This window comes from Photorhabdus laumondii subsp. laumondii, from assembly GCF_003343245.1.
Taxonomy (GTDB): domain Bacteria; phylum Pseudomonadota; class Gammaproteobacteria; order Enterobacterales; family Enterobacteriaceae; genus Photorhabdus; species Photorhabdus laumondii.
The window spans coordinates 461,373-519,043 of record NZ_CP024901.1; the positions used below are offsets into that span (position 1 = coordinate 461,373).

Consider the following 57,671-nt stretch of genomic DNA (forward strand, 5'->3'; position numbering starts at 1 on the left):
AAAACATTGTTCGAACCAGGCGAAATGGTTCGTGTCAGCGATGGTCCATTCGCAGACTTCAATGGTGTTGTGGAAGAAGTCGATTACGAGAAGAGCCGCCTGAAAGTTTCAGTTTCTATCTTTGGTCGTGCGACACCGGTTGAGCTGGATTTCAGCCAGGTAGAGAAAGCGTAATTTTTGAGCGTATCTTTTGCTGGCTTGCAATAGGTGAGAAATTAACATACAATTTCGCGCCTTTTGTTTTTTAGTAGTCTGGCCTGGATAAGGCGGGACTAAAATTACAGGGGAGCCTTTTAAATCAAAGGCGATATCACCCACATAGAGGAAAATTATCAATGGCTAAGAAAGTACAAGCCTATGTCAAGTTGCAGGTTGCAGCTGGTATGGCTAATCCAAGCCCTCCAGTAGGTCCTGCTCTGGGTCAGCAGGGTGTTAACATCATGGAATTCTGTAAGGCGTTCAATGCTAAAACTGATAGCATTGAAAAAGGTCTGCCAATTCCTGTTGTGATCACTGTTTATTCTGATCGTTCCTTCACTTTCGTTACTAAAACCCCACCAGCGGCTGTTCTGCTGAAGAAAGCGGCGGGCATTAAATCGGGTTCCGGCAAACCGAACAAAGACAAAGTTGGTAAAGTGACCAGCGCACAGATTCGTGAAATTGCTGAAACTAAAGCTGCGGATATGACCGGTGCTAGCGTTGACGCAATGATGCGTTCAATTGAAGGTACTGCTCGTTCCATGGGCCTGGTAGTGGAGGGTTAATCGATGGCTAAACTGACCAAGCGCATGCGCACAATCCGCGAAAAAGTGGATGCAACTAAGCAGTATGACATTAACGAAGCCGTTGTTCTGCTGAAAGAGCTGGCTACCGCTAAATTCGTAGAAAGCGTTGACGTTGCTGTTAACCTCGGCATCGATGCTCGTAAATCTGACCAGAATGTGCGCGGTGCAACGGTACTGCCTCATGGTACTGGCCGTTCCGTTCGCGTAGCTGTATTTACCCAAGGCGCAAATGCAGAAGCTGCTAAAGCAGCGGGCGCTGAACTGGTAGGTATGGAAGATCTGGCTGAACTGGTTAAAAAAGGTGAAATGGACTTTGACGTTGTTATTGCTTCTCCAGATGCAATGCGCGTTGTTGGCCAATTAGGTCAAATCCTAGGTCCTCGTGGTTTGATGCCAAACCCTAAAGTGGGTACTGTAACTCCTAACGTTGCTGAAGCTGTTCAGAATGCTAAAGCGGGTCAGGTTCGTTACCGTAACGATAAAAACGGCATTATTCACACCACCATTGGTAAAGTTGACTTCGACGCTGACAAATTGAAAGAAAACCTGGAAGCTCTGCTGGTTGCGCTGAAAAAAGGCAAGCCATCTTCTGCTAAGGGTATTTATATTAAGAAAGTTAGCCTGTCTACTACCATGGGCGCAGGTGTTGCGATTGACCAGTCTGGTCTGAATGCTTCAGCTTAATTTTAGCTGAATGTGATTGTGATTATCGCTTTACCTTGGCGTCAGATTTGTCTAAAATTTGGCGCCTTATGTTTGGCTAGTAAGTTTTTTTATTAGCTAAATAAAAAATTTTCGGTTGGAGCTTGGCCTAATCCAAGCCCCGTCCAAGACCGCAGGTGTAAGTAATTACTTAATATTCCTGCGTAGACGGTGACAGAGCCAAATGAAATTCATTTCTGGATTCTGCTCACCGTGTTTTAGAGCTCAGGCCCCTTTATGGTGTTATGAGCGATGTGAGTTCCGGGTTCTTCCCGGTTAATCCAGGAGCAAGAAGCTAATGGCACTAAATCTTCAAGACAAACAAGCGATTGTTGCTGAAGTCAGCGAAGTTGCCAAAGGCGCGCTGTCTGCGGTTGTTGCGGATTCCCGTGGCGTTACTGTAGATAAAATGACTGAACTGCGTAAAGCAGGTCGCGAAGCTGGCGTTTACATTCGTGTTGTTCGTAACACGCTGATCCGTCGTGCTGTTGAAGGTACTGCCTATGAGTGCCTGAAAGAAGCGTTTGTTGGTCCAACCTTGATTGCTTTTTCTAATGAACACCCGGGCGCAGCTGCTCGTCTGTTCAAAGAGTTCGCGAAAGCGAATCCAGCATTCGAGATTAAAGCAGCAGCCTTTGAAGGTGAGTTTATTCCTGCGGCCAATATTGACCGTTTGGCAACACTCCCGACTTACGAAGAAGCAATCGCACGCCTGATGTCAACCATGAAAGAAGCCGTTGCAGGCAAACTGGTTCGTACTCTGGCTGCGTTACGCGAGTTACGCGAGCAGAAAGAAGTAGCTTAATTGCCGATTTCCTTCGTTGCTTTTTAACGTATAAATTATTTCTGAATTTTAGGAACACTTGTTATGTCTATCAATAAAGAACAAATTCTGGACGCAGTTGCAACAATGTCCGTCATGGATGTTGTTGAACTGATCACTGCAATGGAAGACAAATTCGGCGTTTCTGCGGCGGCGGCGGTAGCTGTTGCTGCTGGCGGTGCTGCTGAAGCTGTTGAAGAACAAACTGAATTTGACGTTGTTCTGTCTGCTATTGGCGGTAACAAAGTTGCTGTTATCAAAGCAGTACGTGGTGCAACTGGTCTGGGTCTGAAAGAAGCAAAAGATCTGGTTGAGAGCGCTCCAAACGCTACACTGAAAGAAGGCATCAGCAAAGATGACGCTGAAGCACTGAAAAAATCTCTGGAAGAAGCAGGCGCTTCTGTTGAGATTAAGTAAGTTTAGCTTTAAGTTAGCAGCCTGACTTGAAAGGCTGACGGCTGGTGATTAAAAAATCACCAGCCTTTTTGCGCTGTAGGGCATTAGCAGCATTTCCACTGTTTGGCTGTTAATTAACCCCCAAATACTTTTTCCTATTGACGACTTAATATACTGCGTTCTCAGCTACGATCCACTCGGGTAGCTCGGTAGTAATGTAACGCAATGAAATGATTTAAGAGTAATAGCAATGAGTATTACGGAAAATAATTCAATTTTCTGTTCGAAAAAACAGTGTCGTAAAGAGCTGTCCTTTAGGGCGGGCAGAGTGGGTCACTGATCAGCGAGCTGAGGAACCCTATGGTTTACTCCTATACCGAGAAAAAACGTATTCGTAAGGATTTTGGTAAGCGTCCGCAAGTGTTGGACGTACCTTATCTCCTTTCTATCCAACTTGACTCGTTCCAGAAGTTTATCGAGCAAGATCCAGAAGGCCAGAATGGTTTAGAAGCGGCATTCCGTTCTGTATTCCCAATCCAGAGCTACAGTGGCAGTTCGGAGCTGCAATACGTTAGCTACCGTCTTGGTGAGCCAGTGTTTGATGTTAAAGAGTGCCAGATTCGTGGTGTAACTTATTCTGCACCTCTGCGCGTTAAGCTGCGTCTGGTTATCTATGAACGTGAAGCACCGGAAGGCACGGTCAAAGATATCAAAGAGCAAGAAGTCTACATGGGTGAAATTCCGCTCATGACTGACAACGGTACTTTTGTTATCAATGGTACTGAGCGGGTTATTGTCTCCCAGTTGCATCGTAGTCCTGGTGTATTCTTTGACAGCGATAAGGGTAAAACTCACTCATCCGGTAAGGTACTGTATAACGCACGTATTATTCCTTACCGTGGTTCTTGGTTAGATTTCGAATTCGATCCAAAAGATAATCTGTTTGTGCGCATTGACCGCCGTCGTAAATTGCCGGCAACGATTATTCTGCGTGCAATGAATTACAGCACTGAAGAGATTTTGAACCTGTTCTTCAGTAAAACGATTTTCGAAATTCGTGACAACAGACTGCAAATGACGCTGGTACCAGAACGTTTGCGTGGTGAAACTGCTTCTTTTGATATTGAAGCAAACGGCAAGGTTTATGTTGAAAAAGGCCGTCGTATTACCGCACGTCATATCCGCCAGTTAGAAAAAGATGAAGTGAACCGTATTGAGGTTCCTGTTGAATACATTGCGGGTAAAGTTGTTGCAAGAGACTACATTGATGTCAACACAGGTGAAATTATCTGTGCTGCTAACATGGAGCTCTCTTTAGATCTGTTGGCACGTTTGAGCCAATCTGGTCATAAATCTATCGAAACATTGTTCACCAACGATTTAGATCACGGCGCATATATTTCCGAGACACTTCGTGTTGATCCAACCAATGACCGTTTGAGTGCTTTGGTTGAGATTTATCGCATGATGCGTCCTGGTGAGCCACCAACCCGTGAAGCGGCAGAAAATCTGTTTGAAAATCTGTTCTTCTCAGAAGATCGTTATGATCTTTCTGCGGTTGGTCGTATGAAATTCAACCGCTCATTGAGCCGTGAAGAAGTCGAAGGATCTGGTATTCTGAGTAAAGATGACATCATTGATGTCATGAAAAAACTCATTGATATCCGTAATGGTAAAGGTGAAGTCGACGATATCGACCACTTAGGTAACCGTCGTATCCGTTCTGTTGGTGAGATGGCAGAAAACCAGTTCCGTGTTGGTCTTGTACGCGTTGAGCGTGCAGTGAAAGAGCGTCTGTCTCTGGGTGATCTGGATACACTGATGCCTCAGGATATGATCAACGCTAAGCCGATTTCAGCCGCAGTGAAAGAATTCTTTGGTTCCAGCCAGCTGTCTCAGTTTATGGACCAAAACAACCCACTTTCTGAAATCACTCACAAACGCCGTATCTCTGCGTTGGGTCCAGGTGGTTTGACCCGTGAGCGTGCGGGCTTCGAAGTGCGTGACGTACATCCAACGCACTATGGTCGCGTATGTCCAATCGAAACCCCGGAAGGTCCGAACATCGGTCTGATTAACTCATTGTCTGTTTATGCGCAGACTAACGAGTATGGTTTCCTTGAAACCCCATATCGTCTGGTTCGTGATGGTGTTGTTACTGATGAAATTCACTATCTGTCTGCGATTGAAGAAGGTAACTTCGTTATCGCACAGGCAAACACCGTATTAGATGACGAAGGCCACTTCGTTGAAGATCTGATAACTTGCCGTAATTATGGTGAATCCAGCTTATTTAACCGTGAGCAGGTTGAATATATGGACGTTTCCACCCAGCAGGTGGTTTCCGTTGGTGCTTCCTTGATCCCATTCTTGGAACACGATGACGCAAACCGCGCATTGATGGGTGCAAACATGCAACGTCAGGCTGTTCCTACTCTGCGTGCTGATAAGCCGTTGGTCGGAACAGGTATGGAACGTGCAGTAGCCGTTGACTCAGGTGTAACTTCTGTTGCTAAACGCGGTGGTGTGGTTCAATACGTTGATGCATCTCGTATCGTTATCAAAGTAAATGAAGACGAAATGTATCCGGGTGAAGCAGGTATTGATATTTATAACCTGACTAAATATACCCGTTCTAACCAGAACACCTGTATTAACCAGATGCCATGTGTCTCTCTGGGCGAACCGGTGGAACGTGGTGACGTACTGGCTGATGGTCCATCTACTGACTTGGGTGAACTGGCTCTGGGCCAGAACATGCGCGTAGCGTTCATGCCGTGGAATGGTTATAACTTCGAGGACTCCATCTTAGTTTCTGAGCGTGTCGTCCAGGAAGATCGCTTTACGACCATTCATATCCAGGAACTGGCTTGCGTATCTCGTGATACCAAATTAGGGCCTGAAGAGATCACGGCTGACATCCCTAACGTAGGTGAGGCTGCACTCTCCAAGCTGGATGAATCCGGTATTGTTTACATCGGTGCGGAAGTAACCGGCGGTGACATTCTGGTTGGTAAAGTGACACCTAAAGGTGAAACTCAGCTGACGCCAGAAGAAAAACTGCTGCGTGCTATCTTCGGTGAGAAAGCGTCTGATGTTAAAGACTCTTCTCTGCGCGTACCAAATGGCGTATCCGGTACGGTTATCGACGTACAGGTATTTACCCGTGATGGTGTAGAAAAAGATAAACGTGCCTTGGAAATTGAAGAGATGCAGCTGCGTCAGGCTAAGAAGGACCTGACAGAAGAGTTGCAAATCTTTGAAGCTGGCCTGTTTGCACGTATCCGTTCTGTTTTGATTGCAGGCGGCATCGAAGCTGAGAAACTGGATAAACTGCCTCGTGAGCGTTGGTTAGAACTGGGTCTGGCTGATGAAGAGAAACAGAATCAGTTGGAACAGTTGGCTGAACAGTATGACGAACTCAAAGCTGAGTTCGAGAAAAAACTGGATGCTAAACGCCGTAAGATCACACAGGGTGATGATCTGGCACCGGGTGTGCTGAAAATCGTCAAAGTTTATCTGGCGGTTAAACGTCAGATTCAGCCTGGTGATAAGATGGCAGGTCGCCACGGTAACAAGGGTGTTATCTCCAAGATCAACCCGATCGAAGATATGCCTTACGATGAAAACGGCACTCCGGTAGATATCGTACTGAACCCACTGGGCGTACCATCACGTATGAACATTGGTCAGATCTTGGAAACGCATCTGGGCATGGCTGCGAAAGGTATTGGCGACAAGATCAATGCGATGCTGAAACAGCAGCAGGAAGTTGCCAAACTGCGTGAATTTATCCAGAAAGCTTATAACCTGGGTGATGAAACCCGTCAGAAAGTTGATCTGAGCACTTTCTCTGATGAAGAAGTTATGCGTTTGGCAGAAAACCTGAAAAAAGGCATGCCAATTGCGACACCAGTGTTTGATGGTGCGAAAGAGAAAGAAATAAAAGAGCTGCTGAAATTGGGTGACTTGCCAACTTCTGGTCAAATTACCCTGTTTGATGGTCGTACCGGTGAGCAATTTGAGCGTCAGGTTACCGTTGGCTACATGTATATGCTGAAGCTGAACCACTTGGTGGATGACAAAATGCACGCTCGTTCAACGGGTTCGTACAGTCTGGTTACTCAGCAACCGTTGGGTGGTAAGGCGCAGTTCGGTGGTCAACGCTTCGGTGAGATGGAAGTGTGGGCATTGGAAGCATATGGTGCCGCGTACACCTTGCAGGAAATGCTCACCGTCAAGTCCGACGATGTTAACGGCCGTACCAAGATGTATAAAAACATCGTGGATGGCAACCACCAGATGGAGCCAGGTATGCCGGAATCCTTCAACGTATTGTTGAAAGAGATCCGCTCTCTGGGTATCAACATCGAGCTGGAAGGCGAATAAATCGTATTCCGGCTGGTACTGCCCTGAATGGATATGACGGGCAGTTTACCAGCCAGTGGTTGCACTGGTCATAGGGGGGAGCGGCATGGGCTGCTCTCCTGACAGGTCTAACTCCGACAGGAGCCATTTCGTGAAAGACTTATTGAAGTTTCTGAAAGCGCAAACTAAGACCGAAGAGTTTGATGCGATCAAAATTGCTCTGGCCTCGCCAGATATGATCCGTTCGTGGTCATTTGGTGAAGTGAAAAAGCCGGAAACAATTAACTACCGTACGTTCAAACCTGAGCGTGACGGTCTTTTCTGTGCCCGTATTTTCGGGCCAGTAAAGGATTATGAGTGCTTGTGTGGTAAATACAAGCGCTTGAAACACCGTGGTGTAATTTGTGAGAAGTGTGGTGTAGAAGTTACCCAAACTAAAGTTCGTCGTGAGCGTATGGGTCACATTGAGCTGGCTTCTCCAACTGCACACATCTGGTTCCTGAAATCATTGCCATCTCGCATCGGTTTGTTGCTGGATATGCCACTGCGTGATATTGAGCGTGTACTGTACTTCGAATCCTATGTGGTTGTCGAAGGCGGTATGACCAGCTTGGAACGCAGTCAGATTCTGACGGAAGAGCAATACTTGGATGCACTGGAAGAGTTTGGTGATGAATTCGATGCGAAGATGGGCGCGGAAGCTATCCAGTCTTTGCTGAAAAATCTCGATCTGGAAAATGAGTGTGAAACGCTGCGTGAAGAGTTAAACGAAACTAACTCTGAAACGAAACGTAAAAAGCTGACCAAACGTATTAAACTGTTGGAAGCCTTTATTCAGTCTGGTAACAAACCAGAATGGATGGTTCTGACGGTTCTGCCAGTTCTGCCACCGGACTTACGTCCATTGGTTCCACTGGATGGCGGCCGTTTTGCCACTTCGGATCTGAACGATCTCTATCGTCGTGTTATTAACCGTAACAACCGTTTGAAGCGCCTGTTAGATCTGGCTGCGCCGGATATCATCGTTCGTAACGAAAAACGTATGTTGCAGGAAGCGGTCGATGCTTTGCTGGATAACGGTCGTCGCGGTCGTGCAATTACCGGTTCTAACAAACGTCCACTGAAATCCCTGGCTGATATGATCAAGGGTAAACAAGGTCGTTTCCGTCAGAACTTGTTGGGTAAACGTGTTGACTATTCTGGTCGTTCTGTAATCACTGTAGGTCCTTACCTGCGTTTGCATCAGTGTGGTCTGCCTAAAAAGATGGCACTGGAGCTGTTTAAGCCATTCATCTACGGCAAGCTAGAACTGCGTGGTTTAGCGACGACGATTAAAGCCGCTAAAAAGATGGTTGAGCGTGAAGAGGCGGTGGTATGGGATATCCTGGATGAAGTCATTCGTGAACATCCGGTTCTGCTGAACCGTGCGCCGACACTTCACCGTTTGGGTATTCAGGCATTCGAACCGGTTCTGATTGAAGGTAAAGCGATTCAGTTGCACCCACTGGTGTGTGCGGCATATAACGCCGACTTCGACGGTGACCAAATGGCTGTTCACGTACCGTTGACACTGGAAGCCCAGTTAGAAGCGCGTGCATTGATGATGTCTACCAACAACATCCTGTCTCCAGCGAGTGGTGAGCCAATCATCGTTCCATCTCAGGACGTTGTTCTGGGTCTGTATTACATGACCCGCGACTGTGTTAACGCGAAAGGCGAAGGCATGGTATTGACCGGGCCTAAAGAAGCAGAACGCGTATATCGCGCAGGACTGGCTTCTCTGCATGCCCGCGTTAAAGTGCGTATCACTGAAGAAGTGAAAGATGGCGAAGGCAATATCACAACTAACACCGGTTTGGTTGATACGACTATTGGTCGTGCCATTCTGTGGATGATTGTACCAAGAGGTCTGCCTTACTCGTTGGTTAACCAACCACTGGGTAAAAAAGCCATCTCTAGGATGCTGAACACCTGTTACCGTGTGATGGGCTTGAAGCCAACGGTTATTTTCGCTGACCAGATCATGTATACCGGCTTTGCCTACGCTGCACGTTCAGGTGCATCTGTTGGTATCGATGACATGGTTATCCCAGAGAAAAAGGCCGGGATCATTGCCGAAGCAGAAGCAGAAGTTGCTGAAATTCAGGAACAGTTCCAATCTGGTCTGGTTACAGCCGGTGAACGTTATAACAAGGTTATCGATATCTGGGCTGCGGCAAACGAGCGTGTTGCTAAGGCAATGATGGAAAACTTGTCGACTGAAACAGTCACTAATCGTGATGGTGAAGAAGAGCAACAAGTTTCCTTCAACAGCATCTTTATGATGGCTGACTCCGGTGCGCGTGGTTCTGCCGCTCAGATCCGTCAGTTGGCGGGTATGCGTGGCTTGATGGCTAAGCCAGACGGCTCCATCATCGAAACCCCAATTACGGCGAACTTCCGTGAAGGTTTGAACGTACTCCAGTACTTCATCTCAACTCACGGTGCTCGTAAAGGTTTGGCGGATACCGCACTGAAAACAGCGAACTCCGGTTACCTGACTCGTCGTCTGGTTGACGTGGCGCAAGACTTGGTTGTGACAGAAGATGACTGTGGTACGCACGACGGTATTCTGATGACGCCGGTTATTGAAGGTGGTGATGTTAAAGAGCCACTGCGTGAGCGTGTATTGGGTCGTGTGACGGCGGAAGATGTTCTGAAACCAGGTACTGCTGATATTCTGGTGCCGCGTAATACATTGCTGAACGAGAAATGGTGTGATCTGTTAGAAGAGAGCTCCGTTGACAGCATTAAAGTACGTTCTGTTGTAAGTTGCGAAACTGACTTCGGTGTTTGTGCAAACTGCTATGGTCGTGACCTTGCTCGCGGACACATCATCAATAAAGGTGAGGCGGTTGGTGTTATTGCGGCTCAGTCCATCGGTGAGCCGGGTACACAGTTGACGATGCGTACGTTCCACATCGGTGGTGCGGCATCTCGTGCAGCAGCAGAATCCAGTATTCAGGTACGTAACAAAGGTAGCTTGAAGCTATTTAACGCTAAGTCCGTGACGAACTCCGCAGGCAAGCTGGTGATTACTTCTCGTAACACTGAATTGTGTCTGATCGACGAATTTGGCCGTACTAAAGAAAGCTATAAAGTGCCTTACGGTGCAGTACTGGGTAAAGGTGATGGCGAAACCGTTAACGGCGGTGAAACCGTTGCTAACTGGGATCCGCACACCATGCCAGTGGTCAGTGAAGTATCTGGTATCATCCGTTTCGCTGACATGATAGATGGCCAGACCATTACCCGCCAGACTGACGAATTGACAGGTCTATCTTCATTGGTTGTTCTCGATAGTGCAGAACGTACCGGTAGTGGTAAAGATCTGCGTCCGGCACTGAAAATCGTTGATGCCAAAGGTGACGATGTATTGATTCCAGGTACTGATATGCCTGCTCAATATTTCCTGCCGGGTAAAGCGATTGTTCAGTTAGACGATGGCGTAAGCATCTCTGCGGGTGATACTTTAGCGCGTATTCCTCAGGAGTCCGGCGGTACGAAAGATATTACCGGTGGTTTGCCACGTGTTGCTGACTTGTTCGAAGCACGTCGTCCGAAAGAGCCTGCTATCCTGGCTGAAGTCAGCGGTATTGTCTCCTTTGGTAAAGAGACCAAGGGCAAACGCCGTTTGGTTATCTCCCCATTAGATGGTGGCGATGCTTACGAAGAGATGATCCCTAAATGGCGTCAGCTCAACGTGTTCGAGGGTGAAGTGGTTGAACGTGGTGACGTGATCTCTGATGGTCCAGAGTCTCCACACGACATCTTGCGCCTGCGTGGTGTTCATGCGGTTACCCGTTACATCACCAACGAAGTTCAGGAAGTTTACCGCCTGCAAGGGGTTAAGATTAACGATAAACACATTGAGGTTATCGTTCGTCAGATGCTGCGTAAAGCGACCATTGAAAGTGCAGGTAGCTCCGAGTTCTTGGAAGGCGAACAGGTTGAATATGCCCGCGTTAAAGTGGCAAACCGTAAGCTGGAACAAGAAGGTAAAGTGGCTGCAACTTATGGCCGTGACCTGTTGGGTATCACCAAAGCGTCTCTGGCGACTGAATCCTTCATCTCTGCGGCATCGTTCCAGGAAACGACCCGCGTACTGACTGAGGCTGCGGTTGCGGGTAAACGTGATGAACTGCGTGGCTTGAAAGAAAACGTCATCGTTGGTCGTCTGATCCCTGCTGGTACCGGTTATGCTTACCATCAGGATCGCATACGTCGTCGCCAGTTGAATGAGCCTGCCGAGGCACCACAAGTGAGTGTCGATGAGGCTACTGCGAACTTGGCAGAACTGTTGAATGCCGGTTTTGGTGGTGATAAGAAGTAATTCTTAGAACACGCTAGCTAATAAATGCCCTCCTTTTGAGAGGGCATTTTAACTTTTTGTTACCAGCGCAAAGCAAAATTCCTCTCCGCTTGGGGGCGAACGCAAAGAATGCTCGGAGCGGGTCGCCTTTGCTTTGGACACGTAATTCTTTCATGTTGCTGTGGCATGAACCGTTCACAGTATCTGCGTATGGCCTGGGTAACATAGGGCCTCTTTCCCGAAGTGCTATTATTGAAGCTAGCATATTGGCCCTGTCGGTGTCATTCAAAGCATCGAACCATGCATCAAAGGTGCCTGTTGTCTCGATAGTCACATGATTACTTATTGTTCAATATAGGTCAAATGCTATATAGATGGAAATCTATGGTCAAGAAATTTAGTCAGAAGTGACATTTCATTAAAATGCAATTTTCCTCTTGATGAAAATTTCCTTTTGGGTTAATTTTTTGCATTAGGAGGAAATTAGAGTGTTTATAGTTAAGTACCATGATGAGGCCGAACAAGAAATTAAGTCTTTGCCAGCAAAAGTAGGGGTAAAACTTGTAAGGTTGATTGGAAAGCTAGAAAAAGATCCTCGCTCACTACGTGAACCGGACACAAAACATTTGGGAAATGGTCTTTACGAAATTCGAACAATGGGGGGAGATATAGCACGCGGATTATGGGTATATCAGACAGGAAAGCAAATATATATTCTGCAAGTTTATATAAAGAAAACACAAAAAATCAACCCAAGTGAGATAGCTTTAGCATTTCGCAGATTGGAGGAAATGAAACATGAAGAAATATAAGACACATTCAGAGATTCTGGCAGAAATGATGAAAGACTCTGAATTTAAAGCCGCTTACGAAGCTGAAGAACGTAAAGAAAGATTGCAAGAAACACTTGCAGAGTGGCGTAAGTTTGCTGGACTGACTCGCGCGCAAGTCGCGGAAAGAATGGGGGTTACGCCGCCAACGGTGACGAAAATGGAAAATAATGTAACAAAAGCTAGTATAGAAACATTAGTGCGCTATGCGCAAGCCTGTGGTATCCAGAACCCACAAATTACGTTGTAATTCTCTGTGCTAATGGGATTAGTGCATTACTAACCCTTTTGACTTTATTAATGAAATTCTTGTAAAAGCAAGAGGTAAAATAATCGTGTGAATTAATTCCCTACCCATCTTGGAAAACTGAGTATGATCACACTTGATGAATTGCTTGAAAAACGCAGCCCTGAAAGCCGCCGTAGAATTGCTAAAAAAGTTGATGAAATGAAACGGGAGATAAGGCTTTATCAGATCCGCGAGGCCCGTGATGTTCCACAAACTGAGCTGGCAGTTGTGCTTGGGATCAAACAACCAACTGTTGCTAAAATGGAACAGTCTGATAATGACCTTTAAATATTATGGCGTTGTTTCAGTAAAAGTGGCAGAGCTCGTCGTTCTGCCCTCTGAGGCTTGTGTCACCTTAGCTATGTAAGGGATATTATTCGGTATGCAGAAATAGCTCATCATATTTAATTCAGGGGGCTGGTCAATATAATTATTTCATTTAAAGTCCCATCACATAGAATTTATGAAAGATTATTCTCTTTAAAGTACCTATTTTTATCCGTATTCTTGCATGATTGATGAAGACTTAAATTTAATTTTTCAGGATAAATAATCACAGTTTTTTCTCCTGTTGGATCTTTAAATTATGATACAGGTCATAAAATACAATATTTCATGATTCATATACTCGGGAATGAATATAAACTAAAAATGAGCAGCAATTGTTGCCAATATAAAATAATGGGGCAAAATAATGGAGAGTGGAATAAACCTAAACTATGAAGATATAACGGAAGAGAATTATATCCTAATTAATAATTTTTACAAGCGTGACATAGGAAGCTTGGATTATTTTATTTGGAAAAATTTTAAAGAAAAGAAATATAATCTTTCCAGTGAGATAAAAGCATTTTTTTATAAAATAAACGATATATGCTTGTCAATTGTTATAACAAGAAAGTGTGAATTCAGTCTTAAAAACAGACGAGTATCCATTAATATGCTTAGCGATTTTGGAATAGATGAAAGTGTAAAATCACCAACTTTGATAATAGAAAGTGCCAAACAAACACATCGTAATGATGTCGATGCGACGGTTTGTTACTCAGATGAAAGAAAAATAAAATGTTATTCAAAAATTTTTGAGAAATATATATGTGGCAGAGTGAACGTTTTTGATTTTATAGAAATAGTAGTAGAAGGATGTACTAAAATCGATGTAGACCTGAGAGATTTTAATGAAATAGGTAATATTAATAAAATCAATTTTTTCGGCAGGGAAGTAAATAACAATTGGATTGCTTATGCAAAGCAGTGTCCTTGCTACAGCGATATTAAACTGTTAACGGTTGGGAAAGAATTAGCGATATTAGGTTTTGATGATACCACGGTGGAAATAATCGGTTTATCAAACACAGCTCACGGTACAATTATATCTGTGATTGATTCTTGCCTTGCTATTAGGGCAAAATGCAGAATAATCTTACCAAATCCTATTTATTCTGAGCTACAAAGCAGACTGAATAAACATAGTATTATAAATAAGTTTAGCATGATGATTGCCTGGCATACCGAAGAAGACTTCAATTTGTGTCATGAAGATATATTTATCAGTAGAATCGACAAACGATAAGAGGAGTTTAAAATGGGATGTATTTTTTGTCACCCCGAATCTTCCTTTGAAAAAGATAAAATACTTTTACAAGGAGAATATTTCTATGCGTTCGTACCTAAAGGTCAGATAATTGAGGGCTATATAATAATTGCCACCAATAAATGTGATACTGATTTAGGGGGGTGCCGGTGCTTTGCAGAAATATATGATGACGAAGCAATAAAAGAACTGAAACAGTTTAAGAATATAGTAAATGATTTTTATCGTGAATATTACAATATAAGTAATCCTCTTTGTTATGAAAATGGACGAGCCGGTGGTTGTATCATCATGGACCCGAATCAAAAGTATTGTTACCATGCACATTTATGTTGTTTTCCTACCGAGATTGATCTGCATAATAAATTAAAGGATCAATTTAAAATGCATACAATAGACTCATTGGATGAACTTGAGATGTTCGGTGAGGCTGGCCCCTATATTTACGTTGAAGATAGTGGTAATAAGTATATTTTTACGATAGGTGAATCAGATTTCATTGAGAGAGGAATGATAAGAACCGTATTGGCAAATAGTTTAAATGTGCCTGAAAGATCCGATTGGAGAGATAATGAAGGAATAAAGGAGATGGATGCGACGGCTAAAAAATTCAAATCATATATTAGTAACCATATGGAGGTTGGATAATGTTATATGCGGATGTAGCTTCTACTTCATGGCCAAAGTCACAAGAAGTGAAAGACATGATAAATATGTATTTAGACACTCTTGGGGTAACTCCAGGGCGATCTTTATCGCAACAATCTAAAAAGGTTACGGAACTCGTTGAAGAGTGCCGACACGAATTTATCGAACAAACAAAATTAAATGGACATGGGACAGTAATTTTTAACTCAGGAGCAACATATTCACTCAACGAATGTCTAAAAGGTACACTTAAGCCGGGTGATAATGTCATTACTACCCATTTAGAACATAATTCAGTCCTTAGGCCGATAAACCATTTAAAAGACATTGGGGTAAGTAGTCAATTTATCGATGTGACAGATGGTGAAATTGATATGTCGCATTTGGCGTTTTTATTAAAGAATAAGAAAACTAAGTTATTAGTGATTCATAGTTGCGCCAATACTATTGGTACATTTTGTAATATAGATGAGATAGGAAAACTGGCACATTTATACGGCGCGATGGTTTTAGTTGATGGTTCACAATCTTTTGGTTCACAAGTAATGGATTTATCGAAAGGTAATATTGATTACCTTGTTTTTAGCGGACACAAAAGTTTAGGTGGAGTATCAGGTATTGGCGGGTACTTTATTCTTGATAATGGATTTTCTCATAATGAATTAATCCAGGGTGGGACAGGTGTATTATCAAGATTAACAACGCAACCAACGGGAATACCATACAAGTATGAATCAGGAACACAAAACACTATTGGCATACTTTCATTGCTAGCGTCTATCAGGCGTTTAAAAAAAATTGGAGTGGAGAATATTCAAAATCAATTACAAACTTTGCGTACAACTCTTATAGATGAGCTATCACAATTAAAGAAGATCAAATTGATCTGTAAACATCAAGTTGGGTTACCAACAATTCTTTTTACAGTAGAAGGTTATCATCCCGGAGAAGTCTCTTATATACTAGAAAACAAATACAATATTATTACCCGTCCCGGATTGCAATGCGCACCGTTAGCGCATAAAAAATTCGGGACTTATCCTGATGGCGCTGTTCGGGTTAGCCTTGATACGACGCATACAACGGAAGATATTTTAAAAATAAAATCTGCCTTAGTTAATATCACTGAGGAAAATTATAGAGAAAATACTGATAATTAATGAGAATAATTTAGGGGGGTTAGGCGATTTAGTAATAAGCTGAGCTGCGAATAAAATATTTATAGTTAATGGTTTTAATGTTAAAAAACAATATACCCTATGGATTTCCAGATGCATCGCGACGGCAAGGGAGCGAATCCCCGGGAGCATAGCAAACTATGTGACCGGGGTGAGAGAGTGCAGCCAACAAAGAGGCAACTTGAAAGATGACGGGTATAAATTACCGTTAACAAATGGTCTGGCAATCACTAGGGAAATCAAATTGATATTTATTTTAAAAGAGTGAAAATATATCATTAATCACCATTGGTAAATAATATAATAATGGCACTTAATAAATATGTGATTATATAATAAAGCGATATATATACCCAAGAAACTTCAAGATGCATCACGGCGGCAAGAGAGTGCAGCCAACAAAGAGGCAACTTGAAAGATAACGGGTATATTTAATTAACAACAATAGCATATGAGAATATAGATGAATATGCCTGACAAGAATGAGCGTTATCTAATTGATTTAATTAATGGTAAGTTGAATTATATCCATATTGATAGAAACGGAGATTTTAACAATACAAACATAGACTGGAAAGAGACTTTAATTTTATCTGGTTCTTTTAATCCACTGCATAAAGGCCATGAAGAATTAAAAGAAATCGCTACAGCGATGACGAAAAGAAAACCCTATTATGAACTGTCAATCAAGAATGCGGTAAAACTTACCATTTCAACCGATGAAATTTTCGAGAGGATAAGACAATTTAAGGGGAAAGGTGATATAGTTTTAAGTGACGCTAAAATTTTTACTGAAAAATCGCATATTTACCAGGGAGCAATTTTTGTCATTGGCGCTGATTTATGCCAAGAAATTAATAACCCTATTTATTATGGAGGTGAGGAAGGATTAAAAAAATCTCTTATGACAATTAAGAATAATGATTGTCGATTTCTGGTGGCTGGACGTTTTTTTAATAATAAATATCATACCGTCGATGACTTGATGAATATTAGAAAGGAACATCGATTTTTATTTGAATCTATTCCAGAAAATCTATTTCGCTTAGATATATCATCAACAGAAATAAGATTAATGAACAAAGAATAGGAGATGGAACATGAGTAAAGAAAATAACAAAGAACTGCTGGATAGCAAAATCAATTTAAATTCAACATATTTATCCAAAGAGATTCAGAGAAGATTAAAACAAGCTTCATTTATATTTAATCCTAGCCAAAAAACTTTAAATTGCCAGTTAAATAGTTCACAAATTAAATTATTTTCTGAAATATGTCTGTTCTTGGAGCAGGATGATAACTTAGATATTCTTGCTTCTTGCATACACGACTTATGGTGTGCAAAATATTTAGTCGATAATAAAACTGCTATGCAAGACTCAATAACAAAACTTGAAATTGAGTACAACTTACAGGTTAATTTTTTAAAACCTTATCAAGCATTCACTGAAAAAGAGAAGAAATTTGAGAAAAGGTTAATAAAGAGTGACCTGAGTATTATATCGGAAGTAATAAAAGATACTTGTTCATACGATGATAATATTGTGTCTGATAATTTTAATTATGAGAGCTTACTTTCTACAAACGATACTATTTTTTCTGATTTAATGACAATATTAGGCCACAGTGACAGCGTAATAGAAGTTGCAGCAAAAAGAATCCATGCTGGCTGGTTTGATATAATGAAAGAATTTTATGCCCATGATGAAAGAGTTCAATGCCAAGAAAATTCAAACATTGATAACTCAGATTTTATAAAAAATAGGGATGGGATACGCATTGATCTCGCTGCTATTTATATTGTACTGATGGAAATAAAATATAATAACTTTTACATGGAGATTTAAAATGATACATCTATTTCTATCACCTCATTTAGATGATGCAGCTTTAAGCGCTGGCGGTTTAATACATAAATTAGTTTCAGAAAATCAAAAGGTGATTATTTTAACATTTTTTACTGAATATGATAAAGACCTGACATCTCATTACTCACACTCTGCACATAATGATAATATATATTCATTTATAAAACTTTATTCAAAGCGAGCTAATGAGGATATTGCTTTTTGCAATAAATTATCAGTGATTCCAATACATGGTAAAATTTTAGATTGCATTTACAGGACCGATCAATACGGTGAACCTATGTATAAAAATTCGGCCATGATTTATACTGGCCAGATACATAAATCAGATGATGCATCCGATATGGCTCAAGAGCTAATTGACAAAATATTGTTAAATTATCAACCTGATTATATCTATGCCCCTTTGGGGATAGGTCGACATGTAGACCATATCATAATAAATAATCTTGTACCTAATATAAAAGGTTCACGTAAGTTTAAGATATTGCTTTATGAAGATTTTCCCTATGTTTTAGGTGAATACCCTATTATTAACCCTGATAGTTTGGAAAGTGCTTTATTAAGAAATAATAAATTTGATAAGCGTGCCATATTGGTGGATATTGATTTAAAAGAAAAAGCACAAAACATCCTATTTTATGAGTCTCAATTAGAACCTCTATTTGATAATAAATCAAACATTTTAATTTCATTGGAGAAATATCATCGAACTATTAATGAAATAAAAGTGCAAGAGCGTTTTTGGTTAATTCGATAAAGGATTTTTAATGAAAAAAATATTCATAATATACCATGATCTTTTCTTGAATGGATATGGTGGGGTAGAAACGGTATGTTCGAATTTAATAAATTTGATTGGCCGTGCCAACATTGAAATTGATTTCATTTTCATATCTCTGAATAAGAAAAATAGAATTGAAAATCGTGATTGGTTATCTCATGCTCAATATATCTCCTTAACGCCAAGCAATGACGAATCTCGCCCGGATATTGCATGTGAACTGTCCTTGATATTAGAAAGATTTCACCCCGAGATTTTAATAAGTTTAGACACAACATCTTGTAATATTGCTCGACTTTCCTGTGAAAAAATTAATTTCCCGGTAAAAACTTACTCTTGGCTGCATACTTCCATTAGAAATCCTACCTCACAAAAAATTAAAGATTTATGCTGTGCCGACGAGCACCTTGTAATTAGTTCTGGTTTAAGAGATCAAATGTTATCCTTTGGAATAAAAACAGACAAGCTTCATCTTATTTTCAATCCTATCAAGATGAACTCTTTTATCATTCCTCAACCAAAACACATAGCCAGATTCTTATATGTTGGCAGAATTCTTGCCTATAAGTCAAAAAATCTAACTGAACTGTTTTTAGCGCTTTCACAATTGCATGGTCATTGGGAGTTACATATAGTAGGTTCTGGTGATGATGAGGTTTATTTAAAAGAATTATCTTCACAACTTAATATAAGTAACAATATTATTTGGCACGGTTGGAAAAATCAGCCTTGGGAATTTGTGATGGATAATATAAAAGAGGTGTCCGCTTTTATTTTAACCTCAAAATATGAAGGCTTTGGCATGGTATTAGCGGAAGCAATATCTTATGGTATCTATTGTATAAGTTCAGATTGTCAATGTGGCCCGGGTGATATTATCAATGATTTTAATGGTGAACTTTATAAATCAGGTAGTATTCCTGAGTTGTCTGAAAAATTACAACTCATTATTGACGAATATAAAATAAGAGATCATCAAGCAATAAAAAATTCTATTGCCTTTCTTTATGAAGATAATTTCCTGTTAAGAATCACTAAGGCTTTACCTGTATTAGCTCAGATCTAATGTACGACAGTTATTAGTTCAAAAACGCGTTGCTATCTATCTCTAGTCAAATCGGAGGATTGGCAGCAGAATATGGCATCGTTTTTCCGCAACGCTCTGCTGCCTGAAGCACTTGAGGATGTAAATAATGATTAACTGCTATTGCATGCAGGGTTTTGAAACAACTCTATGAATACTGGCTGATATTGATTCAACAAACAAAGGAAATAGAAGGAACCCTTAAGTCGCATTCATTGCAAACGGCTCAGTGGCAGCAATGCGGTATTTTAATCTAGGGCACCAGAGCAGCCATAAAATACATGTAATCGTTATAACTTGAATGGAATGGAGTTGTCTCCTGAAGAATACAGGCTTTTCTTCACAGTGGTTAACAACTCCTTTAGGCTCGTCGTTAAATAGGTGGAAAATGCTTCTTGTCCTACACTTCTGTCGTATATAGGTGCGGGTATAAATCGTCTCATCTCGTTGTGAAAGTGACCAGAAGCAACAATAATTTCAATCGAGTCGATTCTGGCTTGAAGCAATTCCTCAAAGTTATCAAGCTGATAATCTGATACTTTTCTTTTAATGAGTTCTATGTCTGGTGTCGTATTTTGCTGACTTAACCATAATAAATCCCACATATCGCGGTATCGAATTTGAGATGTAGTAGCAGGGAATGCTATCAGCTTATCGGCCATGATTTCAGGCAGGGTTTCGACAGACACAAGGAGATCAGCATATCCGTCGGGTAACACTGAATAATTTCTTATCAATGAACGGGGGGTGTTTGTATAGGCAGGAATATTGGCGATTTCTATTTTTATGCGCTGTTTTGGCAGGTCTTTACGTTCAGGCGCAGTAGTGACGGATATTTGCCATTTATCCACTTTTACTTCTGCATACTCCGGTTTGTTTCGTAGTTCATTCGGTTCCTTTACCGTGACCTCAAGCCCATATCGTACACCCAGGTATTTCTCGATACACTCTTTGATTCTACTCAAATCAGCGGAACAGAAACCACGCCCACCAGCAAAATCCAGATCTTCGCTAAATCGGTTAGAGCCGTAGCAGAGCCTTAGCGATGTACCACCCTGAAAGGTAATCTCCTTGAGTAAACCGTCCTTAGAAAGACAAAACAGGATGTCATAATGCAACAGTTCTTTTTCTACAACTGGCCTCAGGTTTGCCAGTCTGTCTTGTTCAATGACTTCATCAACAATGGCGTTAAAGTTAACGTGGCTAGACATAGTTGAGTTCCTCTAGTTGAACTAAATGCATATTCCTCCCCACTCTTTTTTGGTCACGCAGAGCAGTCTCTTTTTTTGCGATACGCAGGGGGCCACGGCTTTCTAATGTTGCCTTCAGAATTTCGCTAGGCTCTCTGCTGGTGTGGGTGATTTCAATGACTCCCCACGGTGTTTTAAACTCTCCAGCTCTGCCAGTAGACATGATTGTCAGGCGGTCGATTGGGATTTGTGAGATGAACCCATATTGAGATAAAGCTGACTCCAGGCTGATGTAATTATATTCGCCTCGTCGGATATTTTTGGCGATAGTCTCCAAGGGATAGCTTCCTATGCTGGCCCGCGTATAGACATAAACCCCTTTGGTAATGCGAAGTAACAGTCCGGCTTTGATGAGGCGATCAATAGATTTTTGCAATGTTCGAGAAGTCTCGTCAGCAAAGATGACTTCCAAATCCTGTAAAAGGAAAACGGCTCTTCCCATTTTGCTGAATTCATCTAATTTGTTAATTGCTGTGAGCATATCCATTGTGTTATCTCTACTGTAAAATCCCTTTAAAGGGTGTTTTGTGTGTAGATACTCATCATAACAATTATTTGTATACAAAAAAACCATTTCCGGGGGATGTGTGTAAAAAGGAGTTAAACCTGATGCCCTCCTCTTCGGAGAGCATTTGTTTACCCTTTGTTTTTGATACTGTTGATAAATGTTTCTCGTGCCGTTGAAGATCCAAGGCGCTCCGCTTCATCCAGCAATTTGAGTGCCTTATCGATATTGCCATTGCTAATTTCTTTTTTAATTGCATCACTGAAATAACGTTCTGTATCACTCAGGACTGGTTTGACTTTTTGCAGCGTAGACGGCGTTACGATGGCTTGTGTTGGCCCGACAATGATCGGTTCTTGTGCTGGACTTGAGAAGACTTGACCAATCGTGATGTTGCTGGCGTTTTGTTCCGATCTCACTTTCAGCTTCAACGTACCGGTTTGTGTGTGGCGGGCAACGGGATCGGGAATCGCGGGAACGGCATTACCGACGCCTTGCGCGTAAGCTTTGGCCGGATCAACCATTTGGGTGGATTTCTGCAAATCGGTACGGGTGGTGTAGACCAGTACATAAATTTGTTGTTGCCCCAGTGCTGGTGTTAGCTTTAGTGTGCCTTCCAGCCGATCGGTGGACATAACCCCCGGACGTTCATAGGGAAAATAACTGCTCGGGTAAAATGCGGCGGGGCGTAACCCTTGATCCAGGACTAAAACATTTGGCACGTAAACTTGTTTATCTTGTACTAAGCTGCTCAGGGTAATATCCAAAGAGCCCCGGTTTGCCGGCAGCGCGAATGCGGCTATCGGCCCCTGAATCTCTCCCTCATTAAGATGCTGAGATGCTGCATTGAGGATAATGGTTTGAGTATCACTGGTATTAATCGGTTGCCAGCTCAGTTTTTGCAATGCTGTTATCGAGAGGGACGGGGCGACAATATCCTGTTTTGTGGTTGTTTTAGCTGTGATAGTTGCTTGAGTTGCGGTAATGGGCGTTGCATATCCTATAAGAGGAAATGTGCTACAGAGTACCGCGCTAAGGCAACATGAGAGCAGTTTAGTTTTCATCTCTTACCCTTGTTCGGTTGAAAAAAAGAGACTGATGCCCACGGTCAAGAGGCATATCAGTCTATACCCGTTATCTTTCAAGTTGCCTCTTTGTTGGCTGCACTCACTCACCCCGGTCACATAGTTTGCTATGATCCCGGGGATTCGTTCCCTTGCCGCCGCGATGTATCTTGAAATCCATAGGGTATAAAAGGCGTTAACCATTACAAATCATTTGATTGATCTGAGATCAAATCGTTGTAACCGGATTACCACCAAGCTTCGAATTGTGCACCAAAGGTAAATTCATCATCGTCGCCACGGCTGAATTTATGCGTTGCGGTATCACGGTAGGCCATTCCATCGATGTAACCGTCTTTTTTGTTCGCATTACCCCATTTTTCATTCCATTTTGCATAGGTGGCGAACAGGCGAATGGCCGGGCGCGACCAAATGCTGTCACCTGCCTGCCATTGTTGGGCTAGGGTGATTTTGTACTGATCATTGGTGTCATGAGTACGTTGGGATTTGACGTTATCATAACCAATGTCCAGCAGGGTGCTCATCGTCGATGTCCATTTGTACATTGGACGTACACCAACCGTATACCATGTGTTGCCATTGTTGTTGTCACGGTCAGTATCCTGATACATCGCTACGTACATGAGATCCCATTTTTCTGCGAGATTAATCGCGCCATGATTCAGAATACGTAACATATAACCGTCATTGTTTACGCTGGCACCTTCAGAATGACCACTGTTGGAGGAGGTCATGGAATCTGTCGCGTACTGTACGACAAATTTGTTGAAGCCTCCTAACATGCTCTGTGTATGTTCGGCGGTAAACATGAAACCATCTTTGGAAGCATGACGGTCAAGTTTGTAGTGATCTCGCGCGTTGGCGCGTCCATAGTCAAAACCAAGCTCCAGATTGCCGCCTGGGTTAACTTCCAGACCGGATAGACGTATATCGTAGACATCATTGGAGGTGGGAATTTCTTTGCGCTGACTAGCAATCCAGCCATAAGAACCACCAGATTCAGTGTTACGGGTGACGGCCAGCGCGAGCTTACTAAAGCCGAGATCAATATCTTGCAGGCCTGCACCCGGACCAGAGATATCCCAGTAGTAGAAGTCAATCATATGTACGTCATGGCGCTGGTAGAAGCGTTTACCTGCCCACAATGTTGAACCCGGTAACCAATCGATGACGTTCTTCGCTTGAACATTCACCTCACGGAACGCAGGGTCGGTGGATTCCCAATCATTTTTTTGCGCCACGGAATACGCCACGTTGGTATCGAAGTAGAAACTCTTATTACCGTCCTTCCATAGTTCTTGACCTAGCTTAAGCTCAGCATAGGTTTCACATTCATTACCTAAACGGTATTTGCTCTGTGCGCCGGTGCTTTGGAAACACTGTTGCTCACCGCCGCTGCCGGTCCAACCAATACCAGAACGGGCGTAACCGTGGAATTCTACGGCTGACGCCTCGATAGACAGTAATCCGGCCATAATGGTTAGTGAGATAGGTAATATACGCATTGATTTCATCAATTATTCTCCTGTCGTTTTTTGATTAGCTCAGGCTTAAACACCGGGTTCTTCATGCAGACGCTGGCATGCGGTTCCGTCTTCTCGGAATAAATGGCAGCGGTGGGGAGGTAATCCGATGGTGAAGGTAGATCCTTCTTCCACCAGTACAACATCAGGCTGGCGATAAACCAGATTCTGATGAATGGCCGGGATTTCAATGTGAACCTGGGTTTCATTTCCTAACTGCTCGACAACTTGCACTATGCCTTCCAACGTGACATCAGCGATATCACTTGGCAGGAGGTGTTCAGGACGTATCCCCAGAGAGACATTACTGCCTACTTTTACCCCCTTGCTTTCTACGGGCAGCCAGATTTGCTGTCGGTTGGGCAGAGTAATCTGTACCTGATCAATAGCGGTAGCCGTGACTTTAACTGGCAGGAAATTCATTTTGGGTGAACCAATAAAGCTGGCAACAAAGCGATTAACCGGGTAATGGTAAAGTTCAAGAGGTTTGCCAATCTGGGCAACATCTCCACCATCCAGTACCACGATTCTGTCGGCCAGCGTCATCGCTTCAACCTGATCGTGGGTGACATAAATCATCGTACGTTGCAATCGTTTGTGTAGGCGTGAGATTTCAATGCGCATTTGGACCCGCAGTGCGGCGTCCAGATTGGAAAGCGGTTCGTCTAACAGAAAAACACTGGGTTCAGCTACCAGAGTACGGCCAATAGCAACGCGTTGACGTTGCCCACCTGATAGGGCTTTAGGGCGGCGATCAAGCAGGTGAGCGAGTTGAAGCATCTCGGCAATTTGTTTTACCCGTTGCTGAATATCACTTTTTTTAGCGCCCGCCAGCTTCATGCCGAATGACATATTGTCTGCAACAGACAGGTGGGGATACAGTGCATAAGACTGAAAAACCATCCCAACGCCGCGTTTGGCGGGGGGCACATCGTTCATTCGGATGTTATTGATCAGCAAATCACCGGAAGTCACATCTTCCAGACCCGCAATCATCCTTAATATTGTCGATTTTCCACAACCCGATGGACCGACAAAAACGATAAATTCTCCTTCTTGTATCTCAAGGTTGATGTTCTTGGAAATAATAGTTTCACCATAAGCCTTCGATACATTATGTAATGTGACGCTCGACATGTGTTCCCCCGGACTTATCACCGCAATTCGCGGTGAAAAATAATAACCCAGAGTGTGTTTAAGATGACGGGTGAGTAAATCCTCCATACCCAAATTTTTTATGGGGGAGGAGTTAGGAGGATGAGATAAGCGTTGTTGAGCTGGTTAGGTATGAGCTACTGGATAAATTGTGATATTTATCGCAAAAAAAGATGCCCCTTTTTGTGGGCAACGGCACGCTTCTTCTGTTTTTGTAATAGAGATCACACCCATTCCGGGCAGGGCGTAGAGTAGGGGAGGATGAGTATTTCCATTGTTAATTGCACACTAGATCAGCACTCTCCGCCAATGTAACAAAACAGTTCACTCTGAACCTACTTAAACTATAAGGACGGAATGATGATAAAAACAACCTTAAAAGTAGGCGCCCGTACTTTAGCGCTTTCTGTTTTAGCCACGCTGGTGTTATCTGCCTCTGCTTTTGCAAAAATAGAGGAAGGTAAGCTAGTTATCTGGATCAACGGTGATAAAGGCTACAATGGCCTGGCACAAGTTGGTGAGAAGTTTGAGAAAGATACGGGTGTCAATGTTACGGTTGAGCATCCAGACAAGCTTGCAGAGAAGTATTCACAGGTTGCAGCAACCGGCGATGGGCCGGATATTATTTTCTGGGCTCATGATCGCTTTGGCGGCTATGCACAGTCTGGTCTGGTGACAGAAATCACGCCAGATCCGAGCTTCAAAGATAAGCTATTTCCGTTTACCTGGGATGCTGTGCGTTACGACGGTAAACTGGTTGGTTACCCTATCGCGGTTGAAGCCCTCTCTCTTATCTACAATAAAGACTTGGTGAAGACACCACCAAAAACGTGGGAAGAGATCCCGGCTCTGGATAAGGCGCTGAAGAGTAAAGGCAAAAGTGCCATTATGTTTAATCTGCAAGAGCCATATTTCTCTTGGCCGTTGATTGCTGCGGACGGAGGATATGCTTTCAAGCTGGAAAATGGCGCATATGATGTGAAGAATGCCGGAGTGAATAATACGGGTGCCAAATCAGGCCTGCGTTTCATTATCGATTTGGTGAGAAATAAGCATCTAAATATAGATACTGACTATTCCATTGCTGAGGCGGCGTTCAACAAAGGTGAAACGGCGATGACCATCAACGGTCCGTGGGCGTGGGCCAACATCGACAAGAGCAAGGTAAATTACGGTGTGGCATTGTTGCCGACCTTTAACGGTCATCCGTCCAAGCCGTTTGTTGGTGTATTGACGGCAGGTATCAATACTGCCAGCCCGAATAAAGAGCTAGCCAAAGAGTTCTTGGAAAACTACTTGCTGACCAACGAAGGTCTGGAGATGGTGAATAAAGATAAGCCGTTGGGGGCTGTGTCATTGAAATCCTATCACGATATTCTGGCTAAGGACCCACGTATTGCAGCCACGATGGAAAATGCTAAAAACGGCGAAATCATGCCGAACGTCTCACAAATGAGCAGTTTTTGGTATGCCATGCGCAACGCTATTGTTAATGCGTTGGCTGGCCGTCAGACCGTTGATGCCGCACTAAGTGATGCCGAAGCCCGTATAACTAAGTAACCTGTGAGAACTCTTTTTTGAAGGAGTTCTCTTTCCTGCAACCAGTAAGGATGCCTGTTTGCAGGAAGATTGATTAAGCTATCCGCAAAGCTGTTACGTCGTAGTAAAAAGGAAGAGCATTATGTCAGCGACGCTCGAAAAAACATCATGGTGGCAGCATTCTGCTCTGAAATGGCTTGCAGTGAGCCTGTGTGTACTCTTTACCGGTTATCTGGTGGTATTGATGTACTCACAGGGAGAGTATCTGTTTGCAATGGTGACACTGGTATTGTTAGGTATGGGGATTTATGTTTTTTCCAACCGCAATACTTATGCCTGGCGCTATACCTATCCGGGTGTGGCAGGCATGGGATTGTTTGTACTGTTTCCACTCATTTGCACCATTGCTATCGCCTTCACCAACTATAGTAGTATCAATCAACTGACTTTTGAACGCGCACAATCTGTCCTGATGAGCCGTCAGTATCAGTCAGGGCAAGCATTGACTTTTAAGCTCTATCCAAAATCGGATTTGTGGGTTTTGGCACTGAGTATACCGAGCCAAACGAAGCAACTAGTGTCCGAACCGTTTTCGCTGTCAGCAATGGAAGAGACGACTCTGCATGTGTATGAGCAGGATAATCTTGAGAACGGTGAAGCAGCGACATTGCGCATTATTACCCAGAATCGACAGGCATTGAACCAGTTGGTTGTTGTTTTACCGGATGGTAACCGGCTGAAAATGAGTTCGCTACGTCAATTCTCTGGAGTGCACCCTCAATACTCTCTTGGGGAAGATGGTGAGTCCCTCACCGACAATCAAACAGGTACGCTTTATCGCCCCAATACCGATACCGGTTTCTATCAGTCTGTCAATGCTGAGGGAACATGGGGTAATGAGACTTTGACGCCAGGATTTACTGTTACCATCGGCTGGAAAAATTTCCTGCGGGTGATACAGGATGAAGGTATTCAGAAACCATTCCTCGCTATTTTCGTTTGGACAGTTGTGTTTTCTCTGTTCACTGTGGTGCTGACAGTTGCTGTTGGCATGGTTTTGGCTTGCATCGTGCAGTGGGAAGCGCTGAAAGGTCGTGCTGTTTATCGCGTGTTGTTGATCTTACCCTATGCAGTACCATCGTTTATTTCTATTTTGATTTTCAAGGGGTTGTTTAACCAAAGTTTTGGTGAGATCAATCTGTTGCTTAACGGTCTATTCGGTCTTAAACCGGCTTGGTTTACCGATCCAACGATGGCGCGAACCATGCTGATTGTAGTGAATGCCTGGCTTGGATATCCCTACATGATGATCCTCTGCATGGGGTTATTGAAAGCAATACCCGATGATCTGTATGAAGCATCGGCAATGGATGGTGCAGGGCCGTTTCAGAACTTTTTTAAGATTACTTTCCCGTTGTTGATAAAACCATTGACGCCGCTGATGATTGCCAGCTTTGCCTTTAACTTTAACAACTTTGTTCTGATTCAGTTGTTAACCCTTGGTGGACCAGATCGCATTGGCACCACGACGCCGGCAGGCTATACCGATTTACTGGTGAGTTACACCTACCGTATTGCTTTCGACGGCAGTAGTGGGCAGGACTTTGGCTTGGCTGCGGCGATTGCGACAGTGATCTTTTTGTTGGTTGGTGCACTGGCGGTTATTAACCTGAAAGCTACCCGTATTAAATTTGACTAAGGAAGGAATGCAATGGCAATGGTTCAACCCAAATCACAGAAATGGCGTTTGTTAGCGACACATTTGTTGATGTTTACCTTTATTGCCATGATCTTATTCCCTCTACTGATGGTTATTACTATCTCCCTGCGGCCGGGGAACTTTGCTACGGGGAGTTTGATCCCGGAAAATATCTCTTGGGAACATTGGAAATTGGCACTGGGTTACAGTGTGGTATCACCGGATGGCCGTGTTACTCCGCCACCTTTCCCGGTTATGCTATGGCTCTGGAACTCTGTTAAGGTGGCCTTTATTACCGCTGTAGGTATCGTTACCTTATCAACGACTTGTGCTTATGCTTTTGCCCGTATGCATTTTCGCGGTAAAAGTACTTTACTGAAAGGCATGCTCATTTTTCAGATGTTCCCGGCGGTACTTTCCTTGGTGGCGCTGTATGCTTTGTTTGATCGACTAGGGGAATATGTACCGTTTATTGGCCTTAATACCCACGGTGGTGTGATTTTTGCTTACTTGGGGGGCATTGCGTTGCATGTCTGGACGATTAAAGGTTATTTCGAAACCATTGATGGCTCCTTGGAAGAGGCTGCCGCGCTTGATGGTGCGACACCGTGGCAAGCTTTCCGTATGGTGCTGCTACCGCTTTCGGTACCGATTCTGGCAGTGGTATTCATTCTTTCCTTCATTGGTGTGATTACGGAAGTGCCTGTTGCCTCACTGCTTTTGCGAGATGTGAACAATTACACTTTGGCGGTGGGCATGCAGCAGTACCTTAACCCACAGAACTATCTTTGGGGAGATTTTGCCGCCGCTGCTGTGCTCTCGGCACTCCCGATTACCATCGTCTTCTTGGTTGCTCAGCGCTGGTTGGTCAGTGGTTTGACCGCCGGGGGAGTAAAAGGCTAATCGCAATATTCTCAATGTGAATCCCTTTAATATATTGAGATTAAAGGGATTCACGGAAGTATCAATTATTGCTGGTGGTGAACTTGACGATTTAATTGCCATGACAGGAGATCGGTAAATGCCTGCCAACGTTTGAACTGTTTGGTTTGGTCTGCTGTCATTGGCTGGGGGTCACCGAGTAATAATCCTGTTTGATTTGCCCACGGTCGAAATTCACCTTTGCCTATCATGACATAAGCTCCTTGCTGTGTAATAGTGACTTCCGGGTTATATCCTTGACACCAGATAGGGTCTAGATGTTCAGCCAGCAAATTACAGCCGGTACGGTAATAAGCTGTATGTGACAAGCTCAAATGGTAGAGGGTTGGCCAAATGTCTTTATGACTGCCGACTCTGGTAGCATCAAAAGTTGCGTTTTGGCGATAAGCGGGCGGCACGTAGAGATAAAACGGTACACCGTGGCCGATTGCCAACTCATGAGCATCTGGATAACTGATACCTCGAATATTATGGTCACCGGTTGCCGCAATAATGGTATGGGAAGCCAATGACTGAGATTTTACCCAACTAATAAATTGTCCTAATTGATCATTGGCGTAACGCAGGGTATGAAAAACCTCTTGTAACTCACTACCACTAGCCAAATGACTTAAACGTTGTTTCTCGGTATCACTCAGCTTGATGTCGGTTTTCTGATAACCTGCCGGCGATTTATACGGTGGGTGATGAGTAGTAGATAACGACATAATCAGAACATGCTCCCCGTTCTTTTCTGCCTGAGTTAAGCGCTCTTCAATATAACGGAACATAAACTCATCAGGTACACCCCAGGTATCGAATTTGGCTTCTGGATAGCGTTTTTTCAGCCCATTTTGATCGATAAATTCACTGACTCCCAGGTTTGGCAGGAACTGATTCAAATTACGCCATGCGCCGTTACCGGATGTGACGAAGATAATTTTGTAACCATTCGCCAGATAGGGTTTGAACATATTGCTGGTGAAATCGAGATGCTGCGCGGTGGATTGACTGACTGCGCTGTTTGGGCTGCGGATCAAGAAACGGCTTAAACTATCAATGGTGCCATCTCCTTCAGAAATGAAACGTTCAAAACGCCAGTCGTTTTGCCAGTGCTGGCGTAGAGCGCCAAAAACATCAAGATCTGGGCGATCCAAACTTTGTAGGTGATAACCCATACTCTCCATGACGTTAAATATTACATGAGGCGGATTTTTTTGAGCGGTGGGATTATCGGCAGTTTTAGCCATAAACGGTGACAGATTTGCGGGGGTTGGCTTCTCTAGAAAATGGTTTAATAACCAGCTACCTTGTGCATCTGTTGCTTCTGGGAAGTGGCTGTTTTTGTAATGATCATTAAACGCCCAATTCAGTGCCATTGGGCCATTAGGTGTCAGCATATTAAGCATTTTGACTTCTGAAACTTGTGTATTGGACTGACGTAGTGGAAAGGTGCCTATGGAGCCACGCATGCCAATGAAACAGACAGTCAAAATAACCAGCGTCGCCATCGCAGAAACCGGCAGACTGGTTTTGCGCTCTGTGCGTGAAATAAGGTAGCGTTGCCAGAGCAGACAGGACCAGAAAACAGTCATTGCGAACAGCGCTAAACAGAGCAAACTTTCAATCACCGGATAGTCGTTCCATAGGGTGTGCAGCACGGCTTGCGTATCATCTTCCACTAAGCCGAAGATGAAAATATCGAACGACCGTTCATAAGTGGCATAGTAGTAAACATTACTTACCGTCAAAGCCCCGACTACGGTATTGAGTGTTGTTGCCAACCACGGATAGGCGTGTTGCCATATGTTGAAGCTGTTTTTATTAATGGCAAATAAGCTAGCAATCAGCAGACAAGGCACAAACAGCAGACTGGCAATACGAATATCAAACAATCCGCCGATCCAGAACATTCGTTCCACGTCTTGAGTAGAGTCAATGAAGAGCTGATAACTGCCATAAGTTAAGAGAAGATAGATTCTTCCCGCCATTTGTGTTGCTACCGTTAGCAACCAGGGAAGTAAAAGTGCGATAAAAGCCAGTTTAAATCTGGAAAACCACATAATGCCTTCTTATTGGTAATAGATTGGTAAGGTTAATTTAGTGTTTAGCAGGTCAAGATCCTATCTCATTCAGCAACTTACTGCCTATCCCATTGGGTTATTTTATTTGCTATTTTTTGCAGTAGAGTAGTTATTGGTCAGACAAACGTGGTTGAAAGAGGGTTCACACTACAAACCATCTTTACCTCGAAAAGGCACTCCAGCCGATATAAGGCAGGAGAGGAATGTCGATGAGGTGTCAGCCTGGTTGATTTTAAATTCACTTTACATATAAAGATGCATCGCGGCGGCAAGGGAGCGAATCCCCGGGAGCAAATCCCCGGGAGCATAGAGAACGATGTGACTGGGGGGAGCGAGTGCAGCCAACAAAGAGGCAACTTGAAAGATGATGGGTATATATTGATAGCGATTAATGAGCCATTTCATGTGATATTTATCACATTTTTTTATGTCCATATGATAAATATCATGATCTTGTGGTCATAATATTTAGAGAGCGAAATTCTCTGTTATTTGTCTCCACTCCATCCTACCTAGCTGGACGCGGTCTATTGTTCTCTCTAACGCCACGTATTAAATGATGGCTATTTTACGCTGTCATTTTTTTACCGCGGAACAGACCGGCGCTATTTAAAAGAGCCGCATGTCATGGCTCGTTTAATAGCCTCTTGCGTTATCCCCGTTTCAGGATAATGGTTCAATTATGTAGGGTTTCAAATATGGATGGATTAGTTTTCACCTGCCGAATTGGCGCACTGCCCCAAACCACCTTTCAGGTAGCGCAATTTACTTTACAGGAAGAGCTGTCACAGCTTTATCGCCTGACGTTAAAGGTGGTGAGCTCACGTGATGACATTCCCCTGAATGAACAACTGGGGGACAGCGCGTCACTGACCATTACCCGCAATGGCGTCACCGAACGGACCATTAATGGTTTAATAACCGGGGCTGAACAGGGTAATACCGATGGTCGTAGCACTTTTTATATTTTCACTGTCCGCCCCACAATGTGGCTGATGACGCTCAATCAGGATAGCCGTATTTTCCATCTGAAGTCTGTACCCGAAATCTTAACGATCTTGCTTAAAGATCATCGTATTTTATTTACCCGCGATACGCTCTATAAACGCCATGCCGAACGGGAATACACCACGCAAAAACGCGAATCCGCTTATGATTTCTGGTGCCGGCTGGCGGCGGAAGAGGGCATTATCTTCTGGTTTGAGGAAGAACAGACGTTGTTCTGTGATTGCCACTTGGGCATGCAGGCGGATATCGCTCTGACTTACAATACGCATCCTGAAACGGACGAGACCGATACCACGGCGTACCAGTGGAGCTATGGCGAATACCTGTGTTCGAATGGCACGGTCCAGAAAGACCATAACTTTCTTAACCCCAAATATTCGCTTGAGCATCAGAAGCAATCCGACGATAGCGGGCACCATTCGGTGTTTGAAAGTTACGGGCGTTTCCAGTGGGACGAGGAAGGAAAACCTTTTACCCAACTGCGGCTGGAACAGTTACGAAACTACAGTAAAGTCGGTACCGCCAAAACCAACTGCATCCGGCTGCGGCCGGGCAAGATTTTTACCCTGCAATCCCATCCCATAGAAGCCATGAACGCCCGCTGGCAGTTAATCTCTGTCACGCATCATGGGTGGCAACCTGTCGCATCAGACGACGGGGGTGAAGGCACAACACTGACCAACGAGGTCGCCTTTATTCCCGGAAACCAGGACTGGCGGCCGCCTTACCGCTACAAACCGCTGGCGGACGGTGATGAAGTCGCCACGGTGGTCGGGGTGGGAAGCGAAGAGATTTATGTGAACGAACACGGCGCGATACGGATCCATTTCCACTGGAACCGTTACGATAAAGCGGACGACAACGCGTCTTGTTGGGTACGGGTGGCACAAGGCTGGAACGGCAACGGTTTCGGTTTTATGGCGATACCGCGCGTCGGGCAGGAGGTGATTGTCAGCTATCTCAACGGCGATATCGACCGCCCGATTGTGACGGGGTGTACCTATAATGGCCTCAACCGCCCGCCTCTTAATTTACCGGCGGAGAAAACCCGTACCACTTTTAAAACCCGGACTCACGGAGGAGAGGGATTTAATGAACTGCGCTTTGAGGATAATAAAGGAAGCGAGGAAGTGTTTATTCATGCTCAGAGGGATATGAATAGCCAGATTCTCCGGGACAAAACCACGCAGATAGGCCATGACCAGCAAACAGAAGTGGCGCATAACCGCACCGCGATAATTAAAAACGATGATGATGAAGCCGTGCAGGGCGGCCAGACGCTTGAAGTCGGTCAAAATCAAACGGTGACCATTAAAGGTCAGCAAGCCCTTTCCATTGGTAAAAGCCATCAATTAAACATCGCCGATAACCAGCAAATTACCGTGGGTAAACATATCACGGTGCACTCTGAAAGCGGGCAAATCATCATTGGGAACGCAGGCGGACAGATAGTTATTGACCCGATGGGCAATATCCGCATCGAAGGGGTCAGCATCACCATGACTGACCATATCACCGGCAAGAAATCCGCCGGTGCGCTGTTTGACTACTCCGCCCGCTATACCCTGCTCAGTGAACAGAGCGGTAAACCACTGGCCCATACCCGCTATACCATTACCACCGCTGGCGGTCAGACCCTTTCCGGTAAAACCGATGCGTTGGGCAGAACGGTGATTGTACAGAGTGAGGCGGAAGAAAATTTGCAACTGAGTTCACCAGAAAACCCACCGAAACCGAAGCAAACCTTATATCAGGCCAGTGATAACACACCGGTAGAGCATGTTATGGAATTTACGGAGAAATAAGTATGGCAATATCTAATAGTGGTAAAATGTGTCCGGCCGTGACCTCAATTAACTGTACGATGGAAATCGGCGTCTTTCCCGCCGATGAAGACCCTTGCTATCTGGCGGAAAAAGCTGAATATGCCCTGCGCCTGCCGGCAATGATTATGACCAAACTGGGCGCTATTCGCTTTCTTAATCAAGTCATTATGAGTGGGTTGATTAAGGTTGAGGAGCTTAAGCATGACTTTCTGTGGCCCTATAAAGCAGAAGTGGTGTTTGCTATCCGGGGGAAGAAGGATGTTCCTCTGCCCATGCTGGCGACCAGTCTGGCCTCTAAACAGCGTTATAGCGATAACTTACCGCAATCCAGTAATCCGTTTGCCCGGCCTTCTGCCGAAGACGCGGAGGAATTTGGTGTTAAACGTATTCGGCGTCCCGATATTATTCTAGTTAAAGATGAAGCTCTCCGCTGGCCGGGCAGAAATGCCACCTACTTCGATGATTCTGTGCACCCTGATAATCTAAAGATGTTGATTGAGGTGAAATTTCCGGGCGATAAACTTGCCGAAGATCAAGAAATAGATTACATCCAAATTGCGACCGAAGACCGCTTTGGGGTGATGCGTGTCGACGATAACCGTACAGAAGAGCAAAAACAGTATGACGAAGCGTGGCGAAAACTTTATCAGCCCGGTTCCCAACACTATAAAAATCCGATCCCACTGGCCCCGCTGCCGCCCGGTTCGCCGCCTGATGATGAAGCTTTACCCGTACCGCCCGCAGAGGGTGTGCCGGGGACCATTCCGCAACCCTTGACAAAAAATCCACCGCTTCTCAGCACTTCCCGCTGGTCGTTTTTACCCAGCTATGAAGACTGGGTCGTCCTCGGGCAGGAGGTGGCGGGTCTGGCCGAAAATGGGTTGAATTATGTCCGCGACAGTACTCGGGAGCTTCTTGCCCAATTTGGTTCATGGCTCAATCAAACCGGCAAGTGGGTGTGTGAAGAGATTATTGACCCGATAAGCCATCAGGTCAGCTACGCTTTTTCCTGGGCTAATGAACAAACGGGAAAAATCGTGACTTGGACGGAGAGTGAGATAAAAGCCCGGTGGCAGACGGTGCAACAGGGTTCAGACGTCACCCTGGAAGAGCTTAAAAACATTAGCTGGATGCAGATATCAAAAGAGGTGGGGGAAGGCATGCTGGAAATGGTGGTGATTGTTGCCGGAGTTGCCGTTGTTATCCTTGTCACCCTTGCCGTCGCTGCCGCACTGATTGCACTGGTGGAAATTTTAGCTGCCGCTGCCGCAGTTAGCGCCGCCGCGTTAGCCGCCGTCCTAGCAATATTGGCGAGTGTGACATTCGCCACCGCTTCATAATTAACGGAGAGAAAATATGGAAACTTTAGATTACTTTGCCCAGTTGAGATCACAACTGACCTCTTTTCTTTTTACCAATGCTGATGAGCTGACCGTTTCCCGTCTTGGCCTCTCGATTACTCTGTTTTTTAAACAGGGTTACACCCTAGAGAAAAAGCAACGCATTCTGGCTTGCTACCGGCATTTTCGCGAAGAGTTTGGTACTCACCTGCGTTTTCACAGTCATTCACTGAAAGGGTTAAGCAAATATTCACCGGAAAATATTATTAAGATAGAGGAAGGCATTCTCGCCAGGAAAAAAAATCGGCTTTGTGGTTGGGTTGTTAGTAATGCTAAAAATGAAGATGAGGCACCTCGTTATCTGATGCGTTATCTGGATTCTGATGAGGATGATGGTGACGATAGTAGCTCCTATCTGAGTCTGGTGCTGCCCTGGGATTATCTGAAAGAACAAGAGGGCATGACCCGGTTTATGGCCTGGCTGGATTTTCTGTGTGAACAGCTTGAACCGGACAGTGGTGACTGTGGTTACTGTCTGGTCCTGCCCAAAGATTACTATGACTATTTTCCTTTAGAGTACCAACTGGCACAACGTTACCCTTCCTTGCAAGTGAACTCCGCAGTTCATACAGCTAAATTACAGTATGAACACTCCATCCGGGGCATTAACTGGATCACCCTGCTGTCCAAACGTTTTGTAAACCGACTGGGTGGGGAATACTGGATACGTCATGTGCTGCGCCCCTACCGGGATGTGGTGATTAGTTCTTATTCCAATGGCCTGATTATCCGGGCCGGTGAATACCCGGATTTAACGCCACTACCGGGTAGTGTCCCGGAGAGTTATTTTGCTATTAACCAACTGATACGTCCGATACGGGTGATACCTCGTGAAGGCCATTCATTGCACTTCTATGGTGAAGGTCATTTTAATTCAACTTCTACCCTGGCCTGGTATGCCCGTTATGACCGGGGACCGCTACAAGTGACACCTTTGAAAGGTGACCATCCAGCACTGGTCAGTGGGATCTGGCAAACCGACAGCCTGCCGGGCAGGCAGTATTTCTTTGCTCAGGGGGCGATGGCTTTTGATGTTGAAGGTGCAGAGACGGGTACAACTATCTGGCATCTGGTACGGGAAGCGGCAAGTATGTGGGAATAACAGATTATCCACCGATTCATCACTCACGGAGAAAATGATGGAAACTGTAGATTACTTTGCCCAGTTGAAATCACAACTGGCCGCGTTTACCTTCCTCAATGGCGATGGGCTGACTGTTTCTCGTCTTGGGATTTCTATCACCCTGTTTTTTAAACAAGGCTATACCCAGGAGAAAAAACAGCGCATTCTGGCCTGCTACCGGCGCTTTCGCGAAGAATTTGGTACCTACCTGCGTTTTCATCGTCATTCATTGAAAGGGCTAAAAAAATATTCTCCAGAAAATATTGCTAAAGTGGAAGAAGGTATTCTTAATCAGAAAAAAAACCAGCTTTCTACTTGGGATATCAGTGACGCCAAAAATATCTATGAAGCTCCCCGCTATCTGATGCATTATCTGGATTCCGATGAAGCTGATGGTGACAACAGTAGCTCCTACCTGAGTCTGGTGCTGCCCTGGGATTATCTAAAAGAACAAGAGGGCATGACCCGGTTTATGGCCTGGTTAGAGTTTCTGTGTGAACAACTCGAACCGGATAGTGGGGACTGTGGCTACTGTCTGGTGCTGCCCAGAGATTACCATGACTACTTTCCCTTAGAGTACCAGCTAGCGCAACGTTACCCTTCATTGCAGGTTAATTCTGCGGTTCATACAGCCAAATTACAGTATGGGCATTCCATCCGTGGCATTAATTGGATCACCCTGCTGTCCAAACGATTTGTAAACCGACTGGGTGGAGAATTCTGGATACGTCAGGTGCTGCGCCCCTACCGGGATGTGGTGATTACTTCTTACCGTGATGGCCTGATTATCCGGGCCGGTCAATACCCGGACTTAACGCCACTCCCGGGCAGTGTCCCGGAGAGTTATTTTGCTATTAACCAACTGATACGCCCAATACGAGTCATTCCCCGTGAAGGCCATTCCCTGCACTTTTATGGTGAAGGTCATTTTGATGATATTTCCACACTGGCTTGGTATGCCCGTTATGACCGGGGACCGCTACAAGTGACACCTTTGAAAGGTGACCATCCAGCACTGGTCAGTGGGATCTGGCAAACCGACAGCCTGCCGGGCAGGCAGTATTTCTTTGCTCAGGGGGTGATGGCTTTTGATGTTGAAGGTGCAGAGACGGGCACAACCCTCTGGCATCTGGTACGGGAAGCGGCAAGTATGTGGGAATAACAAATTATCCACCGACTCATCACTCACGGAGAAAATGATGGAAACTGTAGATTACTTTGCCCAACTGAGATCACAACTGACCTCTTTTCTTTTTCGTAATGGCGATGGACTGACCGTTTCCCGTCTGGGGATTTCTATCACCTTGTTTTTTAAACAGGGTTACACCCAGGCGAAAAAACAACGCATTCTGGCCTGCTACCAGCGTTTTCGGGAAGAGTTTGGCTCTCACTTGCGTTTTCACCGTCATGAGCTGGAAAGGCTAAAAAAATATTCACCGGAAAATATTGCTAAAGTGGAAGAGGGTATTCTTAATCAGAAAAAAAACCAGTTTTCTGGTTGGGTGGTCAGTGATGCCAAAAATGAAGATGAGGCACCTCATTATCTGATGCGTTATCTGGATTCCCGGGAAATAAGCGGTGATAACGGCAGTTCTTACCTAAGCCTGGCACTTCCTTGGAATTATCTGAAAGAACAAGAGGGCATGGCTCGTTTTATGGCCTGGCTGGAGTTTTTGTGTGAACAACTTGAACCGGATAGTGGGGACTGTGGCTACTGTCTGGTCTTACCCAATGACTTCTATGACTACTTTCCTTTAGAGTATCAACTGGCGCAACGTTACCCTTCCTTGCAAGTTAACTCCGCAGTGTTCACAGCTAAATTACAGTATGGGCATTCCATCCGGAGCATTAACTGGATCACCCTGCTGTCCAAACGCTTTGTAAACCGACTGGGCGGGGAATTCTGGATACATCATGTACTGCGCCGCTACCGGGATGTAGTGATTACGCCTTATTCCAATGGTCTGATGATCCGCGCCGGTCAATACCCGGACTTAACGCCACTACCGGGCAGTGTCCCGGAGAGTTATTTTGCCATTAACCAACTGATACGTCCGATACGGGTGATACCTTGTGAAGGCCATTCATTGCACTTCTATGGTGAAGGTCATTTTAATTCAACTTCCACCCTGGCTTGGTATGCCCGTTATGACCGGGGACCGCTACAAGTGACCCCTTTGAGAGGTGACCATCCGGCACTGGTCAGCGGGATCTGGCAAACTGACAGCCTGCCGGGCAGGCAGTATTTCTTTGCTCAGGGTGCGATGGCTTTTGATGTTGAAGGTGCAGAACCGGGCACAACTGTATGGCATTTAATACGAGAAACGGAAAATACAACGGAGTAAATAATGCGCAGTGTAGTGGAAAGTAAAAAAGTTATCCTTAAAGGTGATACCACAACAACCGGAGGTGAGGTTTTAAAGGGTTCCGATTTGGTAAACCAACACCTATCGGTTGCCTGTAAAGGTGCCCCGGTGTTTTGTCCCGCCTGTAAACAAACCGGCGTTGTTGCGGAAGGTTCTAACTTGTTTAATATACAAGGAATACCTGTCGCGCTGGAGGGGCATCTTGTTAATTGTGGTTGCCCGACTGGCGCTTGTCGATTAAAGGTACGGTCATAACTATCAAATGCTAAAGCCTTTAATTGAAATACCCATAAAACCAGAGCAGGTTTTAAACTGTGATTAAAAGTTGTTTTTTTAACGGATGATTTTAATCGGTATCTGGTTTTAATCGTTTTTTATCTTTTGGATATCTGCTTTTTGCTAAATTTAAACATTATGATATATACCCTATGGATTTCAAGATGCATCGCGACGGCAAGGGAGAGAATCCCCGGGAGCATAGATAACTATGTGACCGGGGTGAACGAGTGCAGCCAACAAAGAGGCAACTTGAAAGATGACGGGTATATCGTGGTTTTACGTTTAAACGAACATTAATCATATCCGATTTATTTTTACTGACACTGTTTTACTGGCATTGTTTTACCAATTGGTTTTACTGGCAATTCTGTGGGTTTTTATGAATCATCCCCCTTTGTTTTTTTCTTTATTAAATCAATAATAAATAGTTTTCTAGTATGGAGATACCATTAATGTTTTTTTAGGATAAATCCTTTTTAGTGCTTAAATTCAGCTAAATTAATCGTTTTATCTTTTCTTTAATCGCATTTTTATTGATTGCTTCGCAAAATGATAGTGAGAAAATACTTGAATGTCAGTTTATTCTATTAATGTTATTTTACGTGATTATTGCTTTTCAACCCTCGGTTAATGGTTAGTGAATTTCGACTAAATGTCATTAATCACACTACTGAAATCTTTGATTCGTTGTGTTAAATCAGTCTGTTGAGTGAAATGTTTAATCTCTCCCTGTTTGTCTTTTTAAATAATCATGACTGGTTAGGTAAATGTAAAATAAGTGGAGGATAGTATGTATTACCGATTTACCGATAAATGGATTAAACATAGCGGAGAATAGGTTGTTTTTAGTCACTTTATGCCTTTTGAAAAGTTGTTATCAGTGTAAATAACTTTTCATAATTATAATACACTCACTCTTTTTATTCTCTGCTATTCCTGTAGGGACATGAATTTAAAAACGTTTTCACTTTCTCAAGCAATTGCCACATATACTGACAGCCATGATTTCGTGTCACCGTTTCATGTAAGGATTGCCACAGACGCTCAATTTTATTCAGCCAGGGTGAATAAACAGGTAAAAACAACAGATTAAATTTAGGATGACAAGCCAGCCAATCTCTGACCCGTCGGCTTTTATGGATACTGTAATTATCCAAAATCAAAGTGAGGGTTTCAGCATGACAATACTGGCGTTCAAGTTCTTCCAATACATTGATAAATAACTGAGAATTCTTATTTAACCCGTCAGCATAAGTCACTTTTCCCGTTTGAACATTCAGGCAACCTGCAAAATAATGTTTTTGGTTTTTTCCTGGTGTCACTATACGTTTCTGTTGCCCTTTTAAATACCAGTCAGCCCCGATTTTTGGATTCAGCTCGATGTCGACTTCATCTTCATAAAAAACGGGATGTTTTTCTGAACACGTTGACAATGCCTCGGTAATTTTCGCCATTTTTTCATGGTACTCGGGATCGGGTAATTTAAGCGTCGGGGCTGCCCTTCGCCACACGATACCCATTTTATGTAAGTAACGATAGAAGGTACTGATGGATAATTTTATGTTTAATAATTCATTGATTTTAATTATAAAAAACTCAAGACTCCAGCGAGAACGCAGGCAGCCCAATTGCTGGGGAGAATATTGCAATAAAAAAGACAGTAAAGGATAAAGCGGGATTAAATTCCAGACAGCGGGTCTGCCCACAGGCAGGCTTTTGAGTCCTTCCAGACCATATAAAGTCAACCAGTTTATCCAGCGATAGACAGAAGAACGACTGGCGCAAAGGGTTTTGGCGACCAGAGAGACAGACTCGCCTCGATGCAGCATCAATATGGCCATGAGCCTGCGAGCATAATCTTTATCTCGGGTGTTCTGGATAATTTTTTTCATCTGGCGTCGTTCATTGCGGGGTATAGGTGCTATGATAGGCATAACTCAGTCCGTTTAGTGGTTTGGGATTATCTACAATTGATCAGATTGCAAAAATTGGACTGAGTTCCCTCCAAGTGTTCTACTATTTTGAAAAGTTATTTACTACCTATTTTTTAATCCTTAGTTGATTAATCACCGGTAAAAGAGAAATGTAAGTTAAAAAAGTAATGTTAAAAATATGATAAGCTTGTACTGTGGTTTTCATTCTGATGGGGTGCTTGTTTTTAATTGGAAACCTGTTGTAACGAACGGTTTTTATTGCTTAATTGTGGTGAGTTTAATAGCTTTTACATTTTCTGAACCGCATTTAATGTCCTTGTTTTCATTAAAATGATATTTAGGTTTTCTCGTTTCTCCTTTTTCTATATTTGATTTTTTAGATTTAAAACCAGTGGGGGTGGCAGATAGCTAACAGTATTAAAGTTAATGCCAATTTTTTTAATTATTTTTAATGTTGTTAAATACTCTTGCTTTTTCGGGGATGCTTCTCGGTTTTCTACAATTATAGTCTCTGATTTTTCGTAAACTTGTTGCAGTCAGGAAAAATCTTTTATTTAAGAGAATTGGTTTAATACTGTTAAAGCTGTTAAAGCTGTTAAAGCTGTTAAAGCTGTTAAAGCTGTTAAAGCTGTTAAAGCTGTTAAAGCTGTTAAAGCTGTTAAAGCTGTTAAAGCTGTTAAAGCTGTTAAAGCTGTTAAAGCTGTTAAAGCTGTTAAAGCTGTTAAAGCTGTTAAAGCTGTTAAAGCTGTTAAAGCTGTTAATGTGGTTAATACTGTTAAATGCTTTGCTAGGATATATTCTTGTTATCGGGTTAACGCTGTTATTTTTTTTACCTTATTTAATCAATTTAAAACCTGTTTTTTCTAATGTTTTCTCTTCTAATATCAGTATGGTATCGGATTTTTTACCCACTTTAAAAAAGCCTTATTAATCACTGCTTTTTACTTTTGATGATTAAAGTTTTTACTTGTTTTTTCCGAGGTTCGCTTGGCCTCTTTTCCAGTTTTTAAAACCATACTGACAGACAAAAAGCGGCTTTTCTTAACACCTGTATTTATCATTGGTGAAAACTCAGCGGTGATAGTCAAGGCGTTAAAAATCAGCAATATGAAGGATGGTTTATATATCCGTTATCTTTCAAGTTGCCTCTTTGTTGGCTGCGCTCGTTCACCCCGGTCACATTGTTCTCTATGCTCCCGGGGATTCGCTCCCTTGCCGTCGCGATGCATCTTGAAATCCATAGGGTATAGATTAAAACCATCCTTTAAACTGGAAAGAATAATGCCTGTACAGGAGAAATAGGCGTTACGGTATTTAACCTCTGGCTGTTCCTGCTTTTTTACGGCATTTATCTACATCTTTCAGCAATTGATTGACATGATCATCACCAAACAGGGTTTCCAATGTGGTATTCAGTTTTCGCCGCCAGTTAGGGTATTCCATTACCGTACCTGGAATATTGACAGGTTTATCCATATCCAGCCAATCTTCGGGTTGCAGTCCCAGTAGTGAGCAGGCACTGTGGGCAATATAGCGATGTAACCCTTGGTTTATCATCGGTGACATTCCAACCTCTTTTGCCGTGTCACCGATATGTTCCGGGATACAGCCGTAGCGATGTAAGCCTTCTAATAACCCTTGTTTGCTAGCTTGACGTTCGGTATATAACCCTTGAAGCAGGTTTTTATCAGGATATAACTTGAGTGATTCCCCAAGTGTCAAATCGGCGCTTTGCCAGAATCCACGTAAAGTAGGTAAATCATGGGTGGTGATGGTCGCCATTGCTTGTATCGGGTAATCCTCAGGTGCGCGGTATTCCCCATTGCCGTGACGCTCAAAGTAGAGCACTTTATAAGAATAGACACCGCTATCGCGCAGCTTGCCCACAATCTCTTCCGGTACAATACCCAAATCTTCACCAATGACCAGACAGCGATGGCGTTGACTTTCTAATGCCAGAATCGCCATTAGATCATCAACTGGATAGTGTACATATGCTCCTTTGTCGGCCGTTTCGCCATAGGGAATCCACCAAAGCCTAAGCATCGACATAACGTGGTCAATGCGTAGCGCACCGCAGTAAGTCATATTTGTGCGCAGCAGCTTAATGAACGGCTGGTAAGCTTGAGATTGCAAAACATGAGGATTCATTGGTGGTAAGCCCCAGTTTTGACCTAGTGGGCCCAGTGCATCTGGTGGTGCTCCCACTGATGCTTTGGTGCAGTAAACAACCCGGTTGCACCAGGTTTCCGAGCCTCCTTCCGCTACGCCGACGGCCAAATCACGGTAAATTCCAATGGGCATGCCACTTGTTTGGCTTTGGGTAAAGCAGTCTGCAAGCTGAGTATCGGCCAGCCATTGTAGCCAGAGGAAAAATTCCACTTCCTGCGGGTGAGATTGGCAAAATGTTTGTACCGCTTCACCGTGCGGATCGCGGTACTTTTCCGGCCATACCGGCCAGCCCCAATAGGTACTATTTTCAGCATATAACCGGCAATGCAGAGCGTCATAGACAGCTTGATAGTAGAGACATTCACCACCTTGGATGACAAATTGGTGGAAAGCGGTTTTTGACGGATCATGTTCTGGACGAGTGCTGAATTGTTGATATGCCAGACGTAGTGCTGCCATTTTCAACGCCATAACTGTGGTGTAATCTACCCATTCCGCGTTACGGGCATCCTGTAACATGCGTTGAGTCGTCGCTGTTTGCCACCATCTCTGTGCTTCTTCATTGTGTTTGAAATCTTCAACCTGATTAATATCAATGTAAATCACATTAAGCCAGTTGCGTGAAGAGGGGCTATAGGGACTGGCGCTTTCTGGTATGGTCGGATATAGCGCATGCAATGGATTTAGCCCGATGAAGGCCCCACCGCGTATTGCTATCTCTTTCAGCATGTGTTTCAGGTCGCCAAAATCGCCAATTCCCCAGTTGTTTTCTGAACGCAGAGTATAGAGTTGCACACAGGCACCCCAAAGTTTTTCTCTCCTTAGTAGAGCATCGGGTTCATAGCAGCGTTTGGGGGCCACGATAATCTGCATAGACCAGCATTGGCTTCCTTGTATCAGAGTGAGGCGGTGGTATCCCAGAGCAAGCGTATCAGGTAGCATCAGTTTATGGCAGCAATGCCCCTGAAATTCCTCTCCTTGTTCTGTCCGTATCTGCCATTGGTAGCGCTCTTCATCTTTCAGAGTGATCGTGAAGTGTTCACCTTGAGTAAAAATTTTTACTGTCGGCAAGGGTGAAACCGGCGCATTGGCCGGTTTGTTTACGTTTATCGCATCTAACAAGCGATGTCGGGTTTCCGTTGGAATCGCTTGTGGCTTGCCATAAGCATTAATGTAGCTGGCGACAATGCCAGCCTCGGTCGCTAAATGATCGAGGCTCTTCTCCCCCATGATCTTTCCTTATCGGTTTGCTTGCCAGATGCGCTGTTGATAATCACGGATTGTTCGGTCAGAGCTGAACATACCCATCCGAGCGGTGTTCAGAATGGCGCTACGTGTCCAATGTTGAGTATCGCGGTACAAGGTATCGATCCGTTTATGTGCATCACAATAGGAGGCAAAATCAGCTAGTACCAGATAAGGATCGCCGCCTTCAATCAGACTATGTAGCAGCATATCGAATGCTCGCTTATCGCTATAGCTGAACTCGCCGCTAGCCAGTGCTTTGAGTATGTTGTCCAGATGTTGATCTTCCTTGAGTAGTTTCAGTGGGTCATAACCGGCAGCTTTTAAGGCTTTCACTTCTTCTACGGTATGTCCGAAGATGAAGATGTGGTCATCTCCTACCTGTTCGGCAATTTCAACATTTGCTCCGTCTAAGGTGCCGATAGTTAGTGCCCCATTCAGTGCCAGTTTCATGTTGCCGGTACCGGAAGCTTCTTTACCGGCTGTGGAGATTTGTTCTGAAACATCGGCCGCCGGGATCATGAGCTCCGCGACAGAAACTTTGTAATCGGGGATAAAAGCGATCTTAATGCGATCACGGACGATTGGATCGTTGTTAATTTTCTCCGCCGCCTGATTGATGGCAGAGATAATGTTTTTTGCCAAATAGTAGCCCGGTGCGGCTTTTGCACCAAACAGGAACACACGTGGAACGATGTCCAGCGCCGGATTTTCCTGAATTTGTTTATAGAGCGATAGGATATGCAACAGGTTCAGATGCTGGCGTTTATATTCATGCAAGCGTTTAATTTGCACATCAAAAATGGCGTTTGGATCTAGCTTGAGCCCCATCACTTTATTGACATAATTGGAGAGCAAGATCTTGTTGCTTTGTTTGATAGCTCGGTACTCTTCGCGGAAAGCGGCGTCATCTGCATAGGGCTCAAGTGTTTTAAGGGCGTCAAGATCGTTAATCCATTCGCGATTAAGTGTACGGTCAAGCAATCCTGACAGTGCCGGGTTACACTGTTTGATCCAGCGACGTGGGGTGACGCCATTTGTCACGTTGAGAAATTTATTCGGCCACAGTTGATGGTATTCAGGAAACAGATCCTTAACGATGAGCTGTGAGTGCAGCGCAGCTACCCCGTTGACGGCAAAGCCCGCGACGACGCAAAGATTCGCCATTCGTATCTGATGGTTATAATGTACAGCTAATTTTTCCCATACGGCTGGCTCGCCGGGCCAGGTTTTGTCCACCAACTTTTTAAACCGGTAGTTAATTTCTTTAATGATGCTGTAATGCCGTGGTAGCAGGTGGCTGACTAGATCTTCGTCCCAACATTCTAAACCTTCTGGCATCAGGGTGTGGTTGGTATAGGCGAAAGTATGGCTGGTTATCTCCCATGCGGTTTCCCAACTCATCTGGTGTTTATCCAGCAGAATGCGCATCATTTCAGGGATGGCAATCGTTGGATGAGTATCGTTAAGTTGGATAACTTCATACTTAGGCAGATCTTCTATTTTGCGGCCCGCCAGAAGATGACGACGCAGGATATCTGCGACGGAGCAGGCACACTGGAAATATTGTTGCATCAGACGCAGGCGTTTGCCTTCTTGATGATTATCATTCGGATAGAGAACTTTCGTTAGCTTAGCGGCTTCAACACCTTGCTGTTCTGCTGTCAGGAACTGCCCGGCGTTGAATTTGTCGAGATCAAATGGAGAGGCATGGGTTGCTTGCCACAGGCGTAATGGTTGAGTAACACCATTGCGATAACCAATGACCGGTAGATCCCAGGCTTCTCCAATCAAGGTAAATTCAGGCTGCCAAGTTTCGTGTCCATCATCGGTTATGACGACTTTGCCACCAAAATTTACCTCAACATCTAACTGAGTGTTGTGACGGAACCAGGGATAGGATTCTCGTCCCCAATTATCGGGTTCTTCAATTTGTTGCCCTTGTTCAAAGGATTGGCGGAACAGGCCGTATTGATAATTCAGACCATAGCCAATGGCCGACTGACCGACGGTTGCCATAGAGTCAAGAAAACAGGCGGCAAGCCGTCCCAGTCCACCGTTACCTAAAGCGGGGTCGGTTTCTTGTTCCAGAAGATCACTTAAAATGATATTTTCTTCTGCCAGGTAAGCCTGAACGTCTTCATACCAACCAAGGTTAAGCAGGTTGTTTGCGGTTAAACGGCCAATCAGAAACTCCATAGAGATGTAGTTCACATGGCGTTGTTGCTCGGAATGATTGATGACAGGGCATGCGGGCACCAGTTCTGACAGGGCCGCACTAACGGCTTGCCACCACTGATGCTGAGTCATTTCCTGTGCTGAACCGAGGCCAAAGCGCTGCCATTGACGTGTCAGCGCAGCCTGAAACTGGGCTTTATCTAATCTGGACTGTTGCATGGAGTCTTCATCCTGTAGCTGAAAAGGAAAATTTAACCACTATGCTGAATGCTCTCAGGATCTAAAGCATCATCCTGGAGAGGTATTAGTCAGGGAGGAGTAGAAGGGCGTAGCCAGTAACTATATTGCGTATCACTTTTGTATTTACTGAGTTCATTTTTTTCCAGTGGATCGATTAAGGTAATTTGCTAATCGCTTCCATAACTTATCTGTAGAAAATGGAATTTGCTGTTCAAGAATGTGATAGGGTGCGCAACTTAATGCTATGGGGGGCGTAAACATATTTGCAAAAGCCATCTATTTCACTAAATTTGGTTGGGCCAATTAATGGCGTTATTACGGACCATGAAATAAATCATTTAAATATACCCAATGGATTTCAAGATGGATCGCGACGGCAAGGGAGCGAATCCCCGGGAGCATAGCAAACTATGTGACCGGGGGTGAGCGAGTGCAGCCAACAAAGGGCAACTTGAAAGATGACGGGTATATATGGTTCCGGCGCAGGTTTTACTTATCGCTTCTTTGGGCACGGAAATTAATGCTTATCCCATCAAAACTGAGTCGTCCCGTTCGTCTGAATAATACAGTCTTGCGTGAGCGTCTGTTAATCAGACTGAATGAGTCGTCTAATTATCGTCTTGTGCTAATAACTAGCCCCGCGGGTTATGGCAAAACCACATTGGTCTCTCAGTGGGCTGCCGGGCAGGATAATCTGGGATGGTATTCTTTAGATGAGAGCGATAATCAGCCGGAACGTTTTGCCAGTTATCTTATCGCGGCATTGCAGCAAGCTACGCAGGGACATTGTGTTAAAAGTGAAGTGTTGGCTCAAAAACATCAATATGCCAATTTACCCGCGCTTTTCGCTCAATTATTTATTGAACTTAGTGAGTGGCGGCGGCCCATTTTTCTGGTGATTGATGATTACCATCTGATTGTGAATAACATGATTCATGAGGCTATGCGGTTTTTCCTGCGTCACCAGCCTGAGAATCTGACGTTAACCATCTTATCGCGTAATTTGCCTTCTCTTGGGGTGGCTAATCTGCGTGTGCGTGAGCAACTGCTGGAAATTGACAGTCAGCAACTGGCGTTTGATTATCAAGAAACGCAGCAATTTTTTGATAAGCGGTTAACCACATCCCTTGATGCCGACGATTGTAAGCGCCTATGTAATGAAGTCGCGGGTTGGGCAACGGCGCTCCAGCTTATTGCGCTGTCAGCACGGCAGTCGTGTGATGCTGCTGAACTGTCGGCTAAACGTTTGTCGGGCATTAACGCCGGCCATCTTTCCGATTATTTGGTGGATGAGGTACTCAATCAGGTGGGTAGTTCAACGCGTGAATTTTTGTTACGCAGCTCTATCTTACGTTCCATGAATGACGGCTTGATTGTTCGTCTAACCGGTGAAGAGAATGGTCAGCAGCGTCTTGAAGAGACTGAACGTCAGGGGCTGTTTATCCAGCGTATGGATGACTCTGGCGAATGGTTTCGCTTTCATCCGCTTTTTGCTTCATTTCTACGTCAACGTTGTCAATGGGAAATGGCGTTGCAATTGCCGGAGTTGCATCGGGCGGCCGCAGAAGGTTGGTTGGCGCAGGGGTATCCGGGTGAGGCGATTCATCATGCCTTGGCTGCGGGGGATACGGCTATGCTGCGCGATATTTTGTTGCAACATGCTTGGTCGCTGTTTAACCACAGTGAGTTATCTCTGTTGGAAGAGTGTATGAATGCGTTGCCTTATGAGCAGCTCTTGGAGAGTCCGCGTCTGGTGCTGCTCCAGGCTTGGCTGGCCCAAAGCCAACATCGTTATTCAGAAGTCAATACCCTGTTAAACCAGGCGGAACAGGCACTGCAACAGAAACAAATTGCTATAGAGCCGGATCTGCTCGCTGAATTCGATGCGCTACGGGCTCAGGTGGCGATGAACAGTGGTAAGCCGGAGATGGCTGATAAGTTGGCGAAACAAGCTTTGGCGGCACTGCTTCCTCAGAATGAATACAGTCGTATTGTTGCAACTTCCGTGGAAGGTGAAGTATTACATTGTAGAGGTGAGTTGGCTGATGCATTAGCGCGGATGCAACAAACCGAGCAGCTTGCGCGTCGTTTTCATGTTCATCACTATGCGTTGTGGGCGCTGTTGCAGCAAAGTGAGATCTTATTAGCTCAGGGATATTTGCAGACGGCTTATGAAACGCAGAATAAGGCATTTGAATTGATCCGTGAACAGCATTTGGAGCAGTTGCCAATGCATGAATTTTTGTTGCGTATCCGTTCACAGCTTTTGTGGTGCTGGTCTCGTCTTGATGAAGCCGAAGAGGCGGCACGTCGTGGGCTGGAAGTGTTGTCTAACTTCCAACCTCAACAGCAGTTGCAATGTTTAACCCAGTTGGCTAAATGCTCTTTGACCAGAGGGGATATTGATAATGCCCGCCGTTATCTGGCGCGTTGTGAAAACCTGCTGAGTAATGGGCAGTATCATAGAGATTGGCGTACGAATACTGACAAGCTGCGAGTCATCATCTGGCAGAGTATGGACGACAAAAGCGCCGCTATTCGGTGGTTGGCACAGACTGAGCGGCCAGAAAGCGTCAGTAATCATTTTAATCAGGGCCAGTGGCGCAATATTGCTCGTGCTCAGATTCTGCTTGGTTTGTATGATGAAGCTGAGTCCATTTTGGATACACTGAATCAACATGCGAGAGAATTGCAATTAATCAGCGATCTGAATCGTAATTTATTGTTGTGTAACTTGCTTTACTGGCATATCGGACGCAAAAGCGAAGCGCAGAGTGCACTCATTGAGGCGTTGTCTCTGGCTAACCGTACAGGATTTATTAGCCATTTTGTCATTGAAGGTGAGTTGATGGCCCAACAGCTACGTCAGCTTATTCAGCTCAATACCTTGTCTGAACTGGAGTTGCATCGGGCGCAGCGCATTTTGCGGGATATCAATCGTCAACATCGCCATAAATTCGCTCATTTTGATGAAAGTTTTGTCACACAGTTGCTAACACATCCTGATGTTCCTGAGCTTATTCGCAATAGTCCGCTTACACAGCGTGAATGGCAGGTGTTGGGGTTGATTTACTCAGGCTACAGTAATGATCAGATTGCCGCAGAGTTGGATGTAGCGACGACAACGATTAAGACACATATACGGAATCTGTATCAGAAGCTAGGGATTGCGAATCGCCAAGAGGCGATTCAGCAAGCACAACAATTGATGCAGATGATGGGATTAGGTGTATGACAGATATTTTAGGGTTCTAGCGAAACTACCCGCCCTTTCAGGTTACGACTGAGTATGTGTGCTGACAGGATTAGCGTGGTACCGAGTAGCATAACTAACACGAGTGACTGTTTGAGCGAAAATGGCAACGCCATAGCAATGAGCGAGAGAGCGGAGCCGACAGCCATCTGGACGAATCCTATCAGTGCAGAAGCGACACCGGCTTCGTCAGAATAAGGTTCTAGTGCATAACTGGTCGCAGGTCCCATAACAAATGCCATACCTGTACAGGCGAAAGAAACCGGCAACATATAGCTTAGCCAGTGCTGGCTGGCGACAGTTGGCAGATGCATGCCAGAGAACAGAGATAGGCTAGCCAGTGCCATTAGAATTGTCCCTAACAGCAGGCAGCAAGGGCGGCCAAGTCGATGGATGATTTTATTGGCGGTTAGGAAGGCGATCATCGTCCAGAGTCCGTTGCCACCAAAAATCAATGAAAATGCTAGCGGTGAAATATGGCCCTCAGTCATTAGCACGGTTGGTGCAAATGAGACATAGGTAATCACTATTCCCATAATGCCGGCATTAACCAAGGCAAAATGCATAAACTGGGCATTGCTAAGAATTTGGAAATATTGCTTCAGTGGTAGCCCGCGAATTGGCTTAGTGTTAGCAGGGCGCGTCTCTGGTAGCCAGTTGGCAATGATCAGTAGTGCAATAACCGAGTAGCAAGTCAAAAACCAGAATGGCGCTCGCCAGTTGAACATTTCGGCCAGAATACCGCCAAGTAACGGAGCAAGAGCAGGAACAATATTTAGCGTACCGTTAATAAATCCATAGGCTTTGGCCGCTTCGTCACCGTTTAGGCGATCACGCACACCACTAATGCAGACGACACTGGTACAGCAGACAGCACATCCTTGAATAATTCGCGCGGCAATAAACATTTCGGGAAAAGTAGAAAGCGCTGCGATCACCGAACCGATGATATATAAGGTGATACCCGTTAGGGCTACTGGCCGACGGCCGAATTTATCGACCAGTGGTCCAGAGATTAATTGACCTAGCCCCATAATTAATAAAAACAAAGAAATCGTTGACTGAATGACTTCATTATTAACTTTAAAATCCTCGGCAATGGCAGGAACCGTAGGCAAGAATACATCGATACCCAAAGGTCCAAAAAGTGCCAAGCTAAGTAGTAGAAGAATATAATTTTGCATGTGTGTTCTTTTAATATTTCAGTAATGGTGGTGGTTTTATTGGTAAATAGGCTCAGTGGAATTCGTTCTTTAGCGTCACCAACGAGCTTGGATATACCAGAAATCCTACTGGCGAGTCATTTTAAGCTAGCGATAGGGGTGTTCAAGGATCATACACAGACTGAACCCTTTACTTTTTTTAAAGCCTGAACTTTATACGAGCTATTCACTGGTGTAAACCAGCCAGCTTGTGTGGATATCTTAAATATAAGCAAATGATCTTGCGCTGTAGCATCAGCTTATTTTTCACTCGATATACCCGTTATCTTTCAAGTTGCCTCTTTGTTGGCTGCACTCGCTCACCCCGGTCACATCGTTATCTATGCTCCCGGGGATTCACTCCCTTGCCGTCGCGATCCATCTTGAAATCCATAGGGTATAGAGGATTTTGGTACAGTTTTTATGGGGTTTGTACAGAATTTCTTATCATTAACCCTATAAATCAGCAGTTCTGCATGCTATTAACCAATCATTCAAAATAATAATATATTTTATACAAAATACTTTAATTTTTTAAATGTTTTTTGGGTTCTTGCAGACTTTTTGTTGATATAAACTAATTTTTAGTAAATATTGTCTTATATATTAAAATCTGATTTTATTTGTTGTGGTTATAAATAGTTAATCAAGGTAATTAAAATGATGGAAAATGGAAAACGGTTTGAAGATATGCTTTCTCGCTTTGTTGGAAACGGTCCTTATTTAGAAATTGATGGTGAAAAGTATATTGATGCAGCTTCGGGGACATTTAACCTTCCACTTGGGTACACTAATCGCAGAATAACTGAAAAATTAAAACAGCAGATCGACAGATGTACACATCTAAGTTCAGCTTATACCCATGAAATGTCACAATATATTTTGGATAAATTAGTTAAACATAGCCCTAAGGGCATTGATAGAATATGGTTACGTGATGTTTCCGGCTCTGGGGCGGTTGAATGCGCAATTCGTATCGCGCAAAAAGCAACAGGACGTTCAGGGGTTATCTCTTTCTTTCTGGCTCATCATGGTCAGTCTTTAGCTACAGCGCAAATTTCAGGTAATGCTTTTAGAATTAAAGACTTCCATGTCAACATTGATGGTTCTTTTAAAATTCCAACCCCTACTAGTGTCATGTCAGAGCTTGAACCGAATACAGAATCCAATCAATATTTTGACTTAGAACAATTTATTCAATTAGGGTCAAATGACAATATTGCCTGTCTTATCATTGAGCCTATTCAAGGAAATGGCGGAAATAACGTTTTCCCTGTTGATTTTTATCGTAAGATCAGAGACATCTGTCATAAACATGACATTATTATTATCGCAGATGAAGTACAGACCGGATTTGGCCGTACCGGGACATTTTTTGCTTCAACCGGTTACGCCAAAGAATTAGAACCCGATATTATTGTTTTCGCTAAAGGTGCTGGTGGCATAGGTATTCCTACTGGTGGTGTGCTGATGCGGAGTTCATTAGATGTATTAGAGTCATTCGAACATTCCAGTACATCAGGCGCTAACCCGCTTTCATTAACGGCGCTTAACGAAATTATCGATATTATTGAAGAGGAACAAGTTCTGGAGAATGTGCAACGCAATGAAACTTATTTGCGTGATGGCTTACTCGCACTACAGCATAAATATCCAGAAATCACTGGCGTTAGGGGCGTCGGTTATATGTTTGGCTTTGATACGCCATCACCCGAATTTGCGGCACAAGCGATTGCAATAGCGAATTCTCATCACTTGATCATCCGGGGTTCTCGTTATGGTAAAGGTCGTGCACTTAAAGTTCGTCCACCATTAATTTGTACTCAGGAACATTTAAACGAAATTCTGTATAAGCTTGATCTGACTTTTGCTGATATGACGTTAAATATGCTGGATACCAAGGAGGTAGCGTAATGAAAGCACTTAAATTTAATCGGGTGTGGGATGTGCAAATCCAGGATGTTGAACCGTTACGCTGTGCTGAGCCTGATGATGTTGTTGTTGATATTGCGGTGTGTGGCGTTTGTGGTACGGATGTCGGGATTATCACCGGATCTTATCCTGTTGCTATTCCGGGAACCACGCTGGGCCATGAAACAACGGGGGTTATTACGCAAATAGGGAAGAGTGTCACGCGTTTTAATGTGGGTGACCGTGTTGTCATCAATCCGACCTATTCTTGTGGGCATTGTCGGATGTGCCAGACAGGCAGTCCAAATCATTGTGAGAAAAAATTGGGAACCGAAGCAGGGGTTTCCTATGATGGGGCATTTGCTGAGCAATATCTGGCTAAAGAGAGTTCGCTGATAAAGCTGGATGATCATGTCAGTATGGAAGAGGCATCATTGACTGAGCCACTCAGTTGTACGCTGACCGGGGTTGATAAACTGGGCATTACTCATACTAATATTCGTGCAGCGGTAGCTGGCGCAGGCCCAATGGGGATGCTCTACATTTGGGCTTTACATGCCAGAGGCGTTAAGGCTTTCATGGTCGAGAAAAACGAAAGTCGAATTCAATTTGCCAAAGAAAATCTGCCACCAGAATGTGAGCTGTATACTGATTTTGATGAGGCGTTAATACAGAAATATGGCGATAAATCAGCGCTTATCGATCTCTGTGTGGATACGACCGGTCAATTAACCGAATACGTTTTTGAACATTTGGCACCTGGCGGAAAATTGTTGAATGTGGCGCTTAAAGATAAGCATGCCAATCTTGATATCTTGAAAATTGCTGATAAGAGCCTTTCAGTGATTGGTTCCATCGATTCTCTGAATAACAGTTTTGAACGTGCTTATACCATGATCCGTGATGGTGTTATTCCAGCCGGTCGTCTGGTTAGCCAGGTTTTTGATTTTAATGATTACTTGCAGGCTTTTCTCACTGTGGGTTGCGATATTGCTAACAAAAGCCAAAAACCACTTTTTACTCCGAACTGTAAAGTGCTGATCCGTATCTCCGATCTAAAATAATGGAATGTTTCACATGGATAGATTTAATGTGATTTTTGATATCGATGGGGTCATTGTTGACAGTGAACAACTGCACTTTGATGTTCTTTGTGATTTGGCGCCCGACTATACACAGCATGTACAACCACAGCAACTTATTGGCCTGAGTTTGGAGGAAACGTTAGATTACATTGGGGTTCCAGCTCAGCAACAGAAAGAGATCACTGCTCAAATCGTCTCGGTGTACAAAAGTAAGCTGGCTAAAAGTTACCTTCGTCCAGGGATTTCCAGGTTGATATTGGCCTTACAACAGCACCGTATCCCTTTTGGCTTTGTCTCTACTGCGCCGCGGGAAGTCTGTTTGGCGAATATTGGATTGTTGGAATTGAGCGAAAGCCCGGCTTTAATCTCAGGTGACGATGTTGAGAGGACGAAACCTCATCCCGATCCCTATCTTGCTATGTTGAAATTGAAGTCTATGGATGTTCATCAGACATTAGTGATTGAAGATACCGATTTGGGAATTACAGCAGCAACGCAGGCAGGTATTCCCTACGTGTATGCTTGGCCTCATGCTTTATCGGTTGCGGAACAGTATCAACAGGCTACTCGTATTATTGGGGCGCTGACCGATATTCCACAATTTTCTAAAATTAATTTTGGGTAACTTAATGCCCTCCATGATTAGTCATATCGGAGGGCATTTTATTTATATAGATTATATAGAAGGAACATGAGTTGTCTGATCAAAATATTGTCTCTTTGGTAAAACAACCCATCATGGCAACGCGTGCCGCTTTTTTTATTGCCGGCTTTAGTCTTGCAAGTTGGGCACCCCTGATTCCTTTAGCTAAAGAACGGCTACAACTTGATAATGGCGCGATGGGGCTCCTGATGTTGGCGTTCGGTATTGGCTCTTTCATCATGATGCCGATAGCCGGCATGTTAGCCGCACGTTTCGGCTGTCGGCAAATCTTCACTTTATGTGCTTTGGTCGTGCTAGTGATGTTGCCAGGGCTAAGTGTATTACCTACACCGCTAACACTGGCTTGCGTTTTATTTATTTTTGGCGCAGGTATTGGTGCAATGGATGTTGTGGTCAATATCCACGCTGTCATGGTTGAGAAAATGGCTCGGCGGCCAATTATGTCTGGCTTTCACGCGTTATTTAGTTTGGGCGGGATCGCTGGTGCCGGTTCGGTGAGTGCATTGTTATCTTTGGGAATATCACCTCTCCAGGCGATGGTAATGGTGGTGTTGCTGGTTATTTTATTGTTACTGCCGGTATGGAGTGGATTATTAAACGAAGCCGAATCGGATAATACGCCATTTTTTGCTATGCCTCATGGGATCGTGATTTTATTAGGCTTTCTCTGTTTTGTTGCCTATATCATGGAAGGATCAATGCTGGACTGGAGTGGGATATTATTAACCAGCGTACATAATATCAGTAGTCATCAGGCGGGTATCGGTTATACCTTGTTTGCTATTGCTATGACATCGGGCCGCTTTCTCGGTGATAAGATTATTGCCCTTTATGGACACCGACGGGTTTTTATCAGCAGTGCTTTATTGGCTACTTCCGGGTTTATCCTTATTTACTCAGCATCGACCGCAATAATGCTAGGGCTCTCTTTCCTGATGATCGGGGCAGGATTATCTAATATCGCACCAATGCTTTTTACCGCTTCCGGTCAACAGAAAATTATGCCTGATTCACTGGCTGTTGCCGCGGTTTCTACTATGGGATATTCAGGGATTTTGCTGGGGCCTGCAATCATCGGCGGATTAGCGCATATTGTGACATTACACGGCGCTTTTGCTTGTATTGCTTTACTCTCTATCTCCTTACTTGCAGGATATAAATTGATTAATTCAAGCGGAAGATAATAGAGGGAGTTCCTATGGGTTTATCACAATATCATTGGCTTAATGAGCCATCTGATTGGCAATGTGGAAGCGGCTGGCTTAATGTCACTACAGATCATAAAACTGACTTTTGGCAACGAACATGGTATGGCTTTGAACGTCATAATGGTCATGTTTTTGGGCGTTATGTTGAGGATGATTTCACCTTTCAACTCTGTATTGAAGGCTGTTTTGAACATTTATACGATCAGGCAGGAGTCATGCTATTAGTCGATGAGAAACATTGGCTGAAAGGCGGAATTGAATATTCTGATGGTCATGCCTCGATTGGTAGTGTGCTAACACGTCATCATTCTGATTGGTCTATGGGCGTATTTCCTGGTGATGCTAGTAAATTTTGGTTACGTTTGACTCGTGAAGAGGGATATTTAAGACTGCAATATTCCACTGATGGTTTTCGGTGGCCATTGTTGAGGTTATCTCCTTTTTTTGAAGATAAACAACCTGTCTTTGTTGGTGCAATGTGTTGTTCTCCAGAGCGGCACGGATTACAGGTGCGGTTTTCTGATTTCCAATTGACACCACCAATAAAAAAACCATTGCATGATTTAAGTTAGCCAGACAGGCTTTAAACACCCGGAGCAATGTACTTCGGGTGTTATATACGTCATCTTTCAAGTTGCCTCTTTGTTGGCTGCACTCCCTCACCCCGGTCACATTGTTATCTATGCTCCCGGGGATTCGCTCCCTTGCCGTCGCGATCCATCTTGAAATCTATAGGGTATATACCCGTAATCATTGAAGATGCTTGATTTTATCCGAAATGGAGATCATTATCCTCGCTATGAAAATATTCATTACCGATGAACAAAAAGCCGAACTTGAACATCTCCATCACACCTGCCGTGATAAGAGGGAGTGTGATCGCATCAAAGCGGTCCTGCTGGCCTCTGAAGGCTGGAGTTCAGTGATGATCGCTCAGGCCCTGCGTCTTCATGAAATGACCGTTAACCGTCATATCAGCGATTACCTTAATCAAGGTAAACTTAAATCTGATAATGGGGGGTCTGATAGTTTGCTTTCTCAAGAACAAACTGATTTTTTAATCAATCACTTATCTCAACATCTTTTCCATCACACCCATGAAATCGTGGCCTATGT

Annotated in this window: 43 protein-coding genes and 1 pseudogene (2 of these 44 cut by a window edge); 33 read left to right on the plus strand and 11 right to left on the minus strand. The window is 44.0% G+C overall.

Features of this window, described 5'->3' with window-relative positions; all coding sequences use genetic code 11:
* From nusG to rpoC, 7 genes are all read left to right on the plus strand, one after another.
* Positions 1–174: the end of a transcription termination/antitermination protein NusG gene (nusG, locus tag PluTT01m_RS02210; protein ID WP_011144820.1), read on the plus strand. The gene continues 372 nt to the left of window position 1, outside the view; only the last 174 of its 546 coding nucleotides appear in the window; its start codon lies beyond the left edge, outside the window; it ends in the stop codon at positions 172–174.
* Between the two features lie 161 nt (positions 175–335).
* Positions 336–764 carry a 50S ribosomal protein L11 gene (gene rplK / locus PluTT01m_RS02215; RefSeq protein ID WP_011144821.1) on the plus strand — a complete coding sequence of 143 codons (429 nt, stop codon included), beginning with the start codon at positions 336–338 and terminating at the stop codon, positions 762–764.
* 3 nt (positions 765–767) lie between these two features.
* Entirely contained in the window at positions 768–1,469 is a 702-nt protein-coding gene (gene rplA / locus PluTT01m_RS02220) for a 50S ribosomal protein L1 (RefSeq protein ID WP_011144822.1), read from the plus strand.
* Positions 1,470–1,785: 316 nt separating this feature from the next.
* A complete protein-coding gene (gene rplJ / locus PluTT01m_RS02225) occupies positions 1,786–2,292 on the plus strand; it encodes a 50S ribosomal protein L10 (RefSeq protein WP_011144823.1) in 507 nt (168 codons plus the stop codon).
* Between the two features lie 63 nt (positions 2,293–2,355).
* The gene (gene rplL, locus PluTT01m_RS02230) at positions 2,356–2,727 is read left to right on the plus strand and encodes a 50S ribosomal protein L7/L12 (RefSeq protein WP_011144824.1); all 372 of its coding nucleotides are present in this window, start codon (positions 2,356–2,358) and stop codon (positions 2,725–2,727) included.
* 339 nt (positions 2,728–3,066) lie between these two features.
* Positions 3,067–7,095: a DNA-directed RNA polymerase subunit beta gene (gene rpoB, locus PluTT01m_RS02235; protein ID WP_011144825.1), complete on the plus strand. Its 4,029-nt coding sequence runs from the start codon at positions 3,067–3,069 to the stop codon at positions 7,093–7,095.
* Between the two features lie 130 nt (positions 7,096–7,225).
* Entirely contained in the window at positions 7,226–11,446 is a 4,221-nt protein-coding gene (gene rpoC, locus PluTT01m_RS02240) for a DNA-directed RNA polymerase subunit beta' (RefSeq protein WP_011144826.1), read from the plus strand.
* A 55-nt stretch (positions 11,447–11,501) separates the two neighbouring features.
* Here rpoC and PluTT01m_RS02245 read toward each other — a convergent pair.
* A pseudogene (locus PluTT01m_RS02245) lies at positions 11,502–11,759 on the minus strand (type II toxin-antitoxin system RelE/ParE family toxin); the annotation flags it as partial.
* 154 nt (positions 11,760–11,913) lie between these two features.
* Between PluTT01m_RS02245 and PluTT01m_RS02250 the strand changes: the two are divergent.
* From PluTT01m_RS02250 to waaB, 10 genes are all read left to right on the plus strand, one after another.
* The gene (locus PluTT01m_RS02250) at positions 11,914–12,237 is read left to right on the plus strand and encodes a type II toxin-antitoxin system RelE/ParE family toxin (RefSeq protein WP_011144828.1); all 324 of its coding nucleotides are present in this window, start codon (positions 11,914–11,916) and stop codon (positions 12,235–12,237) included.
* Positions 12,224–12,505, plus strand: coding sequence for a helix-turn-helix domain-containing protein (locus PluTT01m_RS02255; RefSeq protein WP_173362505.1), 282 nt, complete (start codon positions 12,224–12,226; stop codon positions 12,503–12,505). Before PluTT01m_RS02250 ends, PluTT01m_RS02255 begins: the two co-directional genes overlap by 14 nt.
* Before the next feature lie 123 nt (positions 12,506–12,628).
* Positions 12,629–12,832: a helix-turn-helix domain-containing protein gene (locus PluTT01m_RS02260; protein WP_011144830.1), complete on the plus strand. Its 204-nt coding sequence runs from the start codon at positions 12,629–12,631 to the stop codon at positions 12,830–12,832.
* A 406-nt stretch (positions 12,833–13,238) separates the two neighbouring features.
* Positions 13,239–14,117 carry a hypothetical protein gene (locus tag PluTT01m_RS02265; RefSeq protein WP_011144832.1) on the plus strand — a complete coding sequence of 293 codons (879 nt, stop codon included), beginning with the start codon at positions 13,239–13,241 and terminating at the stop codon, positions 14,115–14,117.
* Between the two features lie 12 nt (positions 14,118–14,129).
* Positions 14,130–14,786: a hypothetical protein gene (locus PluTT01m_RS02270; protein WP_011144833.1), complete on the plus strand. Its 657-nt coding sequence runs from the start codon at positions 14,130–14,132 to the stop codon at positions 14,784–14,786.
* Positions 14,786–15,946 (plus strand): aminotransferase class V-fold PLP-dependent enzyme, encoded by a 1,161-nt coding sequence (locus PluTT01m_RS02275; protein ID WP_011144834.1) that lies wholly within the window; start codon positions 14,786–14,788, stop codon positions 15,944–15,946. Before PluTT01m_RS02270 ends, PluTT01m_RS02275 begins: the two co-directional genes overlap by 1 nt.
* Before the next feature lie 481 nt (positions 15,947–16,427).
* The gene (locus PluTT01m_RS02280; protein WP_011144835.1) at positions 16,428–17,054 is read left to right on the plus strand and encodes a nucleotidyl transferase family protein; all 627 of its coding nucleotides are present in this window, start codon (positions 16,428–16,430) and stop codon (positions 17,052–17,054) included.
* Positions 17,055–17,064: 10 nt separating this feature from the next.
* Positions 17,065–17,811: a hypothetical protein gene (locus tag PluTT01m_RS02285; RefSeq protein WP_011144836.1), complete on the plus strand. Its 747-nt coding sequence runs from the start codon at positions 17,065–17,067 to the stop codon at positions 17,809–17,811.
* A 1-nt stretch (position 17,812) separates the two neighbouring features.
* Entirely contained in the window at positions 17,813–18,592 is a 780-nt protein-coding gene (locus PluTT01m_RS02290) for a PIG-L family deacetylase (protein WP_011144837.1), read from the plus strand.
* 10 nt (positions 18,593–18,602) lie between these two features.
* On the plus strand, positions 18,603–19,682 hold the full coding sequence (waaB, locus tag PluTT01m_RS02295; protein ID WP_011144838.1) for a lipopolysaccharide 1,6-galactosyltransferase: 1,080 nt from the start codon (positions 18,603–18,605) through the stop codon (positions 19,680–19,682).
* A 308-nt stretch (positions 19,683–19,990) separates the two neighbouring features.
* Here the strand turns inward: waaB and PluTT01m_RS02300 are convergent, their stop codons facing one another.
* From PluTT01m_RS02300 to malK, 5 genes are all read right to left on the minus strand, one after another.
* Positions 19,991–20,911 carry a nucleotidyl transferase AbiEii/AbiGii toxin family protein gene (locus tag PluTT01m_RS02300; protein ID WP_011144839.1) on the minus strand — a complete coding sequence of 307 codons (921 nt, stop codon included), beginning with the start codon at positions 20,909–20,911 and terminating at the stop codon, positions 19,991–19,993.
* Entirely contained in the window at positions 20,904–21,437 is a 534-nt protein-coding gene (gene abiEi / locus PluTT01m_RS02305) for a type IV toxin-antitoxin system AbiEi family antitoxin (RefSeq protein ID WP_041379887.1), read from the minus strand. The genes PluTT01m_RS02300 and abiEi overlap by 8 nt, the downstream gene beginning before the upstream one ends.
* Positions 21,438–21,586: 149 nt before the next feature.
* Positions 21,587–22,519, minus strand: a complete 933-nt coding sequence (gene malM, locus PluTT01m_RS02310; RefSeq protein ID WP_011144841.1) for a maltose operon protein MalM — start codon at positions 22,517–22,519, stop codon at positions 21,587–21,589.
* A 248-nt stretch (positions 22,520–22,767) separates the two neighbouring features.
* On the minus strand, positions 22,768–24,054 hold the full coding sequence (locus PluTT01m_RS02315) for a maltoporin (protein WP_011144842.1): 1,287 nt from the start codon (positions 24,052–24,054) through the stop codon (positions 22,768–22,770).
* A gap of 36 nt (positions 24,055–24,090) precedes the next feature.
* Positions 24,091–25,200: a maltose/maltodextrin ABC transporter ATP-binding protein MalK gene (gene malK, locus PluTT01m_RS02320; protein WP_011144843.1), complete on the minus strand. Its 1,110-nt coding sequence runs from the start codon at positions 25,198–25,200 to the stop codon at positions 24,091–24,093.
* Positions 25,201–25,578: 378 nt separating this feature from the next.
* Here malK and malE point away from each other — a divergent pair, with 378 nt between their 5' ends.
* The 3 genes from malE to malG all read left to right on the plus strand — a co-directional run bounded on the left by malE (position 25,579) and on the right by malG (position 29,359).
* A complete protein-coding gene (gene malE / locus PluTT01m_RS02325) occupies positions 25,579–26,778 on the plus strand; it encodes a maltose/maltodextrin ABC transporter substrate-binding protein MalE (RefSeq protein WP_011144844.1) in 1,200 nt (399 codons plus the stop codon).
* A gap of 121 nt (positions 26,779–26,899) precedes the next feature.
* Positions 26,900–28,456: a maltose ABC transporter permease MalF gene (gene malF / locus PluTT01m_RS02330; RefSeq protein WP_011144845.1), complete on the plus strand. Its 1,557-nt coding sequence runs from the start codon at positions 26,900–26,902 to the stop codon at positions 28,454–28,456.
* A 12-nt stretch (positions 28,457–28,468) separates the two neighbouring features.
* A complete protein-coding gene (gene malG / locus PluTT01m_RS02335) occupies positions 28,469–29,359 on the plus strand; it encodes a maltose ABC transporter permease MalG (RefSeq protein ID WP_011144846.1) in 891 nt (296 codons plus the stop codon).
* Positions 29,360–29,424: 65 nt separating this feature from the next.
* On the opposite strand, the gene PluTT01m_RS02340 is transcribed toward malG, so the two are convergent.
* On the minus strand, positions 29,425–31,440 hold the full coding sequence (locus tag PluTT01m_RS02340; protein WP_011144847.1) for an LTA synthase family protein: 2,016 nt from the start codon (positions 31,438–31,440) through the stop codon (positions 29,425–29,427).
* 719 nt (positions 31,441–32,159) lie between these two features.
* On the opposite strand from PluTT01m_RS02340, the gene PluTT01m_RS02345 reads away from it, so the two are divergent.
* Genes PluTT01m_RS02345 through PluTT01m_RS02370 form a run of 6 tightly spaced genes read left to right on the plus strand, consistent with a single transcriptional unit; the run spans position 32,160 to position 39,439 of the window.
* The gene (locus PluTT01m_RS02345; RefSeq protein ID WP_011144848.1) at positions 32,160–34,274 is read left to right on the plus strand and encodes a type VI secretion system Vgr family protein; all 2,115 of its coding nucleotides are present in this window, start codon (positions 32,160–32,162) and stop codon (positions 34,272–34,274) included.
* Positions 34,275–34,276: 2 nt separating this feature from the next.
* On the plus strand, positions 34,277–35,635 hold the full coding sequence (locus PluTT01m_RS02350) for a VRR-NUC domain-containing protein (protein WP_011144849.1): 1,359 nt from the start codon (positions 34,277–34,279) through the stop codon (positions 35,633–35,635).
* A gap of 16 nt (positions 35,636–35,651) precedes the next feature.
* A complete protein-coding gene (locus PluTT01m_RS02355) occupies positions 35,652–36,797 on the plus strand; it encodes a DUF3396 domain-containing protein (protein ID WP_011144850.1) in 1,146 nt (381 codons plus the stop codon).
* A 37-nt stretch (positions 36,798–36,834) separates the two neighbouring features.
* Complete coding sequence (locus PluTT01m_RS02360) at positions 36,835–37,980, plus strand: DUF3396 domain-containing protein (RefSeq protein ID WP_041379889.1); 1,146 nt, start codon at positions 36,835–36,837, stop codon at positions 37,978–37,980.
* Between the two features lie 37 nt (positions 37,981–38,017).
* Positions 38,018–39,163, plus strand: coding sequence for a DUF3396 domain-containing protein (locus PluTT01m_RS02365; protein ID WP_011144852.1), 1,146 nt, complete (start codon positions 38,018–38,020; stop codon positions 39,161–39,163).
* A gap of 3 nt (positions 39,164–39,166) precedes the next feature.
* The gene (locus PluTT01m_RS02370; RefSeq protein ID WP_011144853.1) at positions 39,167–39,439 is read left to right on the plus strand and encodes a PAAR domain-containing protein; all 273 of its coding nucleotides are present in this window, start codon (positions 39,167–39,169) and stop codon (positions 39,437–39,439) included.
* 944 nt (positions 39,440–40,383) lie between these two features.
* Here PluTT01m_RS02370 and PluTT01m_RS02375 read toward each other — a convergent pair.
* The 3 genes from PluTT01m_RS02375 to malP form a co-directional block, all read right to left on the minus strand.
* A complete protein-coding gene (locus PluTT01m_RS02375; protein WP_011144854.1) occupies positions 40,384–41,397 on the minus strand; it encodes an IS630-like element ISPlu10 family transposase in 1,014 nt (337 codons plus the stop codon).
* A 1,314-nt stretch (positions 41,398–42,711) separates the two neighbouring features.
* Positions 42,712–44,799: a 4-alpha-glucanotransferase gene (gene malQ, locus PluTT01m_RS02385; RefSeq protein WP_011144855.1), complete on the minus strand. Its 2,088-nt coding sequence runs from the start codon at positions 44,797–44,799 to the stop codon at positions 42,712–42,714.
* A 9-nt stretch (positions 44,800–44,808) separates the two neighbouring features.
* Complete coding sequence (malP, locus tag PluTT01m_RS02390; RefSeq protein ID WP_011144856.1) at positions 44,809–47,211, minus strand: maltodextrin phosphorylase; 2,403 nt, start codon at positions 47,209–47,211, stop codon at positions 44,809–44,811.
* A 541-nt stretch (positions 47,212–47,752) separates the two neighbouring features.
* Between malP and malT the strand changes: the two genes are divergently transcribed.
* Complete coding sequence (gene malT / locus PluTT01m_RS02395; RefSeq protein ID WP_011144857.1) at positions 47,753–50,467, plus strand: HTH-type transcriptional regulator MalT; 2,715 nt, start codon at positions 47,753–47,755, stop codon at positions 50,465–50,467.
* Positions 50,468–50,475: 8 nt separating this feature from the next.
* On the opposite strand, the gene PluTT01m_RS02400 is transcribed toward malT, so the two are convergent.
* Positions 50,476–51,669, minus strand: coding sequence for a multidrug effflux MFS transporter (locus PluTT01m_RS02400; RefSeq protein WP_011144858.1), 1,194 nt, complete (start codon positions 51,667–51,669; stop codon positions 50,476–50,478).
* 681 nt (positions 51,670–52,350) lie between these two features.
* Here PluTT01m_RS02400 and PluTT01m_RS02405 point away from each other — a divergent pair.
* The 6 genes from PluTT01m_RS02405 to PluTT01m_RS02430 all read left to right on the plus strand — a co-directional run.
* Positions 52,351–53,601, plus strand: a complete 1,251-nt coding sequence (locus tag PluTT01m_RS02405) for a class-III pyridoxal-phosphate-dependent aminotransferase (RefSeq protein ID WP_041380544.1) — start codon at positions 52,351–52,353, stop codon at positions 53,599–53,601.
* Complete coding sequence (locus tag PluTT01m_RS02410; protein WP_011144860.1) at positions 53,601–54,662, plus strand: zinc-dependent alcohol dehydrogenase; 1,062 nt, start codon at positions 53,601–53,603, stop codon at positions 54,660–54,662. The genes PluTT01m_RS02405 and PluTT01m_RS02410 overlap by 1 nt, the downstream gene beginning before the upstream one ends.
* 13 nt (positions 54,663–54,675) lie before the next feature.
* Positions 54,676–55,308, plus strand: a complete 633-nt coding sequence (locus PluTT01m_RS02415) for an HAD family hydrolase (protein ID WP_041379890.1) — start codon at positions 54,676–54,678, stop codon at positions 55,306–55,308.
* Positions 55,309–55,379: 71 nt separating this feature from the next.
* Positions 55,380–56,531 (plus strand): MFS transporter, encoded by a 1,152-nt coding sequence (locus PluTT01m_RS02420; RefSeq protein WP_011144862.1) that lies wholly within the window; start codon positions 55,380–55,382, stop codon positions 56,529–56,531.
* A 14-nt stretch (positions 56,532–56,545) separates the two neighbouring features.
* A complete protein-coding gene (locus PluTT01m_RS02425) occupies positions 56,546–57,127 on the plus strand; it encodes a DUF1349 domain-containing protein (RefSeq protein WP_011144863.1) in 582 nt (193 codons plus the stop codon).
* 227 nt (positions 57,128–57,354) lie between these two features.
* Positions 57,355–57,671, plus strand: partial view of an IS630-like element ISPlu19 family transposase gene (locus tag PluTT01m_RS02430; protein WP_011144720.1) — the 5' portion only. It continues 709 nt past the right edge of the window; 317 of the gene's 1,026 nt are visible here — the first part of the coding sequence; its start codon is at positions 57,355–57,357; the stop codon falls past the right edge of the window.

What these genes read in the sequence shown, in the direction of transcription:
- PluTT01m_RS02355 (WP_011144850.1), top strand. Translation starts at nt 35,652, where the DNA reads ATGGAAACTTTAGATTACTTTGCCCAGTTGAGATCACAACTGACCTCT.
- PluTT01m_RS02375 (WP_011144854.1), bottom strand. Translation starts at nt 41,397, where the DNA reads ATGCCTATCATAGCACCTATACCCCGCAATGAACGACGCCAGATGAAA.
- rpoB (WP_011144825.1), top strand. Translation starts at nt 3,067, where the DNA reads ATGGTTTACTCCTATACCGAGAAAAAACGTATTCGTAAGGATTTTGGT.
- malG (WP_011144846.1), top strand. Translation starts at nt 28,469, where the DNA reads ATGGCAATGGTTCAACCCAAATCACAGAAATGGCGTTTGTTAGCGACA.
- PluTT01m_RS02360 (WP_041379889.1), top strand. Translation starts at nt 36,835, where the DNA reads ATGGAAACTGTAGATTACTTTGCCCAGTTGAAATCACAACTGGCCGCG.
- rplK (WP_011144821.1), top strand. Translation starts at nt 336, where the DNA reads ATGGCTAAGAAAGTACAAGCCTATGTCAAGTTGCAGGTTGCAGCTGGT.
- PluTT01m_RS02425 (WP_011144863.1), top strand. Translation starts at nt 56,546, where the DNA reads ATGGGTTTATCACAATATCATTGGCTTAATGAGCCATCTGATTGGCAA.
- PluTT01m_RS02405 (WP_041380544.1), top strand. Translation starts at nt 52,351, where the DNA reads ATGGAAAATGGAAAACGGTTTGAAGATATGCTTTCTCGCTTTGTTGGA.
- PluTT01m_RS02370 (WP_011144853.1), top strand. Translation starts at nt 39,167, where the DNA reads ATGCGCAGTGTAGTGGAAAGTAAAAAAGTTATCCTTAAAGGTGATACC.
- malK (WP_011144843.1), bottom strand. Translation starts at nt 25,200, where the DNA reads ATGTCGAGCGTCACATTACATAATGTATCGAAGGCTTATGGTGAAACT.
- PluTT01m_RS02415 (WP_041379890.1), top strand. Translation starts at nt 54,676, where the DNA reads ATGGATAGATTTAATGTGATTTTTGATATCGATGGGGTCATTGTTGAC.
- malF (WP_011144845.1), top strand. Translation starts at nt 26,900, where the DNA reads ATGTCAGCGACGCTCGAAAAAACATCATGGTGGCAGCATTCTGCTCTG.
- PluTT01m_RS02280 (WP_011144835.1), top strand. Translation starts at nt 16,428, where the DNA reads ATGAATATGCCTGACAAGAATGAGCGTTATCTAATTGATTTAATTAAT.
- rplL (WP_011144824.1), top strand. Translation starts at nt 2,356, where the DNA reads ATGTCTATCAATAAAGAACAAATTCTGGACGCAGTTGCAACAATGTCC.
- PluTT01m_RS02340 (WP_011144847.1), bottom strand. Translation starts at nt 31,440, where the DNA reads ATGTGGTTTTCCAGATTTAAACTGGCTTTTATCGCACTTTTACTTCCC.
- PluTT01m_RS02290 (WP_011144837.1), top strand. Translation starts at nt 17,813, where the DNA reads ATGATACATCTATTTCTATCACCTCATTTAGATGATGCAGCTTTAAGC.
- malP (WP_011144856.1), bottom strand. Translation starts at nt 47,211, where the DNA reads ATGCAACAGTCCAGATTAGATAAAGCCCAGTTTCAGGCTGCGCTGACA.
- malT (WP_011144857.1), top strand. Translation starts at nt 47,753, where the DNA reads ATGCTTATCCCATCAAAACTGAGTCGTCCCGTTCGTCTGAATAATACA.
- PluTT01m_RS02410 (WP_011144860.1), top strand. Translation starts at nt 53,601, where the DNA reads ATGAAAGCACTTAAATTTAATCGGGTGTGGGATGTGCAAATCCAGGAT.
- rplA (WP_011144822.1), top strand. Translation starts at nt 768, where the DNA reads ATGGCTAAACTGACCAAGCGCATGCGCACAATCCGCGAAAAAGTGGAT.
- PluTT01m_RS02300 (WP_011144839.1), bottom strand. Translation starts at nt 20,911, where the DNA reads ATGTCTAGCCACGTTAACTTTAACGCCATTGTTGATGAAGTCATTGAA.
- PluTT01m_RS02315 (WP_011144842.1), bottom strand. Translation starts at nt 24,054, where the DNA reads ATGAAATCAATGCGTATATTACCTATCTCACTAACCATTATGGCCGGA.
- PluTT01m_RS02275 (WP_011144834.1), top strand. Translation starts at nt 14,786, where the DNA reads ATGTTATATGCGGATGTAGCTTCTACTTCATGGCCAAAGTCACAAGAA.
- malQ (WP_011144855.1), bottom strand. Translation starts at nt 44,799, where the DNA reads ATGGGGGAGAAGAGCCTCGATCATTTAGCGACCGAGGCTGGCATTGTC.
- PluTT01m_RS02285 (WP_011144836.1), top strand. Translation starts at nt 17,065, where the DNA reads ATGAGTAAAGAAAATAACAAAGAACTGCTGGATAGCAAAATCAATTTA.
- malM (WP_011144841.1), bottom strand. Translation starts at nt 22,519, where the DNA reads ATGAAAACTAAACTGCTCTCATGTTGCCTTAGCGCGGTACTCTGTAGC.
- PluTT01m_RS02260 (WP_011144830.1), top strand. Translation starts at nt 12,629, where the DNA reads ATGATCACACTTGATGAATTGCTTGAAAAACGCAGCCCTGAAAGCCGC.
- PluTT01m_RS02270 (WP_011144833.1), top strand. Translation starts at nt 14,130, where the DNA reads ATGGGATGTATTTTTTGTCACCCCGAATCTTCCTTTGAAAAAGATAAA.
- malE (WP_011144844.1), top strand. Translation starts at nt 25,579, where the DNA reads ATGATAAAAACAACCTTAAAAGTAGGCGCCCGTACTTTAGCGCTTTCT.
- PluTT01m_RS02345 (WP_011144848.1), top strand. Translation starts at nt 32,160, where the DNA reads ATGGATGGATTAGTTTTCACCTGCCGAATTGGCGCACTGCCCCAAACC.
- PluTT01m_RS02365 (WP_011144852.1), top strand. Translation starts at nt 38,018, where the DNA reads ATGGAAACTGTAGATTACTTTGCCCAACTGAGATCACAACTGACCTCT.
- PluTT01m_RS02255 (WP_173362505.1), top strand. Translation starts at nt 12,224, where the DNA reads ATGAAGAAATATAAGACACATTCAGAGATTCTGGCAGAAATGATGAAA.
- abiEi (WP_041379887.1), bottom strand. Translation starts at nt 21,437, where the DNA reads ATGGATATGCTCACAGCAATTAACAAATTAGATGAATTCAGCAAAATG.
- PluTT01m_RS02350 (WP_011144849.1), top strand. Translation starts at nt 34,277, where the DNA reads ATGGCAATATCTAATAGTGGTAAAATGTGTCCGGCCGTGACCTCAATT.
- PluTT01m_RS02265 (WP_011144832.1), top strand. Translation starts at nt 13,239, where the DNA reads ATGGAGAGTGGAATAAACCTAAACTATGAAGATATAACGGAAGAGAAT.
- PluTT01m_RS02400 (WP_011144858.1), bottom strand. Translation starts at nt 51,669, where the DNA reads ATGCAAAATTATATTCTTCTACTACTTAGCTTGGCACTTTTTGGACCT.
- rplJ (WP_011144823.1), top strand. Translation starts at nt 1,786, where the DNA reads ATGGCACTAAATCTTCAAGACAAACAAGCGATTGTTGCTGAAGTCAGC.
- waaB (WP_011144838.1), top strand. Translation starts at nt 18,603, where the DNA reads ATGAAAAAAATATTCATAATATACCATGATCTTTTCTTGAATGGATAT.